Origin of the sequence: Rhizorhabdus dicambivorans, from assembly GCF_002355275.1 — a bacterium.
Classification (GTDB): Bacteria; Pseudomonadota; Alphaproteobacteria; order Sphingomonadales; family Sphingomonadaceae; genus Rhizorhabdus; species Rhizorhabdus dicambivorans.
Genome location: NZ_CP023449.1, coordinates 2,493,346 through 2,550,429 on the forward strand (window position 1 = coordinate 2,493,346; position 57,084 = coordinate 2,550,429).

The 57,084-nt window shown below is 66.6% G+C and carries 50 protein-coding genes and 1 tRNA gene (2 of these 51 cut by a window edge); 30 read left to right on the forward strand and 21 right to left on the reverse strand.

Annotation, left to right across the window (positions count from 1 at the left end):
* From CMV14_RS11865 to CMV14_RS11875, 3 genes are all read left to right on the forward strand, one after another.
* Positions 1–314, forward strand: partial view of an acetyl-CoA carboxylase carboxyltransferase subunit alpha gene (locus CMV14_RS11865; RefSeq protein ID WP_066959092.1) — the 3' end only. Its footprint begins 628 nt before the window's first position; only the last 314 of its 942 coding nucleotides appear in the window; the start codon falls outside the window, past its left edge; its stop codon occupies positions 312–314.
* Between the two features lie 86 nt (positions 315–400).
* Positions 401–1,822: a M48 family metalloprotease gene (locus tag CMV14_RS11870; RefSeq protein ID WP_066959093.1), complete on the forward strand. Its 1,422-nt coding sequence runs from the start codon at positions 401–403 to the stop codon at positions 1,820–1,822.
* Between the two features lie 79 nt (positions 1,823–1,901).
* Positions 1,902–3,341, forward strand: coding sequence for a M48 family metalloprotease (locus CMV14_RS11875; RefSeq protein ID WP_066959094.1), 1,440 nt, complete (start codon positions 1,902–1,904; stop codon positions 3,339–3,341).
* 278 nt (positions 3,342–3,619) lie between these two features.
* Here the strand turns inward: CMV14_RS11875 and CMV14_RS11880 are convergent, their stop codons facing one another.
* Both CMV14_RS11880 and CMV14_RS11885 read right to left on the reverse strand, forming a co-directional pair.
* Positions 3,620–3,787, reverse strand: a complete 168-nt coding sequence (locus CMV14_RS11880; RefSeq protein ID WP_066959095.1) for a Flp family type IVb pilin — start codon at positions 3,785–3,787, stop codon at positions 3,620–3,622.
* 135 nt (positions 3,788–3,922) lie between these two features.
* On the reverse strand, positions 3,923–4,108 hold the full coding sequence (locus tag CMV14_RS11885) for a Flp family type IVb pilin (protein WP_066959096.1): 186 nt from the start codon (positions 4,106–4,108) through the stop codon (positions 3,923–3,925).
* 103 nt (positions 4,109–4,211) lie between these two features.
* Here CMV14_RS11885 and CMV14_RS11890 point away from each other — a divergent pair, with 103 nt between their 5' ends.
* Positions 4,212–4,619: a (deoxy)nucleoside triphosphate pyrophosphohydrolase gene (locus CMV14_RS11890; protein WP_066959097.1), complete on the forward strand. Its 408-nt coding sequence runs from the start codon at positions 4,212–4,214 to the stop codon at positions 4,617–4,619.
* Here CMV14_RS11890 and CMV14_RS11895 read toward each other — a convergent pair.
* From CMV14_RS11895 to miaA, 6 genes are all read right to left on the reverse strand, one after another.
* Positions 4,612–5,574: a hypothetical protein gene (locus CMV14_RS11895; protein ID WP_066959098.1), complete on the reverse strand. Its 963-nt coding sequence runs from the start codon at positions 5,572–5,574 to the stop codon at positions 4,612–4,614. The two genes, CMV14_RS11890 and CMV14_RS11895, sit on opposite strands and share 8 nt — an antisense overlap.
* 5 nt (positions 5,575–5,579) lie before the next feature.
* Positions 5,580–6,200 (reverse strand): YceI family protein, encoded by a 621-nt coding sequence (locus CMV14_RS11900; protein WP_066959326.1) that lies wholly within the window; start codon positions 6,198–6,200, stop codon positions 5,580–5,582.
* 99 nt (positions 6,201–6,299) lie between these two features.
* On the reverse strand, positions 6,300–7,319 hold the full coding sequence (gene ilvC / locus CMV14_RS11905) for a ketol-acid reductoisomerase (RefSeq protein ID WP_066959099.1): 1,020 nt from the start codon (positions 7,317–7,319) through the stop codon (positions 6,300–6,302).
* Between the two features lie 122 nt (positions 7,320–7,441).
* Entirely contained in the window at positions 7,442–7,957 is a 516-nt protein-coding gene (gene ilvN / locus CMV14_RS11910) for an acetolactate synthase small subunit (RefSeq protein WP_066959100.1), read from the reverse strand.
* A gap of 41 nt (positions 7,958–7,998) precedes the next feature.
* The gene (locus tag CMV14_RS11915; protein WP_066959101.1) at positions 7,999–9,753 is read right to left on the reverse strand and encodes an acetolactate synthase 3 large subunit; all 1,755 of its coding nucleotides are present in this window, start codon (positions 9,751–9,753) and stop codon (positions 7,999–8,001) included.
* A gap of 61 nt (positions 9,754–9,814) precedes the next feature.
* Complete coding sequence (gene miaA, locus CMV14_RS11920; RefSeq protein ID WP_066959102.1) at positions 9,815–10,762, reverse strand: tRNA (adenosine(37)-N6)-dimethylallyltransferase MiaA; 948 nt, start codon at positions 10,760–10,762, stop codon at positions 9,815–9,817.
* Between miaA and serB the strand changes: the two genes are divergently transcribed.
* Both serB and CMV14_RS11930 read left to right on the forward strand, forming a co-directional pair.
* Positions 10,755–11,630 (forward strand): phosphoserine phosphatase SerB, encoded by an 876-nt coding sequence (gene serB, locus CMV14_RS11925; RefSeq protein ID WP_066959103.1) that lies wholly within the window; start codon positions 10,755–10,757, stop codon positions 11,628–11,630. The two genes, miaA and serB, sit on opposite strands and share 8 nt — an antisense overlap.
* A gap of 34 nt (positions 11,631–11,664) precedes the next feature.
* Positions 11,665–12,516: a hypothetical protein gene (locus tag CMV14_RS11930; RefSeq protein ID WP_066959104.1), complete on the forward strand. Its 852-nt coding sequence runs from the start codon at positions 11,665–11,667 to the stop codon at positions 12,514–12,516.
* 40 nt (positions 12,517–12,556) lie between these two features.
* Here CMV14_RS11930 and CMV14_RS11935 read toward each other — a convergent pair whose 3' ends face one another.
* Together CMV14_RS11935 and CMV14_RS11940 are read right to left on the reverse strand one after the other, a co-directional pair.
* Positions 12,557–12,877: a hypothetical protein gene (locus CMV14_RS11935; protein WP_238147273.1), complete on the reverse strand. Its 321-nt coding sequence runs from the start codon at positions 12,875–12,877 to the stop codon at positions 12,557–12,559.
* Between the two features lie 126 nt (positions 12,878–13,003).
* A complete protein-coding gene (locus CMV14_RS11940; protein WP_066959105.1) occupies positions 13,004–14,065 on the reverse strand; it encodes an SPOR domain-containing protein in 1,062 nt (353 codons plus the stop codon).
* A 171-nt stretch (positions 14,066–14,236) separates the two neighbouring features.
* Between CMV14_RS11940 and CMV14_RS11945 the strand changes: the two genes are divergently transcribed.
* On the forward strand, positions 14,237–15,691 hold the full coding sequence (locus tag CMV14_RS11945; protein WP_066959106.1) for an SPOR domain-containing protein: 1,455 nt from the start codon (positions 14,237–14,239) through the stop codon (positions 15,689–15,691).
* A 6-nt stretch (positions 15,692–15,697) separates the two neighbouring features.
* On the opposite strand, the gene CMV14_RS11950 is transcribed toward CMV14_RS11945, so the two are convergent.
* From CMV14_RS11950 to CMV14_RS11965, 4 genes are all read right to left on the reverse strand, one after another.
* Complete coding sequence (locus CMV14_RS11950; protein WP_066959107.1) at positions 15,698–16,927, reverse strand: dihydroorotase; 1,230 nt, start codon at positions 16,925–16,927, stop codon at positions 15,698–15,700.
* Entirely contained in the window at positions 16,924–17,874 is a 951-nt protein-coding gene (locus CMV14_RS11955; protein WP_066959108.1) for an aspartate carbamoyltransferase catalytic subunit, read from the reverse strand. The genes CMV14_RS11950 and CMV14_RS11955 overlap by 4 nt, the downstream gene beginning before the upstream one ends.
* Positions 17,875–17,956: 82 nt before the next feature.
* Positions 17,957–18,412 (reverse strand): Holliday junction resolvase RuvX, encoded by a 456-nt coding sequence (ruvX, locus tag CMV14_RS11960; protein ID WP_066959109.1) that lies wholly within the window; start codon positions 18,410–18,412, stop codon positions 17,957–17,959.
* Entirely contained in the window at positions 18,409–19,524 is a 1,116-nt protein-coding gene (locus CMV14_RS11965) for a DUF3089 domain-containing protein (RefSeq protein WP_066959110.1), read from the reverse strand. The genes ruvX and CMV14_RS11965 overlap by 4 nt, the downstream gene beginning before the upstream one ends.
* A 176-nt stretch (positions 19,525–19,700) precedes the next feature.
* On the opposite strand from CMV14_RS11965, the gene gatC reads away from it, so the two are divergent.
* From gatC to tig, 6 genes are all read left to right on the forward strand, one after another.
* Positions 19,701–19,988 carry an Asp-tRNA(Asn)/Glu-tRNA(Gln) amidotransferase subunit GatC gene (gatC, locus tag CMV14_RS11970; RefSeq protein ID WP_066959111.1) on the forward strand — a complete coding sequence of 96 codons (288 nt, stop codon included), beginning with the start codon at positions 19,701–19,703 and terminating at the stop codon, positions 19,986–19,988.
* Positions 19,988–21,475 carry an Asp-tRNA(Asn)/Glu-tRNA(Gln) amidotransferase subunit GatA gene (gene gatA / locus CMV14_RS11975; protein ID WP_066959112.1) on the forward strand — a complete coding sequence of 496 codons (1,488 nt, stop codon included), beginning with the start codon at positions 19,988–19,990 and terminating at the stop codon, positions 21,473–21,475. The genes gatC and gatA overlap by 1 nt, the downstream gene beginning before the upstream one ends.
* Complete coding sequence (gene gatB / locus CMV14_RS11980; RefSeq protein WP_066959113.1) at positions 21,472–22,956, forward strand: Asp-tRNA(Asn)/Glu-tRNA(Gln) amidotransferase subunit GatB; 1,485 nt, start codon at positions 21,472–21,474, stop codon at positions 22,954–22,956. Before gatA ends, gatB begins: the two co-directional genes overlap by 4 nt.
* A gap of 172 nt (positions 22,957–23,128) precedes the next feature.
* Positions 23,129–26,263 (forward strand): hypothetical protein, encoded by a 3,135-nt coding sequence (locus tag CMV14_RS11985; RefSeq protein ID WP_066959114.1) that lies wholly within the window; start codon positions 23,129–23,131, stop codon positions 26,261–26,263.
* A 170-nt stretch (positions 26,264–26,433) separates the two neighbouring features.
* Positions 26,434–26,518, forward strand: a tRNA-Leu gene (locus tag CMV14_RS11990).
* Between the two features lie 66 nt (positions 26,519–26,584).
* A complete protein-coding gene (gene tig, locus CMV14_RS11995; RefSeq protein ID WP_066959115.1) occupies positions 26,585–28,219 on the forward strand; it encodes a trigger factor in 1,635 nt (544 codons plus the stop codon).
* A gap of 158 nt (positions 28,220–28,377) precedes the next feature.
* Here tig and CMV14_RS12000 read toward each other — a convergent pair whose 3' ends face one another.
* Positions 28,378–29,718 (reverse strand): hypothetical protein, encoded by a 1,341-nt coding sequence (locus CMV14_RS12000; protein ID WP_139114664.1) that lies wholly within the window; start codon positions 29,716–29,718, stop codon positions 28,378–28,380.
* Positions 29,719–29,851: 133 nt separating this feature from the next.
* On the opposite strand from CMV14_RS12000, the gene CMV14_RS12005 reads away from it, so the two are divergent.
* The 4 genes from CMV14_RS12005 to CMV14_RS12020 all read left to right on the forward strand — a co-directional run bounded on the left by CMV14_RS12005 (position 29,852) and on the right by CMV14_RS12020 (position 34,732).
* Positions 29,852–30,508: an ATP-dependent Clp protease proteolytic subunit gene (locus tag CMV14_RS12005; RefSeq protein WP_066959117.1), complete on the forward strand. Its 657-nt coding sequence runs from the start codon at positions 29,852–29,854 to the stop codon at positions 30,506–30,508.
* Between the two features lie 242 nt (positions 30,509–30,750).
* Entirely contained in the window at positions 30,751–32,022 is a 1,272-nt protein-coding gene (gene clpX, locus CMV14_RS12010; RefSeq protein ID WP_066959118.1) for an ATP-dependent Clp protease ATP-binding subunit ClpX, read from the forward strand.
* Positions 32,023–32,175: 153 nt separating this feature from the next.
* Positions 32,176–34,317 (forward strand): methyl-accepting chemotaxis protein, encoded by a 2,142-nt coding sequence (locus CMV14_RS12015; protein WP_066959119.1) that lies wholly within the window; start codon positions 32,176–32,178, stop codon positions 34,315–34,317.
* Positions 34,318–34,375: 58 nt separating this feature from the next.
* Complete coding sequence (locus CMV14_RS12020) at positions 34,376–34,732, forward strand: energy transducer TonB (protein WP_066959120.1); 357 nt, start codon at positions 34,376–34,378, stop codon at positions 34,730–34,732.
* A 22-nt stretch (positions 34,733–34,754) separates the two neighbouring features.
* Here CMV14_RS12020 and CMV14_RS12025 read toward each other — a convergent pair whose 3' ends face one another.
* A complete protein-coding gene (locus tag CMV14_RS12025) occupies positions 34,755–35,723 on the reverse strand; it encodes a tetratricopeptide repeat protein (protein WP_066959121.1) in 969 nt (322 codons plus the stop codon).
* Positions 35,724–35,911: 188 nt separating this feature from the next.
* Between CMV14_RS12025 and CMV14_RS12030 the strand changes: the two genes are divergently transcribed.
* The 8 genes from CMV14_RS12030 to CMV14_RS12070 all read left to right on the forward strand — a co-directional run bounded on the left by CMV14_RS12030 (position 35,912) and on the right by CMV14_RS12070 (position 46,287).
* The gene (locus tag CMV14_RS12030; RefSeq protein ID WP_066959122.1) at positions 35,912–38,365 is read left to right on the forward strand and encodes a cyclic nucleotide-binding domain-containing protein; all 2,454 of its coding nucleotides are present in this window, start codon (positions 35,912–35,914) and stop codon (positions 38,363–38,365) included.
* The gene (locus tag CMV14_RS12035; protein WP_066959123.1) at positions 38,365–39,243 is read left to right on the forward strand and encodes a hypothetical protein; all 879 of its coding nucleotides are present in this window, start codon (positions 38,365–38,367) and stop codon (positions 39,241–39,243) included. The genes CMV14_RS12030 and CMV14_RS12035 overlap by 1 nt, the downstream gene beginning before the upstream one ends.
* A 10-nt stretch (positions 39,244–39,253) precedes the next feature.
* Positions 39,254–41,077, forward strand: a complete 1,824-nt coding sequence (locus CMV14_RS12040; RefSeq protein ID WP_066959124.1) for a cytochrome c3 family protein — start codon at positions 39,254–39,256, stop codon at positions 41,075–41,077.
* Positions 41,078–41,206: 129 nt separating this feature from the next.
* On the forward strand, positions 41,207–42,079 hold the full coding sequence (locus CMV14_RS12045; protein WP_066959125.1) for a metallophosphoesterase: 873 nt from the start codon (positions 41,207–41,209) through the stop codon (positions 42,077–42,079).
* Positions 42,080–42,388: 309 nt separating this feature from the next.
* Positions 42,389–43,009 (forward strand): GTP cyclohydrolase I FolE, encoded by a 621-nt coding sequence (folE, locus tag CMV14_RS12055; protein WP_066959331.1) that lies wholly within the window; start codon positions 42,389–42,391, stop codon positions 43,007–43,009.
* A gap of 24 nt (positions 43,010–43,033) precedes the next feature.
* Positions 43,034–43,534 carry a hypothetical protein gene (locus tag CMV14_RS12060; protein ID WP_066959127.1) on the forward strand — a complete coding sequence of 167 codons (501 nt, stop codon included), beginning with the start codon at positions 43,034–43,036 and terminating at the stop codon, positions 43,532–43,534.
* The gene (locus CMV14_RS12065) at positions 43,531–44,904 is read left to right on the forward strand and encodes a cryptochrome/photolyase family protein (RefSeq protein WP_066959128.1); all 1,374 of its coding nucleotides are present in this window, start codon (positions 43,531–43,533) and stop codon (positions 44,902–44,904) included. The genes CMV14_RS12060 and CMV14_RS12065 overlap by 4 nt, the downstream gene beginning before the upstream one ends.
* A gap of 102 nt (positions 44,905–45,006) precedes the next feature.
* Positions 45,007–46,287: an SAM-dependent methyltransferase gene (locus CMV14_RS12070; RefSeq protein ID WP_066959129.1), complete on the forward strand. Its 1,281-nt coding sequence runs from the start codon at positions 45,007–45,009 to the stop codon at positions 46,285–46,287.
* Between the two features lie 96 nt (positions 46,288–46,383).
* On the opposite strand, the gene CMV14_RS12075 is transcribed toward CMV14_RS12070, so the two are convergent.
* Both CMV14_RS12075 and purF read right to left on the reverse strand, forming a co-directional pair.
* Positions 46,384–47,094, reverse strand: a complete 711-nt coding sequence (locus CMV14_RS12075) for an SDR family NAD(P)-dependent oxidoreductase (RefSeq protein WP_066959130.1) — start codon at positions 47,092–47,094, stop codon at positions 46,384–46,386.
* A gap of 23 nt (positions 47,095–47,117) precedes the next feature.
* The gene (purF, locus tag CMV14_RS12080) at positions 47,118–48,578 is read right to left on the reverse strand and encodes an amidophosphoribosyltransferase (RefSeq protein WP_066959131.1); all 1,461 of its coding nucleotides are present in this window, start codon (positions 48,576–48,578) and stop codon (positions 47,118–47,120) included.
* 145 nt (positions 48,579–48,723) lie between these two features.
* On the opposite strand from purF, the gene hisI reads away from it, so the two are divergent.
* From hisI to CMV14_RS12100, 4 genes are all read left to right on the forward strand, one after another.
* The gene (hisI, locus tag CMV14_RS12085; protein ID WP_066959333.1) at positions 48,724–49,113 is read left to right on the forward strand and encodes a phosphoribosyl-AMP cyclohydrolase; all 390 of its coding nucleotides are present in this window, start codon (positions 48,724–48,726) and stop codon (positions 49,111–49,113) included.
* 104 nt (positions 49,114–49,217) lie between these two features.
* Positions 49,218–49,658, forward strand: a complete 441-nt coding sequence (locus CMV14_RS12090) for a MerR family transcriptional regulator (protein WP_066959132.1) — start codon at positions 49,218–49,220, stop codon at positions 49,656–49,658.
* Between the two features lie 62 nt (positions 49,659–49,720).
* A complete protein-coding gene (locus tag CMV14_RS12095) occupies positions 49,721–50,182 on the forward strand; it encodes a DUF1465 family protein (protein ID WP_066959133.1) in 462 nt (153 codons plus the stop codon).
* 58 nt (positions 50,183–50,240) lie between these two features.
* Positions 50,241–51,257, forward strand: a complete 1,017-nt coding sequence (locus CMV14_RS12100) for a LacI family DNA-binding transcriptional regulator (RefSeq protein WP_066959134.1) — start codon at positions 50,241–50,243, stop codon at positions 51,255–51,257.
* A gap of 5 nt (positions 51,258–51,262) precedes the next feature.
* Here the strand turns inward: CMV14_RS12100 and CMV14_RS12105 are convergent, their stop codons facing one another.
* Positions 51,263–52,831, reverse strand: coding sequence for a sodium:solute symporter family transporter (locus CMV14_RS12105; protein WP_066959135.1), 1,569 nt, complete (start codon positions 52,829–52,831; stop codon positions 51,263–51,265).
* A 129-nt stretch (positions 52,832–52,960) separates the two neighbouring features.
* Here CMV14_RS12105 and CMV14_RS12110 point away from each other — a divergent pair, with 129 nt between their 5' ends.
* Positions 52,961–55,435 (forward strand): TonB-dependent receptor domain-containing protein, encoded by a 2,475-nt coding sequence (locus tag CMV14_RS12110; RefSeq protein WP_066959136.1) that lies wholly within the window; start codon positions 52,961–52,963, stop codon positions 55,433–55,435.
* 3 nt (positions 55,436–55,438) lie between these two features.
* On the opposite strand, the gene CMV14_RS12115 is transcribed toward CMV14_RS12110, so the two are convergent.
* Entirely contained in the window at positions 55,439–56,752 is a 1,314-nt protein-coding gene (locus tag CMV14_RS12115) for a glycoside hydrolase family 130 protein (protein WP_066959335.1), read from the reverse strand.
* Positions 56,703–57,084: the final stretch of a glycosyltransferase family 4 protein gene (locus tag CMV14_RS12120; protein ID WP_066959137.1), read on the reverse strand. It continues 1,805 nt past the right edge of the window; only the last 382 of its 2,187 coding nucleotides appear in the window; its start codon lies beyond the right edge, outside the window — the gene reads right to left on this strand; the stop codon is at positions 56,703–56,705. Before CMV14_RS12120 ends, CMV14_RS12115 begins: the two co-directional genes overlap by 50 nt.

Sequence of the window (57,084 nt, forward strand, 5' to 3'; positions counted from 1 at the left end):
CGAACAAGGTGCTGATGTTCGAGCATGCCGTCTATTCGGTCATCTCGCCGGAGGGCTGCGCCTCGATCCTGTGGCGCACCGGCGACAGGGCGGCCGATGCCGCCGAGGCGATGAAGGTGACCGCTGCCGATCTGGAGAAGCTCGGCGTGGTCGACCGGGTGGTGCCCGAGCCGATCGGCGGCGCGCATCGCGATCCGGCCGCGGCGATCGCCGCCCTGGGTGCGGCGATCGGCCAGGAACTGGACAAGCTGGCCGGCAAGAAGCCCGCCGCGCTGCGCGCTGCGCGGCGGGAGAAGTTCCTGGCGATTGGATGATCGTTACGGTCGGATACGGCGCAATATCCGGATGATCCCGTCGAGATACTGATCTATCACCGCTTCTTCGGCGAAGGGGCGCGCAGATGAGATCATCCTTGGCAATCGCACTGATGTTGGCGGCAAGCTGTCCGATCGTCGGCGAGGCTGCCGCTCCCTCGGGCATGTCGGAAGCGGACAAGCGGGTAGGCGCGGCCTCCCATGCCGACGTCGTCCGGCAATATGGTGGCGCGATGACCGGCCCGGCGGCCGATATGCTGACCCGGGTGGGGCGGCGTGTTGCGGTCGAGGCGCGCCTGTCGCGCACCGGCGACGATTTCACCGTCACCCTGCTCGATACGCCCGAGTTCCAGGCCCTCGCGACCATGGGCGGCTATATCTACGCGACACGAGGGCTGCTCGCGCTGATGAACGACGAGGCCGAACTGGCGGCGGTATTGGGCCATGAGGTCGGCCATGTCGCGAAGCGCCACGTCCGCCTGGGGCAGCAGCGCCAGACGATGTCGAACATCTTCGCGATTTCGATGAGGATCGTCGGCGGAGCGCCGGTGGGCCAGCTGGCCGGCAAGGCGATGGTCGATCTGAACCTGGGATTCGCGCGGGGGGACGAATATGTCGCCGATGATCTCGGCGTGCGCTATCTGGCCGCGGCCGGCTATGATCCTGCCGCCGCCGCAGACGCTTTCGGGGCGATGCAGCGCTATCAGGACAGCATGGCCCGGTTCTCGCTCAGGCAGCCAGGCGAGAAGACCCCCAAGGGTGACCATCCCGAAACCGCCGCGCGCGTCGCCCGTGCCCGGCAGGAGGCGGCGAAGACCGGCAAGCAGGGGCAGGGCGAGCGTAATCGCGCGGCCTATCTCGCCGCGATCGATGGCCTTGCCTATGGCACAAAGGCCGAAGAGGGCTTTTTCGACGGTCATGAATTCAAGCTGCCGCAGCAGCGCATGGCGTTCACCATACCGCCCGACACGCTGGTCACGACCAGCGAGCGTGGCGTGTCGATCACCGCGCGCGGCAGCCAAGCGCAGTTCAGCGAGCAGTGGCTCGAAGGCCCCTTTTCCGGCGCGCCTGATGAGGTGCTCAGCCGAGCGGGCGCGATTCAGCGCTTCCGCATCCAGTCGGCGAAGATCAATGGTCTCGAGGTGCGCTACGCTGCCGGCCTGGGCGAAACGCCAGCGGGGCGGCCGGTGGATATCGACGCCATCGTCTACCGCGATCCCATCCAGCGTCGGATCTACAGCATCACCACATGGGCACCCGAGGGCGCCGGTCTGGGCCCGTTCGCCGCGATGGTCGAAAGCGTGCGATCGATTCCTGCCGGTGAAAGGATCGACCTCCGCCCGCCCCGGTTGAAGATCGTCACCGTCCAGCCCGGAGATACGATCGAGCGGCTCGCCGCGCAGATGGCGGTGCCCGAAGATGGGCTCGCCCAGTTCCTGCTGATCAACGGGCTGGAGCCCGGGGCGGCATTGACGCCCGGCACGTCGGTCAAACTGTTGCAGCGCTGAACTCGATGCGGGGTCGGCGGCTGTCGTAACGGAACCGTTCAGGTCGCAGCTGCTTTATGCACGCGATGGGAGGAATGGTATGAACAAGATCCTGCTGTGGGCCGGCCTGTCGCTATGCGCGGTGCCGCAACTGGCTCTCGCCCAGGTCCAGTCGATTTCGGCCAGCGACAAGAAGGCGGGGGCGGAGGCACATCCCCAACTCGTCCAGCAGTTCGGCGGGGCGATGAAGGGGCCTGCGGCGGACTATGTGACGCGGGTGGGGCGCAAGATCGCGGTCCAGTCTGGCCTGTCCAATTCGGAGCGGGACTTCACCGTCACCCTGCTCGATTCCCCGGTCAACAACGCCTTCGCCATCCCGGGCGGCTATGTCTACGTCACCCGCGGCCTGCTCGCGCTGATGAATGACGAGGCGGAACTGGCCTCGGTGCTGGGCCATGAGGTCGGCCATGTCGCCGCGCGCCACGGCGCCAAGCGCCAGCAGACCGCCACCATCACCCAGGTGCTTGCCGGGGTCATCGGCGCCGTCGCCGGCAATTCGGGGATGGGCAATCTCGTCGGGCGCGGGGCGGGGCTGGGCGCGGACCTGATCACCAAGGGCTTCTCGCGCACCCAGGAATATCAGGCTGACGATCTCGGCGTCCGCTACCTCTCGACGGCGGGCTATGATCCGCTCGCTTCGTCGGACATGCTCGCCATCCTGGGGGCCCAGGAATCGCTGGAGGCCGGCATCGCAGGGCGCAAATCCTCCCTGCCGAGCTGGGCCAGCACCCATCCCAACTCGGCCGACCGCGTGAAGCGCGCGCAGGGCAAGGCGCAGGCGACCGGCAGGGCCGGGAAGGGCAATCGCTCGCGCGATGCCTTGCTGGATGCCGTGGACGGCCTGGTCTGGGGTGATGATCCGGCGAAGGGATTCCTGGAAGGCCAGGAGTTCAAGCTGCCGAGCCAGCGGCTTGCCTTCACCGTGCCGAAGGGGTTCGCGGTCAACAATGCGGACGATGCCGTCACGATCAGCGCGTCGGGCAGCCAGGCCAGTTTTTCCGGCGGACGGATCGGAATGGGCGGGCTCGACGATTATATCGGCCAGGTCTTCTCGTCGCTCGGCGGCAACAGCCGGCCCGGCGACATTCGGGGCGGCCAGGCGAGTGGTGTGGACTTCCGCTACGCCTTCGCCCGGGCCAACAGCAATGCGGGGCAGCTTGACGTCGGCGTGTTCGCCTATCGACCCGACAATGGATCGACCGCCTATCATTTCGTGACGCTGACCCGCGCGGGGCAGGGAATCGGCCCGTTCGAGCCGCTGGTCGAAAGCATGCGCCGCATGACCGCCGCCGAGGCGCAGGGCGTGCGCCCGCTCAAGGTCAAGGTGCTCAAGGTCAAGCCCGGGGAGACCCCCGATACCTTCGCCCGGATGATGGCCTTCCCGGATTCGCCTCTGGATCGCTTCCTGGTTCTCAACGCGCTTGACCGTGGCGCGAAGCTGACTCCCGGCCAGAGGGTGAAGGTGATTGTGCGGAATTAGGAAAGCGTCACCTCGGCGGATTTGGAGCCGATGTCTCTCATCTCTCCCGGATGCCGGGCTGCGGCGGCATGACGGGATTTGGGCTAGCCGCATTCGAGGCCAATGAGAGGATCGGAGAGGCAAGCGCGTGCAGCGCGTCCGAGCTTATTGCGAGGAAAGCCAAGCAGGGCGGATGCCCTGCGCCGGCGCTTGAGGGCAAAACAAACAACGCAAAAGGGCGGCAGGATCGCTCCCGCCGCCCTCGAAGCCAGCCTTAAGCCGTTAAAAGGCTTTGGCTCTTAGCTAGCCTTCATGTTGTTGGAGACGTTGGTGAACGTCTTCTGCAGCTGGTTGCCGAGACTCGTCATCGCGGTGATCGCGGCGACGGCGATGAGGGCGGCGATCAGACCATATTCGATCGCGGTGGCGCCCTTGTTGTTCTTCAGCAGCTTCGCAATGAACTTCATAACTCTTACTCCCACTTCCCGATTGCGGGTGGTGTCTCCGGCCCGGCTGGCCCTTCAACCGTGCGGCCAACATCTGCACCTTAGCGGGGCAGTTACTGTTAATTCGTTAATGCCGCCGGTGCGGCGATAATAAGATCAGAGCGAGGTGACCTTTTCGGCGATATCGTTCCAGCGCGCCTGGACGGAACTGCCCAGCGTCGCGATCGCGCCCATCACGGCAAGGAAAACCAGGGAAAGGATCAGGCCATATTCAACGGCGCTGGCACCTCTCCGGTCGCTGATCAGTGCGCGCAGGCGCGCGCCGCGACGTTCTTTTCTCATCCCACTACCCCGTGTGCGACCGGGCGTCCCCAAATCGCTTTGCTCTGCAGAGACTTATTTCGTACCCGTCGCGGATTAAGAAACCCCTAAGGGCCTCATACCAATGGATAAGGGAAAGCCCCTAATCGTCGTCGCAGCGGCGTTGATCGATGGCGACGGGCGGGTGCTGGTGCAACAAAGGCCGCAAGGCAAGGCCATGGCGGGCCTCTGGGAATTCCCGGGCGGCAAGGTGGAGGAAGACGAGCTTCCCGAGGCCGCGCTGATCCGCGAACTGCGCGAGGAACTGGGCATCGATGTCGAGAAGGCCTGCTTGGCGCCGGCCTGCTTCGCCAGCGAATCGCTGGGTGAGCGGCACATGATCCTGCTCGTCTATATATGCCGCAAATGGCGCGGCATTCCGCAAGCGCTGGAGGCACCGGCGATCAGGTGGGTCCGGCCGCTGGATCTTCACGGCCTGGACATGCCGCCCGCGGACAAGCCGCTGATCGGCCTGCTCGACGCGCTTATCTGATTTCGGCCAAGCCCATGTGCACGCCGCGTATCTTCCCGGCGGCGATGTCGGTCAGCAGGTCCAGCACCGGACCTGGGTCGATCCCCGGCGACAGTTCGAACACCAGTGCCGAACCGCATGGTTCCAGGCGGAGGCGGACGTTGCGGAAGCGTCGGGCAAGCATCTCCAGTGCTTCGGCCTGGCCGGAAAAGACCAGCGCGTCGTCGCCGATCCTTTCCCGGCAAGGCTGGATGCTGGCGGCGGTCCGCTGCGCGGGGCCGGCGATGCCGCCATATACCGCCTGCAATCGCTGCATCCCGTCGAACGCGGCGGTGCGGAGCCGGTCGGCGCCGGGGTCGTTCGACCGGCTGGCGCCCTCTATCACCTGGCGGAGCAAGGAGGCCGCCGCCTCGACGGTGGCGCCGTCGCCGCGTGATCGCGATGGCAGCACCATCAGCTCCGCCATCGGGATCAGCGTGCTCAGGGTGGTGAGCGCTGTCGGCCCCAGGCGGGCGGATCGGATGCGATAGGCCTGCTGATAGGCATCGTCGGCCCAGCGTTGCGGATCGTCAGGATGCGCCAGCCGCTCGACCTCGGCGCGGCGTACCATCGCGGTCGCCACTTCGGGATCGTCGCGGCCCAGTGCCTGTCGATAGGCCTCGATCGCCCGGCCGAAATGGTCGATCGCCCTTGCTGTCATCGCATGTTCCAGCGTCGGAGCGGCGGCGAACAGCCCGATCGCGAAGGCCTCGATCAGATCGGCCCGCGCCCGTCCGTCGCGCGTCGCGGCGATCCGGCGGGCCAGGGCTTGCTCTGCGTCGGTCATCCGGCCGCGCCGGGCGAGATCGACCTCGCGCGCCACCATTCGCACGGCGCGTGCCTGCGTAAGCGGTTCGGGCGTGGCCGCCGGCGCAGGAGGGCAGGCGACCAGGCCCGTTGCGATCGCTGCGAGGATGATCCGGCGACGCGGGCACATGACGCTCAGCCCTCCGGTTTTTCGAAGGCCACGCTGATCTGGAGGGGGACGCTGTCCGGAACCAGCGGGATGCCGTAGCTTACCCCGAAATCGCTGCGCCGGATCGTGGTCGTCGCATCGAAGCCGATGGTCCGCTTGCCCATCATCGTGCCGGCGCCGACGAACACCGCGTCGAGCACCACCGGCCTGGTGATCCCCTTGATCGTCAGGTTGCCGCTGATCCGCGCCCGCTTGCCCGAGGGGCGCACCGACGTCGCCTCGAAACGGGCTGCGGGATATCTGGCTGCGTCGAAGAAATCGGCATTCTTCAGATGCTCGTCCAGCTTGGCGGAGGTGGTGGTGATCCCGCTTATCGGGATATCGATTACCACATTGGCCTTTGCCGGCGCTCTGGGATCGATCGTCATCGATCCGCGCACGTTGCCGAAGATTCCGCGATAGGTGCTGAAGCCGAGGTGGTTGACGGTGAAGGCGACCTGGCTGTGGTCCGGATCGACCGTATAGGTGCCGGCGGCCACCCTCCTCACATCGGCCGTCCCCGGCGGGGCCTTCGGCAAATCCTGGGCCAGGACGACGGATGCACCCAGCGAAAGGGGCAGGGCCAGGGCAAGCGTGGTGCGGTTCATCATCGTCTCCCGACATGAGAAAGGCGGCAGACTAGCGCCTGCCGCCCTCTCAACAACCGCCGGTACCGAAACGTTGCGTTTCGGTATGGCTGACGCCGCTTAGTTCTTCGCCTTGTCGACCAGCTGGTTCTTGCTGATCCAGGGCATCATCGCGCGAAGCTCGGCGCCGACCTTCTCGATCGGGTGCTCCGCGACGAGCTTGCGGCTCGCCTTCAGCTCGGGCTGGCCGGCGCGGTTGTCGAGCACGAAGCGCTTGACGAACTTGCCCTTCTGGATGTCGTCCAGAACGCGCTTCATCTCGGCCTTGGTTTCCGAGGTGATGACGCGCGGGCCGGTGTGGATGTCGCCATATTCGGCGGTGTTGGAGATCGAGTAGCGCATGTTGGCGATGCCGCCCTCATACATCAGGTCGACGATCAGCTTCACCTCGTGGAGGCACTCGAAATAGGCCATCTCAGGGGCGTAGCCCGCCTCGGTCAGCGTCTCGAAGCCGGCCATGATCAGGTGGCTCAGGCCGCCGCAGAGAACGGCCTGCTCGCCGAACAGGTCGGTCTCGCACTCTTCCTTGAAAGTGGTCTCGATCACGCCCGAACGGCCGCCGCCGACCGCCGAGGCGTAGGAGAGGGCCACGTCGTGCGCGTTGCCGCTCGAATCCTGGGCGATCGCGATCAGGCAGGGAACGCCGCCGCCGCGCTGATATTCGGAGCGGACGGTGTGGCCGGGGCCCTTGGGCGCGATCATGAACACGTCGAGGTCGGCGCGCGGCTCGATCAGGCCGAAATGGACGTTCAGGCCATGGGCGAAGGCGAGGGCGGCGCCCTGCTTCATATTGTCCTTCAGGTCGTCATTGTAGATCGCGGCCTGATGCTCGTCGGGCGCCAGGATCATGATGATGTCGGCCCACTTGGCGGCCTCGACGTTCGACAGCACCTTGAAGCCGGCGCCTTCGGCCTTCTTCGCGGTGGCCGAGCCGGGGCGCAGCGCGATCGCGACTTCGGCGACGCCCGAGTCCCGCAGGTTCTGGGCATGGGCATGGCCCTGGCTGCCATAACCGACGATGGCGACCTTCTTGGTCTTGATGAGGCCGATGTCGGCATCACGATCATAATAGACGCGCATGATGTTGCTTCCCTGTGGCGCGGCCGGACATCCGCTTGCGCGAACCGCGGCCTGTTTGAAATCGGTGGTGGCCCCCTAACGGGCGCGGACGCGTCCGTCGAGCCTGCTTTATCCTATGGCGCCTAAAGCGCCTCTTTGCCCCGCACGATCGCGGCGACCCCGGTGCGGGCGACCTCGACCAGCCCTACCTCGCGCATCAGCTCGAGGAACTTGTCTATCTTGTCGCTGCCGCCGGTCACCTCGAAGATGAAGCTGGAGATGGTCGAGTCGACCACGCGGGCGCGATAGACCTCCGCCAGGCGCAGCGCCTCGATGCGGTGGTCCCCGGTGCCCACCACCTTGACCAGCGCCAGCTCGCGTTCGACATGCGGGCCCAGCACCGACAGGTCGGTGACCTTGTGGACCGGCACCAGCCGGTCGAGCTGCGCCACCACCTGCTCGATCACCTCGGGCGTGCCGGTGGTGACGATGGTGATGCGGCTTATCTTCTCGTCCTCGGTGACGTCGGCCACCGTCAGGCTGTCGATATTGTAGCCGCGCGCCGAGAACAGGCCGGCAATCCGGGCGAGGATGCCCGATTCATTGTCCACGGTCACGGACAGCGTGTGCCGCTCGGTGGCTTCCTGGGTGATGTGCATGTGTGTCTCTGCTCTGAAGGGGATGGGGAGGGCGGTGGCGCTCAGACGAGCGCCTTGGCCTCGTCGTCCATCTCGCCGACCACCTCGTCGGGCTCTAGGATCATGTCGGTGTGCGCCGCGCCGCTCGGGATCATCGGGAAGCAGTTGGCGAGCTTCGCCACCTTGCAGTCGACCATCACCGGCCCGTCATGCGCCAGCATCGCGGCGATGCCGGCTTCCAGGTCGGCCGGGTTCTCGATGCAGATGCCCTTCCAGCCATAGGCCTCGGCCAGTTTCACGAAATCGGGAAGCGCGTCGCTGTAGCTTTCCGAATAGCGCCCGGCATAGGTCAGATCCTGCCACTGGCGGACCATGCCCATATATTCGTTATTGAGGATGAAGACCTTCACCGGCAGGCGATATTGGGTCGCCGTGCCGAGTTCCTGGATGTTCATCTGGATCGAGGCTTCGCCGGCGATGTCGATCACCAGCGCCTTGGGATTGCCCAGCTGCGCGCCGATCGCGGCCGGCAGGCCATAGCCCATCGTGCCGAGCCCGCCCGACGTCAGCCATTTGTTGGGCGCGTCGAAGTCGAAATGCTGCGCGGCCCACATCTGGTGCTGGCCCACCTCGGTGGTGATGATCGGCTTCTTGGCATGGGTTGCCTCCCACAGCTTGCGGATCGCGAGCTGGGGCATGATCTCCTTTGTCGAGGCCGGATAGCGCAGCGACTGGCGCGCGCGCCATTCTACGATCCGTTCGAACCAGGGCTTCATGTCTTGCGGGCGGTGCTGGCGCGCCTTCCACAGCTTGATCATGTCCTCGATCGCCCGGCCGACATCGCCGACGATGCCCAGGTCGACCCGCACTGTCTTGTTGATCGACGAGCGGTCGATATCGATGTGGATTTTCTTCGAATGCGGCGCGAAGGCGTCGAGGCGCCCGGTCACGCGATCGTCGAAGCGCGCGCCCAGGCAGACGATCAGGTCGGCCTGGTTCATCGCCATATTGGCTTCGTAGGTGCCGTGCATGCCCAGCATGCCCAGCCATTGCGGATCGGACGCCGGGAAGGCGCCAAGGCCCATCAGCGTGGATGTCACCGGCGCGCCGGTGATACGCGCCAGGTCGCGCAGCAGCTGGCTGGCGATCGGGCCCGAATTGATGATGCCGCCGCCGGTGTAGAGGATCGGCCGTTCGGCCGCCGCTATCATCTCCACCGCCGCCTCGATCAGCGCGGTCTCGGCCTTCACCTGCGGTTTGTAGCCCTTGTGCGGCAGCGCCTGGATGGTCGGCTTGCGATAGGTCGCTGTCGCCACCTGGACGTTCTTGGGCAGGTCGACCACCACCGGGCCGGGGCGGCCCGATGTGGCGATGTGGAACGCTTCATGGATCACGTCGCCCAGCTTGGCCGGATCCTTCACCAGGTAATTATGCTTGGTGCAGTGACGGGTGATGCCCACCGTGTCGCATTCCTGGAAGGCATCGGTGCCGATCAGCGGGGTGCCCACCTGGCCGGTCAGGATCACCAGCGGGATCGAATCCATCAGCGCGTCGGCGATGCCGGTCACCGCATTGGTGGCGCCGGGGCCCGATGTCACCAGCACCACGCCGGGCTTGCCGGTCGAACGGGCATAGCCCTCCGCCGCGTGCACGGCGCCGGCCTCGTGCCGCACCAATATGTGGCGGATGCGCTTCTGCTTGAAGATCGCGTCATAGATCGGAAGGACGGCGCCGCCGGGATAGCCGAAGACGACCTCCACACCCAGGTCGTTCAGCGCCTGGATCAAGATATCGGCCCCACTTATCTCGGCAGTCATGGTCTTTTCCTCTTGTGCGCCGCAGCGCCTGTGTGAAGCGGCGTGCCCTATAGGTAACAAATTATGCTGTCAACGTCTCATTATGTAATTTAATTGCGATAAGACTGGTCGTATTGTCATTGAGTTGCGTCTTGCAGCGACTCCACTCTGCTGGAAGCTGGTGACGAAACCAGGTGTACTGCCGCTTGGCATATTGGCGGGTGGCCGCCTGAGCGCGGGCCATCATCTCGTCGCGGCTGATCAACCCGGCGCGCCAGGCGGCGATTTCCGGCACGCCGATCGCGCGCATCGCCGGCAGCGCGGGGTCCAGGCCGCGCGCGTACAACGCCTCGACCTCTTCGACCGCGCCCTGCTCCAGCATCATCGAGAATCTGGCGTCGCAGCGCGCTCGCAGCCAGTCGCGAGGGGGCAACAGGATTTCGGCTGCGATGCGCACCTCGCTGGCGATTCCACCGGTCAGCTCGCCCTGCCAGTCGGAGAGGGAACGACCCGTCGACCGGATGACCTCCAGCGCGCGCGCGATGCGGGTGGTGTCCTGCGGCCGCAGATGGCCCATCGACGGGTCCTCTGCGGCAAGGGCCGCGTGCGCGGCCTCGACCGGCAGGGCGCGCACCGCGGCGCGGATCTCCGGATCGATCTCGGGTACCGGGGCGATTCCGAAGATCAGGGTGCGCAGATAGAGCCCGGTACCGCCGACCAGGATCGGCAGCCGGCCCGCTGCATGCGCCTTGGCGATCTCGTCGCGGGCATCGGCCGCCCAGTCGGCTGCGCTGCACGCGGTCGCGGCGTCGCGATAGCCGAACAACCGGTGCGGCGCGCGTGCCTCCTCTGCGGCGTCGGGCCGGGCGCTCAGCACCCGCAGGTCGGCATAGACCTGGCTAGCGTCGGCGTTGATGACGATGCCGCCGGTCTTCTCGGCAAGGCGGACCGCCAATGCGGACTTGCCGCTGGCGGTCGGCCCCGCAATAAGCGCGACCGGATTCTTCGACGGAGACTGGCCCTTGTTCATCGCGACGCTGATAGCACCCGACACGCTGTCCGAGGACAATGTTTCGCACGTCGAAGAGGTGCTCAGGACAGCCGGCGCCTCGATCGTCACCCGGAACTGGATCGAGGAGGGGGTGGCCTGCGATATCGAATATGAGGCCGCCTCCTCGCTGAAAAGCTGGGTGGATGGCACCTATTCGGGCTTCGATGTCGTCATCCAGCCCAAGCAGGGCCGCCGCAAGCAGATGCTCGTCGCCGATATGGATTCGACGATGATCACGATCGAATGCATCGACGAGCTTGCCGATTATGCCGGGATCAAGCCGCAGATCGCCGACATCACCGAGCGGGCGATGCGCGGCGAACTCGATTTCGAAGGCGCGCTCGACGCGCGGGTGGCGCTGCTCAAGGGGCTGGACGTTGGCGTGATCGACCGCTGCCACGCGGAACGCGTCGTCATCATGGCCGGCGCTCGCGAACTGGTGCGGACGATGCGCGCCAACGGCGCCGACTGCTATCTGGTCTCGGGCGGCTTCACCGTCTTCGCCGATCGCGTCGCGGAGGAGATCGGCTTCACCAGTGCGCTTTCCAACACGCTGGAATTCGACGATGGCAAGCTGTCGGGCACCGTGGCCCGCCCGATCATCGGCGCGGCGGCCAAGCGCGAGACGCTGCTTGCCGAGGCCCAGGCGCATGGGCTTTCACCCGCGCAATGTCTCGCGGTCGGCGATGGCGCCAACGACATCCCGATGATCGAGGTGGCCGGGCTCGGGGTTGCCTATCGCGCCAAGCCGAAGACGGCCGCTGCCGCCGGGGCCCGGATCGATCATGGCGATCTCACTGCGCTGCTTTATGCGCAGGGATATGCGAGGAAGGATTGGGTGGTCTGACCATCCAGGCCGGAATGAGGATCGAGGGGGGACGATGATCGACGACAAATATGTCCGGCTTTTCTTCAACAGGAATCTGGCCTCGGCGCAGCGCGAAAACGGCTATGCGGCGCGGCGCGAGATTGCCGGCCTGCTGTCCGAATATGGCAAGGACCCCAGGCGCCTCGAGCCGTTCGGCTTCAAGGTGTACAGCCAGGCCGAGGAAGACGGCATCATCGAGGAGATATTCCGGCGGCTGGGCGTCGAGAAGGGCTGGTTCTGCGAGATCGGCGTCCAGAACGGGCTTGAGTGCAACTCGCTCTACCTGATCCACAAGGGGTGGAACGGCGCCTGGATCGAAGGCAATAAGAACCAGCTCGAGCCCATCCAGCAGAAGTTCGGACCGATCATCCCGTCGCGGTTGAAGCTCTGCATCGGCATGGCCACCGTCGAGAGTGTCAACGAACTGCTCGACCGGCTGACCCCCGCCGACCGGGAAATCGACTTCCTGTCGATCGACATCGACGGCAACGACATCCACCTGCTGGAGGCGCTGCGCCGCAGGCCCAAGGTCATCTGCATCGAATATAATGCGAAATTCCCGGCCAATATCGTCAAGCGGCAGGTCTATGACACGCAGCGCTTCTGGAGGGGTACCGATTATTTCGGCGCGAGCCTCAAGGCGCTTGCCGAAGCGGCCGACCGGATGGGCTATGGGCTGGTGGGAACCAACATCACCGGCAGCAACGCCTTCTTCGTGCGCAACGATCTCCTCGGGCAGGACCTGTTCTGCGAGGATCGGTCGGTGGAGCGGCTCTACAATCCGCCGCGCTATTATCTGATCGACGACCATTTCCAGTATATCGGCCATCCCGCCGATTTCGGACCCTATGAGGATCTTGCCTGATCTGGTGGGGAGCGCCCGGTTCGCGGGGCTTCCGCCTGTATCAGCGGCCCCTGGTCATGTCCGAGGCGATGGCCGCCAGCGCGAAGGCGATGGCCGCCTCCGTGCCGTCGAAGCTGATCCGCAGCATGCCCCTGCCGATTTCGCTCACCGTTGCCTGGATCGTGCCCGCATCGGGATGGCGCAGTTCCACCCGGCTACCGAGCGCGGGCGGATCGTCGCTGTCGAGCCGGGCGCCGCGCCCGTCGATGCCGCGCAGCGCCACCGTCCGGCAGCCTTCGTCGCTGATCAGATCGCAGACCGTGCGACGGCGCCAGCGGCTGGCCATCGCGACGGGCCGGTCCAGAACATGCCAATGCCTCATGGCAACCCATTCGCTACATACTATCCGGGTGATTTTCCCGCATAGTCACCAACATAGGGTTAATGCCGCCTTAGAGCCTGATCGGTTGAGGGAGGAAACGCTCCGCGCTTCCACCAGAGGCGTGGATCAGGGCGCGACCGGGAAACATGCGGTCCCGGCCGTCGACTTCACCGCCGCGCAGGCTTCGTTCGCTGCGGCGCGGGAACCCAGCGGACCCGCCTGCAGACGGGTGAGATTGCCCACCGGGATATAGGTCGGGCTCAGCGCCTTCAGCCCGGCGCGCGCCGAGAGGCTGGTCCACGCATTGCGGGCGGCATCGCTGCTCGAAAAGGCGCCGAGCTGGATTTTCCAGCCGCCCCCCGCCGAAGCGCTGATCGTGGCGGCCGGCTTGGGAGCTGGCTTCGGCGCCGCCGGCCGGGCCGCTGCTGGCGCCGGCGTAGCGGCGGCGGGCGCGGTGCTTGGCGCCTTCCATGGCTGGATCGGCTGCGCCTGGGCCATCTCGGCGGGGGCGGGAGCGGGCGGAGGCGAAGAGGCCGGCACCGCAACCTGGCCGACCGGCTGCGGCGTGCGGGCATTGCGCATCGTCAACGGCGCGTTCGGGCCGGGCGTGTCGCTGGCCCTGAGCTGCTCGGTGCGCTCCATCTCGCGGGCCAGCGCCAGCCCGGCCTGGCGCTGCTGCTCGGGAACGAGCTGGTCCATCTGGGTCAGGCTGGTGGTCGCGGCGCCGATGCCGGCGGCCTTGGCGCGGGTCATCAGCGCATAGGCGCGTGCCCAGTCCTTGGGCAGGGAATCGCCATTGAAATAAGCCGTCCCGACGACATATTGCGCGCGCGCCTCACCCTGGTCGGCGGCTTTCTTCAGCCAGATCATCGCTTCGTCGCGCTGGCCGCTCTGGAACAATTGCAGGCCCAGCGTCGCCTGCGCCTGCTCATGGCCCGCGGCGGCGGCCTTTCGATACCAGTCCATCGCCACCGCCTGGTCGGCGGGCACGCCCCGGCCGAGCTTGTAGGCCTGGCCCAGGTTGAACTGCGCATCGGGTTCGCCGGCGGCGGCGGGGCCGCGCCATTCGGCCACGGCCTTGGGGAAGTCGCCCGCCATCCAGGCGTCGACCCCGGCTTTCACATCGGCCAGCGCCGGCGTCGCGGCAGCCAGCACCACCAGCGCACAACCCGCGAAAAAGCTCTTCATACTTCACTGCCCCCAAGTCCGGCATGATTTACAGTGTGATAGCGCGATCGCCCGGATTGGCGATAGTCCTAACTGAATCGATTGATCATCACGGCCATTAACCATTGCTTAGCAGCGCCGGTGGCACCTTCGCCCGCGAGGGGCGCGAGCCCCATGGGGAAAGGGTATGCGATGAACAAGCGCTTGATCGGCCTGGCGGCGGGTGCTGCTTTGCTGGCATTGTTGCCCGGCGCCTTGCAGGCGGCCGCGCCGGAACTGCGCGAGAGCATGACGCCCGCCGCGCAGAAGCGTGCCGATCGCCTGCTCGCCGACGCGCGCGAAGCGCTTGCCCGGGGCGCCCCCGCCGCCGCCGTCCGCCAGGCGGAGGCCGCCGTCGCGATCCGTCCGCTCGATGCCCAGGCGCGCGCTCTGCTGGGCCGCGCCTATCTGGCCGCGGGCCGCTTCCAGTCGGCCGAGACCGCGCTGGGCGACGCCCTGACCCTCGATCCATCGCTTGGCCGCGCCGCCGTCGGCCGGGCGCTCGCGCAGATCGCGCTGGGCAAGCCAGATGCCGCCAGGGCCACGCTCGATGCGGCGCCGGACAGCGGAGCGGATGCCGATATCGGCTTGGCCTTCGCGCTGATGGGTGATCTCGACCGGGCGCGCGAAACGCTGCTCGCGGCCGCGCGCGAACCGGGGGCCGATGCGCGCACCCGTCAGAATCTTGCACTTGCCTATGCGCTGGAAGGGCGCTGGAACGACGCCGCCACCATCGCCGCCCAGGATGTTCCGGCCGAGCTGGTCGCCGATCGCCTGCGCCGCTGGGCGATGGTCGCGCAGTTGAGGAATGATCCGGCGATGCAGGTCGGCACGCTGCTCGGTGCGCTGCCCGCCGTCGATGGCGGGTTGCCGGCCGAGCTGGCCCTTGCGCTTCCCATCCCGGAGAAATTGCCCGCCGAGCCGCTGATGCTGGCCCAGGCCGCGCCCTTCGAACTGGTGCCGTCACTGCCCTTCGTCGTTCCCGCCGTGCAGGTGGAGGCGAAGGCCGTCGTCACCCAGACCAATCTCGCTCCGCCCTCGCTGACCCAGCTGGTTTCGGCGCCAGCGGCAGCCAGCGTGGCGGAAACAGCGGCGCCCCCGGTGCTGGCCATGGCCGAGCCGTCGGAACCTGTCGCCTGGGCGGGGCCGCCGCGCATGCGCAAGGCGCGGATCGTCGAGGTCAAGCCGCCCAAGCCGGCCAGCCGGCCAGTGGTGGCGGTGCGGGCACTGAGGATCGAATCGCGCATGACCGCTCCCAAGCCGGCCCTGCTCGTCGCGCGGACGACCCTCAGGCCGCTGCCCGCCGCCGCGCGCGGCTGGTCGGTGCAGCTCGGGGCTTTCAGTTCGGCGGGCCGCACCGAGGTTGCGTGGAGCAAGCTCAATGCCCGCGTCAGCTTCCTCAGCGGCCATGTGCCGACCGGATCGAAGGTCAGGCGCGGCAAGGCGCTGTTCCATCGCCTCTCGATCGGTGGGCTTCCCAGCCGCGCCGATGCTGTCAGCCTGTGCCTGAAGGTGCGGGAGGCCGGCGGCGCCTGCTTCGTACGCCGCAGTTCGGGGGACCAGCCGTTGACCTGGGCGCTGCGCGCGAAGGCCGGCGAACCGGTCTGACCCTTTTTAGCCCAGGGCGACGCCGCCCTTGATCGTCCGCAGCACCTTGCCCTGCACGGGCAGGCCGTCGAACGGCGTGTTGCCGGCGCGTGAGGCCATGTGATCCGAATCGATCCTCCACGGTGCCTCGGGATCGAACAGCAGCAGATCGGCCTCGGCGCCCACCATCAGCGAACCGCCGGGCAGGCCCAGCAGCCGCGCCGGGGCGGCCGATAGAAGCTCGATCAGCCGGGGCAGGGTGATGACGCCGTCGCGGACCAAGGCGAGCGACAGGGTCAGCAGCGTCTCGGCACCCGACATGCCTGCCTCCGCATCGGCGAAGGGCAGGCGCTTGGCCTCCGGCCCCTGTGGGTCGTGGCTCGAACAGATCAGGTCGATCGTCCCGTCGGCGATGGCGGCGAGCGCCGCCTGGCGGTCGTCCTCGCCCCGCAGGGGCGGCGACAGGCGGGCGAAGGTGCGGAAGCCGCCCACCGCGACGTCGGACAACAGCAGGTGCGCCGGGCTGATCCCGCAGCTTACCGGCAGGCCGCGCTTCTTCGCGTCGCGCACCAGATCGAAGGCGCGCGCGGTCGACAGCTGGCGGAAATGCAGCCGTGCGCCGGTCTCCTCGACCAGCATCAGGTCGCGCGCCACCGCCATCGCCTCGGCGATCGCGGGGGCGGCGGGCAGGCCCATGCGGGTGGCGTACTCGCCCTCGGTCGCGACCGCGCCCACGGTGACGCCGCCATCCTCGGCATGAGTGACGACGGTCAGACCAAGCGATCCGGCATAGGCCAGCACCCGCCGCATCACCCCCGAATCGGCGATCCAGTCGCGCCCGGTGGCGACCGCGCAGGCGCCGACCGCCTTCATCAGGCCGATCTCGGCCAGTTCCTTGCCTTCCAGGCCCTTGGTCGCGGCGGCGAGCGGGTGGATCCAGACGTCGGGCTTTCCGGCGGCGGCGGCGTGCTGGGCCAACGCCGCATGGTCGAGCGGAGGCGACTGGTCCGGCATCAGCACCGCGCGGGTGATGCCGCCGGCGGTGAAGGCCGCCATGTCGATCGCGAAGATGCCGAGATCGATGAGGCCCGGCGCCAGATGCGCGCCCTTGGCGTCGATCGTCTCGATATCCGAGGGGATGTCAAAGCTGCCGACGGCGGCGATGTGGCGGTCGCGCACCAGCACGCCGCCCTGCGTCACCGTGCCGGCGGCGGGATCGACGATCCGCGCGTTGAGGATGGCGAGCGATCCGGTCATGCCCAGCCCTCCACGCCGCGCCGCTTGCGGGTCAGGACGTCGAGGCAGGCCATGCGGACCGCGACACCCATCTCCACCTGTTCGGTGATCGCCGATCGATCGGGATGGTCGGCCACTTCGCTGGTGATCTCCACGCCCCGGTTCATCGGGCCGGGATGCATCACCAGCGCGTCGGGCGCTGCCCGCTCCAGCCGTTCCATGGTCAGCCCGTAGAGCGCGTGGAACTCACGGGGGGAGGGGAGATAGGCGCCGTCCATCCGCTCGTTCTGCAGGCGGAGCATCATCACCACGTCGGCGCCTTCGATCCCCTTGTCGAAATCGTGGAACGGGATCGCGCCCAGCCGCTCGATCGCCGTTGGCATCAGTGTCGGTGGGGCGACGACGCGCACTTCGGCGCCCAGCGCGGTGAGCGCCAGGATGTTCGATCGGGCGACGCGGCTGTGCAGGATGTCTCCGCAGATCGCGACCGTGAGCCCGCCGATCCTGCCCTTGCGGCGGCGGATCGTCAGCGCGTCGAGCAGCGCCTGGGTCGGGTGTTCGTGGCGGCCGTCGCCCGCGTTGAGCACAGGGCAGTCCACCTTGTCGGCGATCAGCTGCACCGCGCCCGAGGACTGGTGGCGGATCACGATCATGTCGGCGCGCATCGCGTTGAGCGTCACCGCAGTGTCGATCAGCGTCTCGCCCTTCTTCACGCTCGACTGGCCGACCGCCATGTTGACCACATCGGCGCCGAGCCGCTTGCCCGCGATCTCGAACGACAGCAGCGTGCGTGTCGAGTTCTCGAAGAAGGCGTTGATCAGTGTCAGGCCCGACAGGCGATCGTCATGCTTCGTCGTCGCACGGTTGAGCGTGATCCATTGCTCGGCCTCGTCGAGCAGGAACAATATCTCGTGCGGCTGAAGCCCGTAGATGCCGGTCAGGTGGCGGTGCGGGAATGGAGCGGACATTAAAGCCGCGCTTTAGGGCAGGGCGCGGGGAAGCTCAAGCGGGCTGGAAGACTTCTCCACAAGATCGTCGCCCCGGCGGAGATCAGATCATCGCGTCGATCGCGCCCTGCAATATGTAGGCCGCCGCCAGCTTGTCGACCAGTTCGGCTCGCCGCGCCCGGCTCGCATCCGCGTCGAGCAGGGTGCGGGTCACGGCCTGGGTCGACCAGCGTTCGTCCCACAGCAGGATCGGCAGGCCGAAGCCCTCGACGTTGCGGGCGAAAGCGCGGACCGACTGGGTGCGTGGAGAATCGCTGCCGTCGAGGTTCAGCGGCAGGCCGATCACCAGACCCTTCACCGCCTGCGCCGCCACCAGCGCGCGCAATTTCGCCGCGTCGACGCTGAACTTGCCGCGCTGGATCGTTTCGGCCGGGCTGGCGATGGTCCAGCCCGCGTCGCACAACGCGATTCCGATCGTCTTGGTGCCCACGTCGAGCCCCGCCAGCCGCCCCCGATCCGGCAGCGCGTCGCGATAATCGAGGGTCGAGGTGCAGATCACTTGTTCAGGAAGGCCTTTGCGCGCGCTTCGGCATCGGCGCGGATATTGCCCCAGAACAGCGCATAGTCGAAGACATGGTAATTGTTGCCGGGCATGACGAAGCGGTCGAAGCCCCTGGGCGGCCTGCCGATCATCAGCAGTCCCGAAGGGTCGCAGCGCGCCGCGATGACGCCCGGCTTCAGTTCGGCGCCCATGAAATCGGATGTCGGCATCAGCGCGCCCAGGTTCGCCGCAGGTAGCGCGGCCGTGGCCGGCGCGCCGGTCAGCGGGTTGACGCACAGCATCGGTGTACCGCGCCGGGGAGCGCCGGTGAGACCCGCGGAGGCGTCATATATCTCGCGGATCGTCCTCGGCTCGGCCGGCTCGGCGAAGCTCTGCCAGGACAGGATGCAGTTCGCCTGGCGCGGATCGCCGCAGGCTGGCAGGCCGAGCGCGGGAATGTCGGCGGTCGTGGAGATCGGCCAGCCGACCAGATAGGACGCCACGATCCGCTGGGCGAGCGGCTTGCCCGCGATCTTTTCCTGCATCAGCCGCATCAGGTGGAGCGTGCCCTGGCTATGCCCCGCAAGCAGGATCGGGCGCGAGGCGGGGATCTGCGCCAGGAAGGCGTCGAATGCGCGCGCCACGTCGCCATAGGCCAGATCGAGCGCCTTGGGCGCATCGGACCCCTGGCTCAGGAAGGCGCCGAGCGCCGCCGAGCGGTAGCGCGGCGCCCAGACGGCCCCCGTCCGGTTGAACGCGCTGGCCTCGCTCCATCCGAAAACGCGCAGCCATTTGCGCGATTCGGCATCGTCCAGCGCGGTGTTCCAGCTCGCCCTGCCATAATAGGTGGTCGGCGGAACGTAGAACACTGCGATCTCGCGCTTTGCCGCCGACGGTTTTTCACCGGCCGGAAGCCAGCGGGCGGGATCGTCGGGCAGGTCGGGCCGCGACAGCCAGGAACCCGGCCGGCCATAGTCGGGCGGCGGCCCGGCACCGTTCGGATCGAAGCGCACGCTGGGAACGAAGGCGAGGCGGACCAACTGGTCCTGGAACAGGTTCCAGCCGATCCCGGCGGCCAATGTCAGCACGATCAACCCCGCGATGATGTAGAGGAAACGGCGAGCGAGCAATGAAGGCTCCGATTTGTGCAGTGCAACATAAGCTGGCGATGAGGGCAAGTGCGTAGCGGGCAATCGTGGCTGCGTCGAATCCCCTGTCGTCGCTCCCGGCCTCTCTCGGGGCGACGCAAGCTTTTAGCGCCATCCCGCCCTTGCTCCCCCGCCGCCCCGATGCTAGCCGCGCGGCCATGTCAGTCGATGCCGCAACCGTCCGCAAGATCGCGAGCCTCGCCCGCATTGCCGTCACCGACGGCGATGTCGATGCGATGGTTCCCGAACTCAACAACATCCTGGGCTGGATCGAGCAGCTCGGCGAGGTGAACACCGATGGTGTCGCCCCGCTGGCCGCCGTCATCCCGAACCATCAGCGCCTGCGCGCGGACGTCGTCACCGACGGCAATATCCGCGACAAGGTGATCGCCAACGCGCCCCAGGCCGAACATGGCTTCTTCGCCGTTCCCAAGGTGATCGAATAATGGCTGACATCACCGAGCTGGGCATCGCGGGCCTGCGCGACGGCTTCCGCGCCGGCGACTTCACCGCGCGTGAGGCGGCCGAGGCATTCAACGCCGCCGTCGCGGGTGCCAAGGCGCTCAACGCCTTCATCATCGAGACGCCGGACCACGCGCTCGCCGCCGCCGATGCGGCCGACAAGGCCCGCGCATCGGGCGATCTGCAGCCGCTCTCCGGCGTGCCGCTGGGCATCAAGGACCTGTTCTGCACCGAGGGCTACCAGACCACGGCGGCCAGCAACATGCTGGCCGGGTTCAAGCCGACCTATGAGTCGACCGTGACCACGAAGCTGTTCGCGGCCGGCGCCGGCATGCTCGGCAAGCTCAACCTCGACCAGTTCGCCATGGGTTCGTCTAACGAGACCAGCGCCTTCGGCAACGTCATCTCGCCGTGGCGCGCCAATGACGGCAGCAATGCCCCGCTGGCGCCGGGCGGCTCGTCGGGCGGTTCCTCCTCGGCGATCGCCGCGCGGATCGTGCCGGCGGCGACCGGCACCGATACCGGCGGCTCGATCCGCCAGCCCGCCGCCTTCACCGGCATCGCGGGCATCAAGCCCACCTATGGCCGCTGCTCGCGCTTCGGCATCGTCGCCTTCGCCTCCTCGCTGGATCAGGCCGGAGCGATGGCGCAGGACGTGCGCGACTGCGCGATCATGCTGGAGGCGATGTCGGGTTTCGACCCGAAGGATTCGACTTCGCTCGACGTCGCGGTGCCGCAGTGGGAAGCCGGGCTTTCGGCGGACCTCAAGGGCAAGAAGGTCGGCATCCCGAAGGAATATCGGGTCGACAATATGCCCGCCGAGATCGACGCGCTGTGGAAGCAGGGCATCGAATGGCTGCGCGATGCGGGCGCCGAGATTGTCGACGTATCGCTGCCGCACACCCGCTATGCGCTGCCGACCTATTATATCATCGCCCCGGCCGAGGCCTCATCGAACCTCGCCCGTTATGATGGCGTGCGCTATGGCCTGCGCGAACTTCCCGATGGCGCCAATCTCCAGGAGATGTATGCCGCCACCCGCGCCGCCGGTTTCGGGCCGGAGGTCAAGCGCCGGATCCTGATTGGCACCTATGTGCTCTCGGCGGGCTTCTACGACGCCTATTACACCAAGGCGCAGAAGGTCCGCGCGCTGATCGCCCGCGATTTCGAGGAGGCTTTCCAGAAGGTCGACGTGCTGCTGACGCCGACCGCGCCGTCCGCTGCCTTCGCGCTGGGCGAGAAGAGCGCCGATCCGCTGGAGATGTACCTCAACGACGTCTTCACCGTGCCGGCGAGCCTGGCCGGGGTCCCCGCCATGTCGGTGCCCGCGGGCCTCGACGCCAAGGGATTGCCGCTCGGCCTCCAGATCATCGGCCGCCCGCTCGACGAGCAGGGCGTCCTCAACGCGGGTCTTGCGATCGAGCAGCGCGCCGGCTTCAACGCCCGGCCGCAGAACTGGTGGGCGAAATGAGCAGCTATCGTATCCAGGGCGCCACCGGCGAATGGGAGGTCGTGATCGGCCTTGAGGTTCATGCGCAGGTCGTTTCCAATGCCAAGCTCTTCTCGGGTGCCTCGGCCGCCTTCGGTGCCGAGCCGAACCAGAATGTCTCGCTGATCGACGCGGCGATGCCGGGCATGCTGCCCGTGCCGAACGAGGAGTGCATCCGCCAGGCGGTGAAGACCGGCATGGCGCTGGGTGCCGAGATCAACCGCTGGTCGCGCTTCGACCGGAAGAATTATTTCTACGCCGATCTGCCGCAGGGTTATCAGATATCGCAGCTCTATCACCCGCTGGTGGGCGAAGGCGCGGTTGAGATCGACGCCGACGAGAAGGCCGGCATCGCCGAGCCCAAGACGATCGGCATCGAACGGCTCCATGTCGAGCAGGACGCCGGCAAGCTGATGCATGATCAGCACCCGACCCGCTCCTATGTCGATCTCAACCGTTCGGGCGTCGCGCTGATGGAGATCGTCTCGAAGCCTGACATGCGTTCTCCCGCCGAAGCAGGGGCTTATCTTCGTAAGCTGCGATCGATCCTGCGCTATGTCGGCTCGTGCGACGGCAATATGGAAGAAGGCTCGATGCGCGCCGACGTCAACGTTTCGGTGCGCAAGGTCGGCGAACCCTTCGGCACCCGCACCGAGACCAAGAACGTCAATTCGGTCCGCTTCGTGATGGCTGCGATCGAGGGCGAGGCGAACCGGCAAGTCGACGTGCTCGAAAGCGGCGGGACGATCGTGCAGGAGACCCGGCTCTACGATCCGGACCGGAACGAGACGCGGTCGATGCGCTCCAAGGAGGATGCGCACGACTATCGCTATTTCCCCGATCCCGACCTGCTCCCGCTGGAACTGAGCGAGGAATTCGTCGCACAGTGCCAGGCCGAGATGCCCGAACTGCCCGACGCCAAGCGGGCCCGCTATGAAGGCCCGCTCGGGCTGTCCGCCTATAACGCATCGGTGATCACCGCCGACGTCGAGACCGCGCGCTGGTTCGAGCAGCTGTTGGATGCGACCGGCAAGACCGGCCCCGAGATTGCGAAGCAGGCCAGCAACTGGCTAATCTCCGACCTGTTCGGCGCGCTCAACCGGCTCGGCAAGGATATCGGCGAGAGCCCGGTTTCCCCGAAGCAGGGCGCTGAACTGCTCGGCCTGGTCGCCGACGGCACGCTGTCGGGCACGCTGTCCAAGCAGGTGTTCGAGATCATGCTGGAGACCGGCGAAGATCCCGCGAAGATAGTCGAGGAACGTGGGCTCAAGCAGACCAGCGACACCGGCGAGATCGAGAAGGTGATCGCCGGGATCATCGCCGCCAATGCCGACAAGGTGGAACAATATCATGGTGGCAAGGTCCAGCTGTTCGGCTTCTTCGTCGGCCAGACGATGAAGGCGATGGGCGGCAAGGCCAATCCCGGCGTGGTCAACGAGCTGCTGAAGAAGGCGCTGGGCTGATCCAGTCTCTTATTTGCGTCATGCCAGCGCAGGCCGGCATCCATGTCTGCTGTCTTATGCGCAGTCATCTGGCTGATGAGAGACATGGACCCCAGCCTGTGCTGGGGTGACGGGTGGTGCAGGCTAAGGAACCCACTTCCTGCCTCCCGTTTCGTCGCGCTACACCAGCGCCATGATCTACGGCGATCCCGGCAGCGTCATCCCGCTCAACCTCGCCGCAGGGGTGGGCGACTATCAGCTGTCGGTGCCCTCGGGGCTGCCGCTCGCCCGGAGGATAGCGGTGCCGGGGTTCCGGCCCGCCAGTGCGGGCTGGCGGTTCAATGGTGCCGCCAACTTCGTGATGGGCGAAGGCGATGGGCTGTCCAGCCGGGTCCAGCTGCGCACCGTCGGCCCCGGACGGGCCACGGCGGGCGGCATGGCGCTCGGCCGCGACAGCTTCCTGCAGTCGGGGCCGCTGGGGCTCGATTTCGGCACGCATGCCGATCCGGCCCGAAACCAGGCGCCGCACCGTCTGCGCTGCTCCTTTCGCGGGATCGTGCCGCGCGCCGATGGCGCGTTGCTGTTCTACATGGTGGGCTGGGGGATCGGCAGCATCGCGCTCACCACCCGCTATGGCAGCGATCAGCTCGAATGCCTGATCGGGCGCGGCGAGGCGACAGAGGGAGGCTTCTTCAGCACCGCGATGCGCAAGCCCGGCGTGGAACAACTGCTCGAAGTCGAATGGTGTGACAATGTGGCGGGGCCCGGCGGCACGCTTTCCTTTCTCATCGACGGCAAGGCGGCGGGTGGGCCGTTCCGCACGAAGCTGAAGCCGCGCATCACCCCCGAAATGGATTTCTCGGTCAACGCCGCACTCGGCAACACCCGGCAGGCGATCGACGGCATGGTCGTGGCTGAGGTGTCGATCGGTTTCGACCGTCCCGTAGCCGACTATCGCTATCTTCCGGTGGCCAGCGGGCTGCTACCCGGCGAGGAATTGCCTGATCTGGTCGTCGATGCCCGGACTGTCACGGCGCCGCGGCCACCGCAAACCCTGGCTTGGCGATCATTCGACGGGGGTGTGGCGACGCTCGACATCACGGTCGGGCCGATCGACGTACCGTCGGGCCAGGCCTATAAGGCGGTGCTGGTCGACTGGTCGAGCGGGGCGGGGGTACCCCATCCCAACCAGCTCGTCATGACCCGGCTCGCCGCCCAGAATTGCCGGTTCGAGGATGCGTGGCTCGGTGCCGCGCAGCCGGCCTGGGCCGAATGCCTGCCGCAGGGGCCGGTGCCCGTGATCAACGGCATCGCTTATCGCATCGAGGCGATCCGCTCGAGCGACTATGTCCAGTTCCAGTTCGGCTATGACTGGGATGAGAGCGTGATGCCGGCCAATCCGTTCGGTGATCCGTCGGGCCGCAACGCCTATATGATTCCCCACAAATGGCTGATCTACGATCGTGACGAGAAGCTGCTCGCCACGATCGAGACACCCGATGGCGGCCCGCTCAACGGCCGGGACAAGATGGCCCTCTATGGCGGCCCCAGCGACGGACGCGGCTGTGCGATGACCGACGGCACCCATCGCTGGTATCCCCATGGTACGGTGCGCTCGGGCATCATCTGGCGCAGTCGCGATCCGGGCAGCCATGAACAATCGGGAATCCGCGCCGCGGTGCCGCTGTTCGACCTGTCCATACCCTTCGGCTGCCATCTCGATTATTCGGTCAACGGCTTCGATCTGCGCATCTTCTCCGGCGGCGCGGGCAATGAAGGGCAGGCGAACGGTTTCGGCAATATCCGGGTGATCCCCTGGAAGCAGAGCGACTATCGGGCGATGGTCGGCGCGGCCGGACGGACCAGGGATCCGTTCACCGCGCTCTATTCGGCCAATTCGCTGGCGGCCAATGCGGCGCTGTGGCTCGAATATACGCCCTTCAACATCCAGGGCCGTTCGCCGATCGCCGGCCCCGGCGGCCAGCGCGACGACCGGCAGATCATTGCCGAGCCGGTGGTCTGGCACATGAACCTGCCCGACGGGCGGCGCCCGCACGATGGCACGCCCTGGCGCACGATCGCGCTCGATTATCTGACCGGCTATGTCTCGGACCCGGTCCATGCCTTCGAGAAGGGGCGCAACGTCCCGCTGTTCAAGCGGGACGCGCGCCGCTCGATCGCCTTCCGCAACCATTATTACGGACCGGGCAATCTGGGGCTTCCCGCCAACCAGGCCTGGTATCAGCAGGGCGGACGCGTCTCGACCTGGATTCAGGGCGTCAATCCGTTGCGGGTCGCCGCGCCCTATGGCGGCGACGTGCCGGAGCGGCCTTATTTCGGCACCTTCCAGATCGACAAGCCGCACAGCCACCAGTTTCCCGGCTGGGGGAGCCTGTTGTTCCGCTCGCCCGAATTCGCGTTTCTCGGCCACCGCTTCTGGGATCAGAACCGGCTCTACACCAACGACATCCTCGGCGATCCCTGGCTCGATCTCTGGTCGGCGCGCGAAGGAGCCTGGTCCTTCCTGCACGCGGCACTCGCCTGGAAGACCGCCAGCGCGGGCTCGCAGCGGCTCTACAGCCGGGCCGAGGTGCTCGATTTCGTTATCTTCGACTTCGAGCAGTTCCATGCCCGCCATTACGCCAGCGATCCCGGCTTCCTCCATCCGCCGACCAACCTGATGCGCAACGGGCAGGTCGATATCGGCCTTGCCGTCTATGCCGCCGCGCCCTTCTTCGGGGTGATATGCAAGGATGACCGCCGCCTGTTCCAGCACGAATTCTTCATCGGCTACTGGCTGAGCGCGATCGCCGCGGGCGAGAAGCTGGGTTTCAACGCCGCGCTGCGCGGCGCTTCGGCCAAGGCGGCGGCGGTGCTCGACTGGCTGATCGCGATGCACCGCAAGCGGGTGGTAGGCCGTCTGCTGGAGGGGCAGTTGCTGCCGCCGATCGATGGGACCAGCTCGAACATCGGTCTGTGGACCGCCGATCACATCGCGGCGGCGGGCGGAGAGGTCGCGCGGCTGCCGAAAAGCTACGCCGAACTGGAGAAATATTGGGGCCGCACGCCGAGCTGGGACCGCTATATCAGCGACCAGGGATCGACCAGCCGCGACGGGCAGGCGATGGACCAGCTGATCGCGGCGCCGTCGCTGCTGCGCTACCTGCTGGGCCAGTCGGGCGACGATCTGGTCGCCGCGCAGACCGTCGCCAATGGCTGGCGGGAGCAGAAGAAGGCCGAGGAGCTGAAGAAGGGCGAGCGGGCTGGGGAGGGCTGGTTCGTCTATCTCCAGGCCAGCAACAACCCCGCCAAGGCAGTGCAAAGCTGACGAGGAAAACGGGCCTCGATGAGGCCCGTAAGGCCGAATGGCCGCCCGAGCTTATGCGAGGAAAGCCAAGGCCGCGGATGCGGCCGCCCGGCGTTTGAGGGCCAGCAAATGGCTGGGTTGTGCTTGTCCCCCATGTTGCTATAGAGCCCGCCGACCGACGGTCCTTATTCGCGGGCGTGGCGGAACTGGTAGACGCGCTGGATTTAGGTTCCAGTATCGCAAGATGTGGGGGTTCGAGTCCCTTCGCCCGCACCAGCTTCGCCACCAGCGCGCGGAGCGGGACCCGAAAAGATTTCTCGAGATAGAGGTTGGATGCGACCCATGCAGACTGTCGAAACGCTCAATGAGGGCCTGAAGCGCGCCTATACGGTGACGATCCCCGCCAATGATGTCGCCCAGCGCGTCGAGGCCGAGATCAAGTCGATCGCCCCCCAGGTCCGCATGCCCGGCTTCCGCCCCGGCAAGGTTCCGCCGAACATCGTCAAGAAGATGCATGGCCCGGCGATCGAGCAGGACGTGCTGAACAAGACCGTGCAGGACGGCGTCCAGCAGCTGCTCGCCGAGCAGAAGCTGCGTCCCGCCATGCAGCCGTCGGTCGAGCTGGTCGGCGGAGACTATGAGTCGGGCAAGGACGTGTCGCTCAAGGTCGAGCTGGAGGTCCTTCCCGAGGTGCCGCCGCCCGCGATCGAGGGCCTGAAGCTCGAACGCCTGACCGTCGCCGCCGATCAGGCCGCGATCGACGAGCAGATCGGGCGCATCGCCGGCCAGCAGAAGCGCTATGACGACGCCCAGGAAGGCCATCCGGCCGTCGAGGGCGATCTGGTCGTGATGGATTATAAGGGCACCGTAGACGGTGTCGCCTTCGATGGCGGCACCGGCGAGGGCATGTCGGTCGAGCTCGGCTCGGGCCGGCTGATCCCGGGCTTCGAGGAGCAGCTCGAAGGCGTCAAGAAGGGCGAGAGCCGTTCGCTGAACGTCACCTTCCCGAAGGATTATGGCGAGAAGTCGCTAGCCGGCAAGGCCGCGGTGTTCGATGTGACCGTTACCGACGTGCGCATACCGGGCGAGACCAAGGTGGACGACGAGTTCGCCAAGTCGCTCGGCCTCGAAGGCCTCGACCAGCTTCGCGACCTGCTCAAGGGCCAGTTCGAGCAGGAGCTGAACGGCCTCACGCGCACCCATATGAAGCGCAAGCTGCTCGACCAGCTCGCGGCGGCCCATGACTTCCCGGTCCCGCCGTCGATGGTCGAGGCCGAGTTCCAGCAGATCTGGGCGCAGCTCGAGCATGAGGCGAGCCACGAGGAGGATCCCGAGGCCGCCCGCGCCGAGATGGAGAAGGATCGCGCCGATTATCAGGCGATCGCCGAGCGCCGCGTCCGCCTGGGCCTGCTCCTGTCGGAGATCGGCCAGCAGAACGGCGTCGAGGTGACCCAGCAGGAGATGCAGCGCCTCGTCCTGCAGGCCGCGCAGCAGTACGGCCCCAAGGACCGCGACCGGTTCATCCAGTATGTCCAGCAGGACCCGATGGCCGCCGCCCAGCTCCGTGCGCCGCTCTATGAGGACAAGGTCATCGACTTCCTGTTCGAGAAGGCCGAGATCAGCGACCGCGAAGTGACCCGCGAGGAGCTGGAAGCCGCGATCGAGGCCGATGAGGAAGTGATCGGCAAGGGCCATGTCCATGGTCCGGATTGTGGCCACGACCATGATCACGGCCACGTCCATGGTCCGGATTGCGACCACGACCATGACGAGAAGCCGGCCAAGAAGCCCGCTCCCAAGAAGAAGGCCGCCGCCAAGGAAGAAGCTCCCGCCGAGGCCGTAGCCGAGGAGGCCGCCCCGGCGCCGAAGAAGGCCCCGGCCAAGAAGGCCGCCGCTGCCAAGGCCGAGGAAGCTCCCGCCGAGAAGGCCGCTGCGCCGAAGAAGGCTCCGGCCAAGAAGAAGACTGCCGCCGAGTAATCGGCCGGCTTTCGGTCAAGGAATGAAAGGGCCGGGCGGCAACGTCCGGCCTTCTTCTTTGCCGTCATGCCAGCGCAGGCTGGCATCCATGTCTGTCTCCTGGCGAGATGCCATCTGGCTGTCGAGAGACATGGACCCCAGCCTTCGCTGGGGTGACCTCAGAGTCGCTTTGAGCGAATTCCCACCGCCAGCGCGAACAGCGCGAAGCCAGTCGCGATCGTCCAGACGAACACCCGTTCCATGAACCAGGCGTGGACGATGGTGTGCTGCCACAGCAGCAGCAGCAGCGCGAGGATCGCCAGGTTCGACGCGATCAGGTGGATCGTTCGCGCGCGGAGCAGCGGCTCGCCGGAACGGAGGAGCACCCGACCGCCCCAGATGCCGAAGCCGATCGCGGTGGCGAGGATCGCGCCGGCCAGCACATGCATGCCGGCGGCGAGCGCGTCGAGGCCCTTGATCAGCTTCTTGATCGCCATTACCGGCCCGAAACCATTCTCGCCGGCCATGCCCATCCGCACGCCCAACTGGGCCGATGTCTCGCGGAAGGAGTCGATCCCGAACACCCACAGCGCCAGCAATATCTTGGCCGCCAGGCAGGCGATCACCGCCGCGCAGAAGGCCGCCGCCGCTTCGACCACCCGGTCGCGCACTTCCTCGGCATCGGTCTCGGCGAGGGCGAAGGGCAGGCCGCCGATGACGATCGCTAGGCCGAGCGGGATGCCGCCTGTCAGGAATTCGAAGATCGCCGTCAGACTGCCGAAGATTGCCGCCGCGACCAGCGAGGTACGCCGCCCGATCCCACCGCGCGCGGCGCCGATGGCGAGGAACAGCAGATAGGCGAGGATCACCGCGTCCGATGGCGCATGGCCTAGCGACTGGCCGTAGGATTCCAGCCCGAACCAGCGCGAGAAGGCGAGGAAGACGATCAGCCAGAACAGGCTCTCGACCGGCGCGCGTCGCCGAACCAGCGCGGCCATGGCGACGAGGATACCCGCCAGCACCAACAGGGTCTGGAGCATGTGGTACAGGTTGCGGATCGTCTCCACCGGCAGCACCGGCAGCAGCCAGCGGGCCAGCATCGTATGGCCGTGGACATATTGATGGTACCAGATGCCGGTGCGGCCCGCCGCCCGATCGCCGTCGGCATAGGCGCGCAGCGCCTGGCACATCGATTCGCTGCCGCGCTGGACCGGCTTGATCGGGCTTGCGGCAAGCTGGTCCGCGCGCGCCTGCTGGTCGATCGCCATGTAGAGGATCAGGCAGTCATTATACTGGTGCCGGCCGATGCCGGTGTCGCCCGCGATCCAGTCCTGGTCCTGAAGCGCGCCCGAGGCATAGGCGTCGCGTACATGCGCCTCCGCCATGGGTAGGTCGCGGCCCAGGCTGGCGCGGTTCGCGGCGTAGAACAGCGTGAAGAAGAGCAGGGCGATCGGCACGGCGACGGCGATGCCAATCCCCGCGCGTTGCAGCAGCTTTCGCAAAACCCCCGGCTTCAGCATTGCTTCGTCCCCATATGCCCGCATCATGCCGATCGGAAGGACGTGCGCCAGTGATTTCCCGATCCCCCTTGAATCCCCGCGGGCAAAGGCCGATGTTGGGCGCACAGGCAAAGCACAAGGACCAGTCCACCCCATGCAGAATCCGTTCGAAACCGGCCAGTTCATGAACCCTGAGACCGGCGCCCTGGTCCCCGTCGTGATCGAGCAGTCGAACCGTGGCGAACGGAGCTTCGACATCTATTCGCGCCTGCTGCGCGAGCGAATCATCTTCGTGACCGGCCAGGTCGAGGACCATATGGCCTCGCTCATCACCGCCCAGCTGCTGTTCCTCGAGTCGGAAAATCCGAAGAAGGACATCTTCATGTACATCAACTCGCCGGGCGGCGTCGTGACGGCGGGTCTCGCGATCCACGACACCATGCAATATATTCGGCCGCGCGTCGGCACGGTCTGCATCGGCCAGGCCGCGTCGATGGGCAGCTTCCTGCTTGCTGCGGGCGAACCGGGGATGCGCGTCGCGCTCACCAACAGCCGCATCATGGTTCACCAGCCATCGGGCGGCGCCCAGGGCATGGCCGCCGACATCGAGATCCAGGCGCGCGAGATTCTGCGCATGCGCCACCGGCTCAACTCGCTCTATGCGAAATATACCAAGCAGCCGATCGAGGCGATCGAGGCGGCGATGGATCGCGACAAGTTCCTGGAGGCCGACGAGGCCAAGGCCTTCGGCCTGATCGACGAGGTGTTCGACAAGCGTCCGACCCCCGCCGACGAGGCGATGGCGGCCTGATTTTCTTCTGCCTCCCCCGCAGGCCGGAGAGGGCTTTCCTGTCCGAGTCGCATGGATTTCCGGCAATGCTGGGCATCTGCCGGTTTTCCCTTTGTGCTCCGGAGCACAGACATTGCACCGGGAAAAGCGCATCCCATATCGGTGGAACCCCGCGAACGATCATCGCTTCTTAAGATGGTTGTGAGATGGGGGAGGACATGTTTAGGATGCGTCCGATCCCCAGTGGAGTCAGGATCTAGTTTATGACGAAGTTGACCGGCGGAGACTCGAAGAGCACGCTTTACTGCTCCTTCTGCGGCAAGTCGCAGCACGAGGTCCGCAAGCTCATCGCCGGGCCCACGGTCTTCATCTGCGACGAATGCGTCGAGCTGTGCAACGACATCATCCGCGAGGAGACGAAGGGCGCGCTCGTCAGCAAGAAGGACGGCGGCGTCCCGACCCCGCACGAGATCTGCGAGCATCTCGACCAATATGTGATCGGCCAGGCGAAGGCGAAGCGGGTCCTCTCGGTCGCGGTCCACAACCATTACAAGCGGCTCAACCATGGCGCCAAGGGCGCTGATGTCGAGCTGGCCAAGTCGAACATCCTGCTCGTCGGTCCCACCGGCTCGGGCAAGACCTTGCTCGCCCAGACGATGGCGCGGCTGCTCGACGTGCCCTTCACCATGGCCGACGCCACCACGCTCACCGAGGCGGGCTATGTCGGCGAGGATGTCGAGAACATCATCCTCAAGCTGCTCCAGGCGTCCGACTATAATGTCGAACGGGCGCAGCGCGGCATCGTCTACATCGACGAGATCGATAAGATCAGCCGCAAGGCGGACAATCCCTCGATCACCCGCGACGTGTCGGGCGAGGGCGTCCAGCAGGCGCTGCTCAAGCTGATGGAAGGCACCACCGCCAGCGTTCCGCCGCAGGGCGGCCGCAAGCATCCGCAGCAGGAGTTCCTGCAGGTCGACACCACCAACATCCTGTTCATCTGCGGCGGCGCCTTCGCCGGGCTGGAAAAGATCATCGGCGACCGCCTCCAGGGCAAGTCGATCGGCTTCGGCGCCTATGTGGCGGCACCCGAGGAGCGTCGCACCGGCGAGACCCTCCAGCAGTGCGAGCCCGAAGATCTGCTGAAGTTCGGCCTGATCCCTGAATTCGTCGGCCGTCTGCCGGTCATCGCGACGCTGATGGACCTCGACGAGACCGCGCTGGTCGAGATTCTCAGCCAGCCCAAGAACGCGCTGGTGAAGCAGTATCAGAAGCTGTTCGAGATGGAGGGCGTGAAGCTCGGTTTCACCGACGACGCGCTGGTTGCGGTCGCCCGCAAGGCGATCACCCGCAAGACCGGCGCACGTGGTCTGCGCTCGATCCTCGAAGGGCTGTTGCTCGATACGATGTTCGACCTGCCGTCGATGGACGGTGTCGACGAGATCATCGTCGACAAGGATGTGGTCGAGGGCCGCAAGGACCCGGTCCGGGTCTTCTCCAAGAAGACCAAGGAAAAGGCCGGCGACGCCGCCTGATCGGTATCCACTCCGAAAATCGAAGGGGCCGCCGGAGCGATCCGGCGGCCCTTTTTCTTTCCGTTACGGAACGCCGGCTCGCGATCCACGTGCGATGCTCATTAACCATATCTCAAGGGCGGCGCCCTAAAGCGGGCCGCTCAGGAGAGGTGCATGACACAGGCTGGCCTGCGCGAGCCGCTGAGGCGGATCGAGGGCAAACTCGCAATCTGGTTCACCCGGCTCAGCGCGGCCTCGACCGGCTGGCGCATGAGCCGCAAGGTCCTGTTCGTCTTCGGCGCGACCGGGCTCGCCATGGCCACGCTGGCGCTCATCACCATCGCTTCGCTGTTCGCGGTCCGCTCCAGCGTCGGCGGGGTCACCGATCTGGCCAAGGCCAACCAGGCGCTGTTGCGGGTCCAGACCCGATCTATCGCGGCACAGGGTCTGCTGAAGGATTTCGTCATCAATCGGGACGAAGGCACCGCGCGCGAGCTCACGGGCACGCTCGATGCCGCGCTCCGATCGCTCGACAATGCCACCGACGGCGCCGACGCGCTCGGTGAGGCCGATTCGCTTGCCGCCGTGCGGTCGGCGCTGGAGGCGACCCAGCGTTCGGCGGCGCGGATCGTCGACGCGCAACGCCGGATCGACACCCAGATCACCCGCGAGCTCGATGTCCGGGGTCCGGTCATCGCCGAGAAGCTGCGCCTGGTCACCGAGCAGGCCCATGCCGGGGGCAATGCCGCCGCCACCTACGCGGCCGGCGTGTCGCAGGCGCGCTATCTGGAGATGCGGGTCAACGTCACGCGCTATGTCGCGTCGCCCAATCCGGCGACCGCGAAGCTGGTGAAGAGCAACCTGCTCGATCTCGAGGATGCGATGAACATCCTGTTCGAGGAGCTTGAGGGCACGCCGATGCTCGCCACCGCCGACAAGGCGATCGCGGAGGTGGTGGCCTATGACAAGGCGTTCGACCAGGTGGTCGCCGCCACCGGCGTCCGCAATCGCGAAGTGGGCCATGTCCTGCGCGTCAGCGGCCCCGCGCTGCAGGACAATGCCGACAGGATCATCGCTGCGATCGAAGGCGTGCAGGGCCGCAGGACGCTTACCGCCCAGGCCGCCGCGCTTGGCGCGATGACGGTCGTCCTGCTTGGGTCGGCGGTCGGCATCGCCATCGCCTTGATCGCCGGCATTTTGATGCAGCGGCTCGTCACCCGTCCGATCGTGCGGATGGCCGAGGAGATGGGCGCGCTCGCGGCCGGCCACCTCGGCACCGAGATGGCCGAGGTGGCCCGGTCCGACGAGGTCGGCGACATGGCGCGCGCGGTCGAGATTTTCAGGTCCAATGCGCGCGAGATCGACGAGCGTCGCGCCGCCGCGCTGGCTGCCGAGCGCGCGGAGATCGAGCGCGAGCAGGCGCGGGTGCGCGACCGCGAGGCCGAACGCCTCAAGGCCGAGGGCGAGCGGCGGGAGTCGATGCTGAAGCTGGCCGATGTGTTCGAGACCAGCGTCCGTCATGTCGTCGACAGCGTCGGCGCGCTTGCCCGGCAGATCGAGGAGGATGCGCGGCTGGTCTCGCAGACCGTCGATCATAGCGGCAGCCTCACCGCCGACGTCGCCGTCGCTGCGACCCAGGCCAGCCAGAACTCGCTGATCGTCGCCAATGCGACCGAGGAGATGTCGCTGTCGATCGCCCAGGTCGCGACCCATATCGGCAACGCCGCGCAGATCGCCCGGGAAGCCGCCAGCAGCGCCAATGCCACCGACGCGATCGTCGGCGATCTGATCTCCGATACCCAGTCGATCGAGGATGTCGTGTCGGTGATCGCGCGCGTCGCCCGGCAGACCAACCTGCTCGCGCTCAATGCCACGATCGAGGCGTCGCGGGCGGGCAGTGCCGGCAAGGGCTTCGCGGTCGTCGCCGCCGAGATAAAGCAGCTGGCCCACCAGACCGCGGAAGCCGCCAATGACGTCGCCAGCCGGATCGCGCGGGCGCGGGGCAGTTCCAAGCTCGCGGCGAACGCGCTGACCGAGATCGCCCAGACGATCGGCGAGATCAACGGCATCGCCACCAGCGTCGCCAGCGCCATCGCCCAGCAGTCGACCACGACCGGCCAGATCGCGACCAGCACCAGCCAGGCGGCCGACGGATCGCGCAACGTCGCGACCATCATCGCGGAGGTCCATGGCGGTATCGATGCCACCGGCCGGGCCGCGCAGGAAACGCTGAGCGCCGCCGCCGACCTCAACCGCCAGGCCGACTCGCTGCGGCTGTCGGTCGATCATTTCCTCGCGACGGTAAGGGCGGCGTGAGCCGGTAACCCTTCCTTCAGACAACAACGCTAATTGGAGCACCCGGGAAAGGGGACCCATGATGAAGGCACGTCACTATTACCTGTCGGCCATCGCCGCGCTGGGGGCGCTCGGTATCGCATCGCCGGGGCAGGCGGCTGATGCCGCCTTCGAGGCGAAGGTGGTGAAGCTGGTGACCGCCTTCTACTCCTATCCCCGCTCGGCCGAGCTTCGCCAGGAGGAAGGGCGCGCCCGGGTCCGGATCGTGATCGCGGGCTCCGGCAAGCCTGTCTCGATCGAACTGGTCGAAAGCACCGGCTCGCAGATCCTCGACCGCGAGGCGGTGCGCATTCCGACCAAGGTCGGCACCTATCCCGCGCCGCCCGGCGGCAGCGCCTACACCATCATCGTCCCGATCCGCTGGAAGATCAGCTGAGCCTGCGGGCGGGCTGAGGCGCCTACATCCCCAGCGTCTTCGCCGCGTCGTCGAAGCGGGCGATCTGCGCGCTGTCGCCCTTGAAGGCGGCCTTCGCCTTGGCGAGCGCGTTCCGGGCGCCGGCCGGATCATTGAGCACCATCTTCGCGCGCATCAGCATGATCCAGCGATCGGCATCCTTGGGATTGTCGACGAGCCGGGTTTCCAGCCGTGCGACCATGCCGCGCGCCATCTCGTCCTGCTGGGCGGGCGTCATCGCGGTCGCGGCTTTCAGGTCGGCGGCATTGGGCCCTGGAATACCCGCCGCGGCGACCTCGCCACCATCACTTATCGTCGCGCTCGTCTGCGGTTGCTGGGGTGCGGACGGCGGCGGCACCCGGCCGGCGACGTCGATCTTGTGCTCTGCGGCCACCTCCGCGATCAGGTTGCGGACCGGCTGCTCCCAGGGTGCACCGGCCGGGCTGTCCTTCAGGATCGCGATCCAGTCGTCGATCGCGCCCTTGTGGTCGCCGCTCTCATTTTTCTTCACCGCCAGGAAATAGCGGGCGCGGTGATCGCCCGGGTCGATTGACAGCGCCTTGCGGAAGGATGCCTCGGCGGCGGGAGTCACGCCGCCTGGGCCCGACAGCAGCTGGACCTCGCCCAGCGCCGACCAGATCTCGGCGTTCGACGAATCGATCTTCACAGCCTTCGCATAGGCGCCGGCCGCGTCGGCATAGCGGCCGAGATTGTAATAGGACCAGCCGAGCGTGGTCCATCCCTTGAAGTCGTCGGGGGTGGTCTGCAGCCTTTTCTCGAGGTCGGCGATCCTGGACGTTACGTCACCGGCCTGTTGGGGCGGAGAGGAGGAGGAAGCCGCTTCCTCGCCGCCGCCGCGCGATCGGACTGTGGCGATGGCGATGGCGGCCAGCGCCACCAGCGCCGCCAGGATCAGCGCCACCCGGGCGAACGGCAGCGAAAAACCCTTGTTTGCGGCACTGTCCTTCGTCACATTTATCTCCGAAATTGAGAGCTATAGGCTTTGATCCGTTCTTGTAATGAATGTCTAGCGGAACGCGACGAAGCTGGTAGAGTGGCGTTGGGGCAGATAACGGGATTTCAGCAGGGGCTGAACGCTTTTCCGTTGTCTTAATTCAGGGGCCGCCCGCTCAGCGGCGCGAAACGGGGCAGGGGGAATCAGTGGCGGATACCTACCGGATTGCCATCGTTGGCTCGGGGCCGGCGGGGCTCAGCGCCGCAGCGCATGCAGCCAAGCTCGGCATCTCGCACATCCTGCTCGAAAAGACCGATCACCTTTCCGATACGATCTACAAGTATCAGAAGGGCAAGCACGTCATGGCCACGCCGAACCAGTTGGTGCTGCGTTCGGACATCGATTTCGACGCCGGCAAGCGTGAGAAGGTGCTCGGCACCTGGGACGACCAGACCGCCGCGAACAAGGTCAACGTCCGACTCAAGAGCGAGGTGAAGGCAATCACCGGCGCGAAGGGCGATTTCACCATCACCCTGACCGACAAGACCGAGATCAAGGCCGAGAACATCATCCTGGCGATCGGCACCCAGGGCAATCCGAACCTGCTGCGCTGCCCCGGCGCGGATGGCGGCCATCTCGAGCTCCAGTACCAGCTCGACGATCCCGGCGAATATGTCGACGAGCACATCACCGTGATCGGCGCGGGCGACGCCGGCATCGAAAATGCGCTCGGCCTGGCGCAGGATGTCGCCCAGGGCAACATCGTCTCGATCATCAACCGTACCGCCGATTTCAGCCGCGCCAAGGGCGCCAACGTCAAGCTGCTGATGCAGGCGCGCGACGAAGGCCGGATGAACGTCATCACGGACGCAACCCCGAATCGCATCGAGGCCGGGCATCTCGTCCTCGACACACGCGACGGCGAGGCGCGGATTCGCTGCGATCGCATCATCGCCCGTATGGGCTCGGCCGCGCCGCGCAAGTTCATCGAAGAATGCGGGATCCAGTTCACCAGCCCGGACCGCGAGGCCTTCCCGACGCTGTCGCCGCAGTTCGAATCGACCAATGCCGGCATCTATGTGATCGGCGCGCTGGCCGGCTATCCGCTGATCAAGCACTGCATGAACCAGGGCTATGACGTCGTCGAGTTCATCAACGGCAACACCGCCCTGAAACCGGCCGACGAACCGATCCTTGAGGGCAAGTTCGTCAACCTGCCGATCAAGAAGTCGGTCGACGAATGGCTCGAGTTCATTCGCACCCAGGTCAAGATCCTCAACGATCTGTCGCCGCTGCAGATGCGCGAGTTCATGCTCGACTCTGACGTCCGCTATTACGGCAAGAACGACATCATCTTCGAGAAGAACGCGCCGGGTTCGTCGCTGTTCTGCATCGCGCAGGGCTCGGTCGATATCCCGCTGCCCGACGGCCGCTCGACCGGCATCGTCATCCCCGAAGGCTCGATCTTCGGTGAGGTCGGCCTCGTCTCCGGTCGCCGCCGCGGCTCGACGATCCGGTCGATCGCCGACACGGTGGTGGTCGAGATTCCCCGCAACGCGATCCTGAAGCTGATGGCGTCGGTGCCGGGCGTGAAGCGCGCCGTCACCCGCATCTCGACCGAGCGCCAGCTGCTCCAGATGTGGCAGGCCGGTCTCCAGCCGGCCGATCTGGCCGAGGTGCTGGAAACCGCCGAGATCAAGGCCGTCCGCGCCGGCGAGGCGATCTTCAAGGAAGGCGAGGAAGGCAACGACGTCTATGTGATCCGCTCGGGATCGGTGGTCGTCGAGAAGTCGATTGGCGGCAAGCCGGTGTTCCTCTCCTATGTCCCCGCCGGCAATTATGTCGGCGAGCTGGAGCTGTTCGACAACGGCATCCGCAAGCAGACGGTGCGCGCCGCGGTCAAGTCCGAGGTGATCAAGCTGGGCGGCGATGCGTTTCGGCGCCTGCTGGAGGCCAAGCCCACCTTCTTCGCCAAGGCCAAGACCGCGATGGGCGAGCGCGAGGACCTCGCCTCCTTCATCGAGGCCAAGAAGGACAGCTTCGCCACCGTCGTCGACATGTACAGCTCGGTCGCGAATTTCCTGGTCGACAATGGCGTCGGCGAGGCGACCGACGTGCTGCTGATCGACGAGAATCTCTGCGTCGGCTGCGACAATTGCGAAAAGGCCTGCGCCGACAGCCATGAGGGCATCTCGCGGCTCGACCGTGAGGCAGGGCGCACCTTCGCGCATCTCCACGTTCCAACCAGCTGCCGGCATTGCGAGCATCCGCACTGCATGGCCGACTGCCCCCCGACCGCGATCCATCGCGGCCAGGACGGCGAGGTCTATATCGACGACACCTGCATCGGCTGCGGCAATTGTCAGCGCAACTGCCCCTATGGCGTGATCCGGATGGAAAAGGAGCCGCCGAAGAAGCCGAGCCTTTGGAAGTGGTTCCTGTTCGGCCAGGGGCCGGGGCCAGGGGAGCCCAGCCATGAATGGGCCTATGCCAATGCGACGCCGGGCGTCGAGAAGGCGAAACGTGCGGTCAAGTGCGACATGTGCTCGGGTATCGAGGGCGGCCCGAGCTGCGTGCGCGCCTGTCCGACGGGGGCGGCGATCCGCGTCGCGCCCGAGGAATTCCTGACGGTCGCCCGGTTGCAGCGGGACGACGCCTGATGGCCACCAAATCGATGCGGCAGGCGACCACCGGTCGCGAGCGCGCCTCCGAGCATGAAGGCTTCCTTCGCTACCAGAGCTATAAATGGCTCAAGATCGCGCTGGCGATCTCGGCGGTGGCGCTGCTCATCTATGCTTTCAACGATGTCCAGCCCAAGCCGAATGGCGGCAGCATCTACGGCTATATTACCGGCACGGTCGGGGTCGGCCTGATCCTGTGGCTGGCGTGGCTGGGGGTGCGCAAGCGCGCCATCACGCCGGGCCGCTGGTCGCTCAAGAGCTGGACCTCGGCGCATGTCTATCTGGGCCTGTCGCTGATCGTCATCGCCAGCCTCCACACCGGCTTCGATTTCGGGTGGAACGTCCATACCCTGGCCTATGTGCTGATGATGCTGGTGATCGCATCGGGCGCCTTTGGCATCGCTTCCTACGCGATGCTGCCCCAGGAGCTCTCGGCCAACCGGGGCGAGACCACCCAGATCCAGATGCTCGACAATCTGCGGATGATCGACCGCCAGCTCAACGAGGCGGCCCAGCCGCTCGATGCCGAAGGCGCCGCCATCGTCCGCATGGCGCTGGAGGACGATCCCTTCGGCGGCGGGCTGATCGCGCGGCTGACCGGCCGCTACGCGAAATGCGGCACCCGCACCGCGCTCGATGCGGTCCGCGCGGACCATGTCCGCGAGGAAGGGGTCGCCGATCCCTATGACCATGTCGAGGTGCTGCTCGAGCGCAAGAAGTCGTCGCTGTCGCGGATTCGCAAGCATCTGCGGCTCAAGGCGCTGCTGGAGGTCTGGCTGTACATCCATGTACCGCTGACCTTCGCGCTGATCGCGGCGCTGCTCGTGCATATCGTTTCCGTCTTCTATTATTGGTGAGAACGCGCAGATGAGCTTCATCGTTCGCACGGTAGCGCGCACCGCCGACGGGCGGGACATCGTCCGCCCCAAGAGCTTCGACAAGGCCGAGCTGACCATCGGCCGCAGCCCGTCGAGCGACATCCACCTGCCCGATCTGGCGGTGACCCTGAACCATGCGGTGATCCGCGCGGCGGCGGGGGGCTATGTCGAGATCGCGGCGACGGCGGGCCTGCCGTTCGTGGTCGACGGCAAGCAGAGCGAGCATGCCCGTTTCGCCGCCTCGACCGGCGCGGACGTCCGCGTCGGCAGCCACTCGCTGGAGTTCGAGCCGGGCGAGGGGGACGACAAGGGCAAGGTCGTCATCACGGTCAACCGGGTGGGCGCCATCTCCAACGCCTCGGAGGAGAAGGAGGAGGCCCAGGTCTTCTCGCTCGGCCATGTCCTGCCCGGCAAGCGGGTGATGGCGTGGGCCGGCGCTTTGCTGGTTCTGGCGATCTTCCTGGTCTGGCCGCTGGTCTCGATCCAGACCCAGCCGGTCGACAACACGCGCAAGGTCGCCTTCCACGCCGACGAGATGTGGACGTCGGGCGCTCTTTCGCAGGTTCACCAGAGCCTCGAGAACAATTGCCAGGCCTGCCACGTCAAGGCCGGCGAGTCGGTGCGCGACACCGCCTGCGTCGCCTGCCACACCAAGGTCCATGACCATGCCGACCCGGCCAAGCTGATCGAGGCCAAGGGCTCGCCCGGCATCGTCGGCGGCATCAAGCAGGCCGTGGGCGGGGTGTTCGGCATCCAGCCCGGCCGCTGCGTCGAATGCCATACCGAGCATCAGGGCAAGACGGCGATGCCGGTGACCGACGAGCGCTTCTGCACCAATTGCCACACCGGCATGAGCGGACGCATCCAGACCACGCTCAAGGACGCAACCGATTTCGGCGATGGCCATCCCCAGTTCGAGCCGACCATCCGTTTCGCCGGTGCCGGCGGGCTGCCGATGTTCCGCCGGGTTTCGCTCGACGCCAACCCGCGCGAGGATAACGGCCTGAAATTCCCCCACGATCTCCATCTCTCGACCACCAACGGGGTCGCGCAGATGGCGAAGTCGCTGGGCAAGGGAGAGGGCTATGGAGCCCCGCTCGACTGCGCCAACTGCCACACCCGCGACGCCACCGGATCGAGCTTCGCGGCGGTGAAGATGGAGCCGTCCTGCGGCGCCTGCCACAGCCTTGCCTTCGATCAGGTCGGCGGCACCATCCGTACCCTGCGCCACGGCGATCCCGCCCAGGTGGTTGCCGACATCCGCGCCTTCTACCGGGCCGGCGCGCCGCGCGCCGCCGCGTTGACGGGCATGGATCGCCGCCGTCCGGGCGACTTCGCGACAAACAGCCAGCGGATCACCTTCGCTCAGACCAGCGCGATGCACATCGGCAATTCGGAACAGGCGATCCGCGCGGTCTTCTCGAAGGGCGGAGCCTGCTTCGACTGCCACACCGTGCGGCAGACCGGTAATCCCACCACCCCCTTCGCGGTGACCCCGGTGGCGCTCAGCAAGCGCTACATGATGAAGGGGTGGTTCGACCACGCTGCCCACGACACCGAGACCTGCGTCAGCTGTCACGCCGTCAAGGGATCGAAGCTGTCCTCCGACGTCAACCTGCCGAAGCTCGCCAAGTGCCAGGAATGCCATGGCGGCCAGGACGCGCACAAGGAAGTGCCCTCGTCCTGCGCGATGTGTCATGACTATCACCGCACCGCCTTCGCCCCGCTGATGGTTCGCAACCACCGCGCGCGGGGCAAGGCGGCGGAGCATATCCAGGAGAAGGCCCTGAAGGAGGCTGGAACGGGAGCGTGAAGGGCGGGTTTACCGCTTTTTATGATCGGCTGTGGCAGAGATCACAGCGTCCCGATCCGGCACATGATGAAGTGTCCAGGTGTTGAGTTGGACCGGGGGGGCTCTCCGGTGGAGTAAGAGGACCAAATCATGTTGATCGCCCAGTTGACCGACCTGCACATCGGCTTCGATCTGGACAATCCGGATGAGCTGAACTTGCACAGGGTTGCAGCCGCGATCGACTATGTGAAGGGCCTGTCGGTGAAACCCGACAGGCTTTTTCTTACCGGCGACCTCACCGACCATGGCGATCGCGGCAGCTACGAAAAGCTCAAGGCCCTGATCGACGGCTGCGCCTTTCCCGTTCACCTCTGCACCGGCAACCATGACGATCGCACCGCGATGAAGCAGGTCTTCCCCGATCTGCCGATCGAGGACGGCTTCGTCCAATATGTCATCGACGAGCCCGAAGTGCGGATCATCGTGCTCGACACGCTCGATCCGGGCCATCATGGCGGTGCCTTCTGCCACCGCCGCGCGGGCTGGCTCAAGGCGCGCCTCGGCGAGATACCGGCGAGTCGCCCGGTGCTGATCGTCCTCCACCATCCCCCGATCGAGACCGGTATCCCCTGGATGACCTCGCACCCGACCGAGCCTTGGGTGGTGATGCTCGATAAGGCGATCGGCGACCGGCCCAACGTGCTGATGATCAGCGGCCACATCCACCGTTCGATCACGACCCAATGGCATGGCCGCATGCTCGCGGTCGCCCCGTCCACCGCGCCTCAGGTGGCTCTGGAAATGGCTCCGATCGATCCCGAACGCCCCGACGAGCGGCCGATGATCGTCGCCGAGCAGCCCGGGGTCGCGCTGCACCTCTGGACGGGCGAGGCCTTCGTCACCCACCACGCCCAGGTTGGCGCGCCCGACGTGCTGGCCCGGTACGATCGCAATCTCCAGCCGCTGGTCCGCTCGCTCGCCGAGGAACATGATGCGGTCGAGCCGGGTGCTGCGGCAGCGTAAGAGCCGCTCACCACGCAGCCTTAACGCCCGCGATCTTCGCGCGCGCCTCGACCGTCGCCCTGAACATATGCGCGCCCACATTGCCACCGCTCCGGCGCACCGCCGATCGGCGCATGCACGATGACCCCTGCAAGATCGCGCCGCAGAGCCGATCGTCCCGATCCTGATCCATCTGGCAGGTGCGGCGAAGCATCATTTGCTTGATGAAGAAGCAGAATTTCACCGAATATGGCCGCGCCGTGCTTACATTGGGACGTTCCATGCGTTAGGCGCACGCGAAACGGTAGGAATGCCAAGGACGGGATGAATATGTCGATACTGGGCGATGACGACGAAGCGCTGCACGGCACGCCGCCGAGCAAGCTCCCGGTGCCAGAGGATGTGCAGGACGCGATCCGCACCCTGATCCGCTGGTCGGGCGACGATCCCGATCGCGAGGGGCTGCTGGACACGCCGGCCCGTGTCGGCCGCGCCTGGAAGGAATATTGCCAGGGCTATCAGGAGGACCCCTCGCTCCACCTGAGCCGCACCTTCGAAGAGGTTGGTGGCTATGACGAGATCGTCCTGCTCAAGGACATCCCGTTCCAGTCGCATTGCGAGCACCACATGGCGCCGATCATCGGCCATGCCCACATCGCCTATCTTCCGAACCATCGGGTTGTCGGCATCTCGAAGCTCGCACGCGTCCTTCATGGTTTTGCCCGCCGCCTCCAGATCCAGGAGCGGCTGACCGCCGAGGTGGCCGACTGCATCTGGACCCATCTCGAGCCGATCGGCGTCGCGGTGGTGATCCACGCAACCCATGCGTGCATGACCGCGCGTGGCGTCCGTACCCCCGGTGTTGGAATGACGACGAGCCGCATGATGGGTGTCTTCCGCGAAGACGATCGAAGCCGTAAGGAGGTGCTGAGCCTGATGGGGCTCGGCTGATACAGCCCTGATCGGAGATTCGGAATGAAGCCTGGCCTGACCCTGCTCCTCCTGTCGCTGGGCCTGCCCGGCGCCGCTATCGCCGCGCCGTCGCCAGCCACGCCGGCGGCGGTTGCCAAGCCGGCGGCGCCGGCATCCGCGCCGCTGATGCAGGGAAAGCGCAGCATCCCGCTCTCGGCGGAAGGCAATGCGATCGCCAAGCAGATCATCGGCACGCCCGATCCGCGCATGGCGGAGATCGGCGCGGAGATGAAAACGATCCGCGAGCAGAAGCTGCAGGTGATCAACGTCGCGAATGTCGACCTCGACAAGCTGGAACAGCTTTTCCGGCGTGAGGAAGTGCTGCAGGCCGAGTTTGTGAAACGCCAGAATGACAGGCTGCTGAGCCTGCTGCGCGCCCTGCCGGCCGCCGACAAGATGGCGCTGCTGCAGAATCTCACCAATCCGGCGAAGATGCCGGCCTCCTCTCCGGCTGCGCCGGCAAAGCCCGCCACCCCCGCCGCGAAGCCTGCCAAGGCCAATTGACCCGCCCGTCGATCGTCTGGTTCCGCCAGGACCTGCGGCTTGCCGATCAGGCGGCGGTGGCGGCGGCGAGCGCGGACGGTCCCTGGATCGGCGTCTATGTGCTCGATGACGAGGGCCCCGGCCCCTGGGCGATCGGCGGCGCGCAACGCTGGTGGTTGCACCACAGCCTGACCGCGCTGGGCGAGGCGCTGCGGGCGAGGGGAGGGCGGCTCGTTCTTCGGCGCGGTACGTCGCCCGACATATTGCGGAAGCTCGCCAGGGACATCGATGCTCGGACGATCCATGCCACGCGCCATTATGAGCCGTGGTGGAAGGCCGCCGAGACGGTGTTGTCCGGCGGCGATCTCGAACTGCGGCTCTATGACGGCAACCGGCTCGCCCCGCCCGAAGGCGTGCTGACCGGCGCGCGCGGCCGCTACCGCATCTTCACCCCCTATTGGCGCGCGCTGAAGGAGCAGATGCCGCCCGGCAGGCCGGCGCCGGCACCGCACGCCATCCGGGCGCCGCATGGCGCGATAGAAAGCGACGCGCTGGCCAACTGGGGTCTCCTTCCGGTCGAGCCCGACTGGGCGGCGGGCTTCGGCATCTGGACGCCGGGCGAGGCCGGGGCACATGAGGCGCTCGACGAATTCCTGCCGGTCCTCGACCATTATGACGAGGATCGTGATCGTCCCTCGGTCGACGGCACGTCGCGCCTGTCGCCGCATCTCCATTTCGGCGAGATTTCCCCGGCCACGCTTTGGCTGCGCGCGGCGAAGCGGCTCCATCGCCAGGCCGAGCCCTGGCTCCGTCAGCTCGGATGGCGCGATTTCTGCGCGAACATCGTCGATATCCTGCCCGGCTATGGCGATGGCAATGGCCGCGACGCCTGGGACAGGATGGCCTGGCGCCGTGGTGCCGCCGCCGACCGCGATTTCCGCGCCTGGACCAGAGGCCGCACCGGCTATCCTATTGTCGATGCCGGCATGCGCGAACTGTGGGCAACGGGCTTCATGCACAATCGCGTGCGGATGATCGCGGCATCCTTCCTGATCAAGCATCTGCTGATCGACTGGCGGAGGGGCGAGCGCTGGTTCTGGGACACGCTGGTCGACGCCGATTATGGCAACAACGCCGTCAACTGGCAGTGGGTGGCGGGCACGGGGGTCGATTCCAACCCGTTCGGACGGATCATGGCGCCGCTGGTCCAGTCGCCCAAATTCGATGCAGGCGGCTATATCCGGCGGTGGGTGCCGGAGCTGGCCGATATAGAGGGCGAAGCCATCCATGATCCCCATGGCGCCGGTCTTTCGCCCGCCGGCTATCCGCCGCCGATCGTCGGCCATCGCGAAGCCCGGGAGCGGGCGCTGGCGGCCTCGGCGGAAATCTGAGGATTATCTGTCACCGTTGCAACAAAGCGTCTTTTCCCCCCGTAACGCTCGATATATGCGGCGAATGTCACGCCGAACCGGGGATAGGACAGTCAGTTTCACATGAACGCCCAGCCGCCCGTGCGTGGACAACATCTGCTTCGTGCCGACCGCCGTTTCGCTACCGGATCAAGCTGGCTGGCGCGGCTGCTCTCGCCGGGCTTCCAGCGCCTGCTCGATACGATCGACAAGGGTCTCGTCGAGGGGGCCATCCAGGCGACCCTGCCCGATGGCAGCTTTCGGGTGCTCGGCAATCCCGACAACGGTCCGGTCGCGATCTGCGAACTCAGGAACTGGCGGCCCCTCGTCCGCCTCGTCACCACCGGCTCGGTGGGCTGGTATCGCAGCTGGGCCGAGGGCGAGTGGACCAGCCCCGATCCGGTGCCGATCTTCGACCTGTTCATGCGCAACCGCCACCCTCTGGGCGAGCTTGGCCGGGCGCAGGGGCCGCTGCGCTTCTTCAACCTGATCTGGCACGCTTTCCGCCGGAACAGCCGCGCCAACGCCCGCAAGAACATCGCCTTCCATTACGACCTGGGCAATGATTTCTACGAACTGTGGCTCGACCGGACGATGAGCTACAGCTCGGCCCTGTTCCAGGAGCCGATCAGCCGGGACGAACCGCTGGAGGCTGCCCAGCACCGCAAGATCACCGCGCTGCTCGATAGGCTCGACCTGAAGCCCGGATCGACCCTGCTGGAGATCGGCTGCGGGTGGGGCGGTCTCGCCGAGGTGGCGGCATCCGAATATGGCGCCGACGTCACCGGCATCACCCTGTCGGTCGAGCAGAAGGCCTTCGCCGACGAGCGCATGGAGCGGGCAGGCCTTGCGGACAGGGCGCGCTTCGAAATCTGCGACTATCGCGACGTGATCGGCCGCTATGACGCGGTCGCCAGCGTCGAGATGGTCGAGGCGGTCGGCGAGGAATATTGGGGCGCCTATATGGAGGCGATCGCCCGGGCGCTGAAGCCGGGAGGCCGCGCCGCGCTCCAATATATCGAGATCGACGATGCGATCTTCGAGAGCTATCGCACCGACGCCGATTTCATCCAGACCTATATCTTTCCCGGCGGCATGCTGATCTCCGAAAGCCGCTTCCGAGCCGCGGCTGAGAAGGCCGGGCTGCGCTGGGAAGCATCGAGCCGCAAGGGCTTTGGCCTGCATTATGCGGAGACGCTGCGCCGCTGGCGCGAGCGCTTCGACGCGGCGGTCGAGCAGGGCGGCCTCCCCCGGGGCTTCGATGAGGCTTTCGTCAAGCTGTGGCGCTTCTACCTGATGTATTGCGAGGGCGGCTTCGCCGGCGGTGGCATCGATGTCGCGCAGGTGACGCTGGTCAAGGCATAGCCCTGCCATCGCCCCGGTGGAGGCCGGGGCCGCAGGAGGCTGTGGTGCTCGCTGTTCGCTTACGGCCCCGGCCTCCACCGGGGCGACGGGGTGGAACTACCCTTCTACGGTCGTTCGCAGGCCGGTCTGGAAATCGCTCTGCAGCAGCGTGGCAATCGCCTGGGCTACCGTCTCGGGTGTCTTCAGCGTTGTCTGGTCCTCGCCCGGAAAGGCCTTGCGGCGCATCGCGGTGGCGGTAGCGCCGGGATTGACGATGGCGACCTTGACCGGGCTGATGTTGGTCACTTCCTCGCCATAGGCGAGCAGCAGATTGTCGAGTGCGGCCTTGGAGGCGCCATAGGCTCCCCAATAGGCCCGCGGATTCTGCGCGACGGTGCTGGTCACGCCGATCACCCGGCCCGCCGGGGAGGCCCGCAGCATCGGATCGAAGGCCGCTATCATCTGCTGCTGCGCCATGACGTTGAGGGTCAGCAGGCGCGCGAATTCCTTGGCGTCGATCGCGGGGACCGGCGCGAGCGTACCCAGCATCGCCGCGTTGAGGATGAGCATGTCGAGCGCCTCCCAGCGGCCCGAGATCGCCTCGGCGAGCCGGGCGATGCTGTCATTCTCGGCAAGGTCGAGCGGCGCGATCGTCGCGCTGCCGCCGGCCTTGTGGATACGCTCCTCGACCTCTTCGAGTCCGCCGGCGGTCCGCGCGGTCAGGATGACATGCGCGCCGGCGGCGCCCAGCGCTTCCGCCGTGGCGGCGCCGATGCCGCGCGATGCGCCGGTGACGAGCGCGAGCTTGCCGGAAAATGGGGTGGCCATCGGTCTGCTTTCGTCGCTGGAGATCAGGCGACCACGCGCTCGCCATGGAGGGCGAGCTGGTCGGTCGGCGTCAGCTCTTCCTGGTCGGTCAGGTGGGTCGGATAGTCGCCGGTGAAACAGGCGTCGCAATAGCTCGGCGCGCGATCGACGCGGCCTTCCTCGCCCAGGGCCTTGTAGAGGCCGTCGATCGACAGGAAGGCCAGGCTGTCCGCGCCGATATAGGCGGCCATTTCCGCGACGTTCATCTGTGCGGCGAGCAGCTTGGCGCGCTCGGGCGTGTCGACGCCATAGAAGCAGCTATGCCTGGTCGGCGGGCTGGCGATGCGCAGATGCACTTCGCGGGCGCCCGCGTCGCGCAGCATCTGCAGGATCTTGACGCTGGTGGTGCCGCGCACGATCGAATCGTCGATCAGCACCAGCCGCTGGCCGTCGATCAGCGCGCGGTTCGCATTGTGCTTCAGCTTGACGCCGAGGTGGCGGACCTGATCGCCGGGCTGGATGAAGGTGCGGCCGACATAGTGCGAGCGGATGATGCCCAGCTCGAACGGAATGCCCGATTCCTGCGCATAGCCGATGGCCGACGGCACGCCCGAGTCGGGCACCGGCACGACGATGTCGGCTTCGATGGGGCTTTCGATCGCCAGCTGCGCGCCGATCGCCTTGCGCACCGAATAGACCGACGAACCATCGACGATCGAATCGGGCCGCGAGAAATAGACATGCTCGAAGATGCACGGGCGGCCGCGCACGTCGCCGAACGGCCGGATCGAACGCAGCCCGCCCTCCGACACGATCACCAGCTCGCCCGGTTCGATCTGGCGGATGAAGGTGGCGCCGACCACGTCGAGCGCAACCGTCTCGGACGCGAAGATATAGGCATCGCCGACCCGGCCCATCACCAGCGGACGGATGCCGAGCGGATCGCGGCAGGCGATCATCCCCTCGGGCGTCATGCAGATCAGCGAATAGGCGCCCTCGACCTGCTTGAGCGCGTCGATGAAGCGATCCAGCAGGGTGCGGTACTTCGACATGGCGACGAGATGGATGATCGTCTCGGTGTCGCTGGTCGACTGGAAGATCGAGCCCTGGCGGACCAGCTCGCGCTTGAGCTTCATCGCGTTGGAGATGTTGCCGTTATGCGCGATGGCGAAGCCGCCCGAGGACAGTTCGGCAAACAGCGGCTGCACGTTGCGAAGCGCCGTCTCTCCCGTCGTCGAATAGCGGACATGGCCGCAGGCGACCTGGCCGGGCAGGCCGCGGATCACCTCGTCCTTGTCGAAATTGCCCGCGACATGGCCCATCGCGCGATGGGTGTGGAAGGCATGGCCGTCCCAGCTGGTGATGCCGGCCGCCTCCTGCCCGCGATGCTGGAGCGCATGGAGGCCGAGCGCGACCATTGCGGCGGCGGTTTCCGCCCCCCAAATCCCGAAAACGCCGCACTCTTCGCGCAGCTTGTCATCATCAAACGGATGCGTGGTGAGCATCGCGAATCCTGTCGCGGTGGCCGATAGGCGGGCATATAGTGAGGAGCGGAGCGTTTGTCGCCCCACTGTCACAAATATTGTGCGCCGCGATGGGAATGCTCCGGTGGCCTTGCCTGAATCCGCGCTTTGGCGCATCGCCGGGCGCATGACCCACGCTGAGACCCACGATCGCGAGCAGGGACGGGTGCTCGATCCCCGCTATGACGCCGCCGGGCTGATCACCGCGGTGGTGACCCACCATGAAACCGGCGAACTCCTGATGCTCGCCCATATGAATGCCGCGGCGTTGGCCGCGACGCTGGAGAGCGGGGAGGCGACCTTCTTCTCGCGCTCGCGCGGGCGGCTGTGGAAGAAGGGCGAGACCAGCGGCCATGTCATGCGCGTCGTCGAGGCGCGAATCGACTGCGACCAGGATGCGCTGTGGCTGCGCTGCGATCCGGCCGGTCCCGCCTGTCATACTGGCGAGGCGAGCTGCTTCTACCGGGCGATCGAGGCCGACGGGCGCTCGCTGAGACCTATCATCGACCCGAAATGATCACCTCCTAAGACTAAAGTAGCAAACGTTTGCAAAGTGGCAATTGCCGCTGCGGAAGCGGTGCAATACCCCTCAAGGCACATCATCAGTCGGAGGATGTGCCCGTGTCAGTTGATTGCGTAACCGCTTATCCGCTCGCGCCCACCCAGGCGGAGCATTTCGGCATCACCGAGCTGTCGCGCGAGTTCGGCATCACGCCGCGCGCGCTGCGCTTCTACGAGGAGGAGGGGCTGATCGCTCCGGCCCGCGACGGCGCCGCCCGGATCTATTCGCGGCGCGATCGCGCCCGCATCGCCTGGATCCTGCGCGGCAAGAGCCTCGGCTTCAGCCTCGATGATATCGGCGAGATGCTCGATCTCTATGATCTCGGTGACGGCCGCGCGACTCAGCGGGCGGTGACTGCAGTGCGCTGCCGCGAGCGGGCCGCCAGCCTGCGGGAGCAACTCACCGATATCCAGGGAATGATCGATCAGCTCTCAAGCTTCGCCGAATCGCTCGATCCACGCCATAACGGTCCCGGAACAAGCCGGTCCGGCCTGGCCTAAAACCAGCGGAATTAACCTATTTTTCGATTCCGGACCTCGCTCCTCTGTGTCATTGATGGCGTATGAGCGAGGGGCCCAGACAGATTCGGCTGCGCGGCAGGCTGGTCAACGGCCTGTACACCGAAGCGATGCTGCTCGCCGACGAAGCACGCGGCTATTTCGAGCACCAGGGGCGGGAGGACCGCACCCTGCTCGATCCGCTCACCCGCGTCGCGCTGAGTTGTGAATCGCTCAAGGTCACGACCAGGCTGATGCATGTCCTCGCCTGGCTGCTCACCGAACGCGCGATCGAGCTCGGCCAGATGAGCGACGAGGAGGCGGCCGCTTCCTCCCGGCGGCTCGGGGAGGCGATGCCAAGCGATGCCGATGCGGTAGCCGGCCTGCCCCAGGCCGCGATCGCGCTGATCGACGCCAGCCAGGATCTCTACGCGCGGGTTCGCCGGCTCGAGATCGACGCCCCGGTCGAGGCGTCAGCCACGAGCCCCGCCCTCAGCCTGCTGGACCGGTTGGAACGGGCGTTCTGAGTGGCGCGAGTGATCCGCCTCGCCAGCGGCCTGGTCCCGCTTCCTGACGGCGTGCGCCATGCCGGTTAAGGGCAAGGGCGAGGTCAACAGCATTTCCGATATCGCCCGGCTGGCCGGGGTTTCGGCTTCGACCGTCTCGCGGGCGCTCGCCGGCAGCAAGATGATCAGCACCGACACGCGCAACCGGATCAACGATCTGGCGCGTGAGCATGGGTTCCAGCTCAACCAGATGGCGCGCAACCTGCGTCTCAAGCGGACCAACGCGATCGGCATCATCTTTCCGCTGGGCCATGAGGTGGGCCAGCTCGTCTCCGATCCCTTCTTCATCACCATGCTCGGCCATATCGCCGACGGGGTGACGGCGCGGGGCTATGATCTGCTGCTCACCCGCATCATTCCCGATGACGATGGCTGGCTCGACGGGCTGGTCAACTCGGGCCGGGTCGACGGGTTGATCGTGATCGGCCAGTCGGACCAGGAGGCGGTGCTGCGCCGTGTCTCGGCGGGTTTCGATCCGATCGTCGTCTGGGGAGAGAAGGGGGACGGGCAGGGCTATTGCTCGGTCGGTACCGACAATGTCGCCGGCGGGGCGGTCGCCACCCGCCACCTGCTCGGCCAGGGGCGCCGCCATATCCTCTATGCCGGCCATGCCGACGTTCCCGAGATCGTCGCGCGCCATGCCGGCTTCGTCGCCGCCCATCGCGAGGCCGGGGTCGAGCCCGCCGGGGTGATCCCGGCGCCCTTCACGCCCGATGGGGCCTACCGCCTGTTCGTCGATCATCTCGCCGCCGCGCCGAAGCTAGACGGGATCGTCGCCGCCTCCGATGTTATCGCGATCGCGGCGATAAGGGCGCTGGCCGAACATGGCATGTCGGTGCCCGACGACGTCGCGGTGGTCGGTTATGACGACGTCCCGCTCGCGTCGCAGATGGCACCTTCGCTCACCACCATCCGCCAGGACCTGCGCGAGGGCGCCAACCAGCTTGTCGACCGGCTGTTCCGCCGGCTCGGCGGTGATCTGTGCGAGCCGGTCGTGATGGCCCCCGAACTGATCGTCCGCGCTTCGGCGCCCTGACGGGATCAGCGGAAGGCGAAGACGATGGCGCCGGTGAGCACCAGCAGCCCGACGCCCTGGATCCGGTAATTCTTCCACCATGGCACGGCCGTCAGCGCCGCGCTTTCCGCCGCCCAATGGGCTCGGGTCCACAGCAGTGGCGAACTGTCGACGGCGGGCCGGATGAGGCTGGCCAGGATCATCGCGGCGGTCGAGGCGGACAGGATGATCGGGGCGGCGTAGAGGAAATGGATCTCGAGGCGTCCGCTCACCGGCCCCAGCAGGAACAGCGCGGCGCCCGTCGCCAGACCGGTCAGGATCGTGGCGTGGGCGCCGGTGCTGCTTGCCCGGCGCCACAGCATGCCGGCCAGGAACAGCACGACCACCGGCGGAACGGCATAGGCCAGCACCGACTGGAGATATTGCCAGAGCGACGGGAAGCGCAGCACCTGCGGCGCCCAGGCGACGGCCGCCGCCATGAAGACGATGGTCGCGATGCGGCCGCACCGGATAATCGCGCGATCGCCGATTCCGGGAAAGGCGGGGCGGACGAAGTCGATCGTCACGATCGTCGCGGCGGCGTTGAAGGTCGCCGCGAGCGACGACATCGCGGCGGCCAGGAAGCCCGCGATGACGACCCCCAGGAAGCCGTTGGGGATCAGATCGAACAGCAGGGTGGGATAGACGAGGTCGGCGCGGTCGAGGCCGGGGGCGATCAGCAGCGCGGCCGTGCCGGGCAGCACCATCAGCCATAGCACAGGCAGCTTGAGCAGCCCGGCGAACAGGCAACCCCAGCGGCCATGGTCCAGGCTGCGCGCCGCCAGCACCCGCTGGACCATGAACTGGTTGGTGCACCAGAAATAGAAGCCCAGGATCGGGACGCCAGTGAGCAGGCCGAGCCAGGGCAGGGTCGGATCGTCGAGCGGCCGGATCAGGCTGAGCTTCTCCGGCGGGACGGCGGCGGTGATCGCGCTCCAGCCGCCGGCATGATCGAACGCCGCGACCGCGATCACCGCCGATCCGCCGAGCAGGATCAGCGCCTGCATAACCTCGGTATAGAGAACCGCGCGCATCCCGCCGGCCACGGTATAGGCACCGGCGGTGAGCGCGAGGGCTGCTACGATGATCCAGAGCTCGACGCCGGGATAGAGCAGCTTCAACAGGAAGGCACCGGCATAGAGCGTTCCCGCCGCATCGACTGCGAAGTTCAGGAACAGGGTGAGACCGGCGAAGTAGAGCCGGGTCGGCCGGTCATAGCGGCGCTCCAGCAGTTCGGGCATGGTGAAGACCCCGCTCGCCAGCAGGCTTGGCAGCATCAGCGCCACGAAGATGACCAGCACGACGGCCGCCATCCATTCATAATTATAGACCGATATGCCGCTGAGATAGGCGGCCCCCGCCAGGCCGACCATCGTCGTGGAGGATATGTTGGAGGCGAGCAGTGACAGTCCCACCATAGGCCATCCGGCGGCGCGCGATGCGAGGAAATATTCGTTGGCGCCGCCACCCCGGTGGGTCCCGGCCACAGCCAGCAGCAGGAGCCCGATGCCGTAGAAGCCGATGACGGCGTAGTCGATCGAGACGAGCCCGTGCATTCCAGTCTCTTAACCCGGATTATTCCACATCCCAGCCCATCATCCCGGCACGCAATCGATTTTCCGTTTCCGGACAAGGCGAAATCCATGGCAGTCGCGCGCCGTTGCGAAAACAGGGGTGGACGGTCGATGGCGAATCGGGTGCGGGGAATTTGGCTGATCCTGCTGGCATCGGCGGCATCGCCGCTCTGCGCGCAGGGCATTACGCCGGCCCTGCCGCCGCGCCAGGCGAGCAACGACGACGTCATCATCGTGACGGCGGTGCCGCGCGGCCAGAACCGGTTGGACAGCAGCATCTCGGCCTCGGTCCTCAGCCCCGGCCAGATCCAGGTGGCGGCGCCCCGATCGGCGGCCGAGATGTTCCGCGCGCTTCCCGGCATCCGCTCGGAAAGCTCGGGCGGAGAGGGTAATGCCAATATCTCGGTGCGCGGCCTGCCGCTGGCCACGGGCGGCTCGAAATATCTGCAGCTGCAGGAGGACGGGCTGCCGATCCTCCAGTTCGGCGATATCACCTTCGGCAATGCCGATATCTTCCTGCGCGCCGATCTCAACCTCCAGAGGATCGAGGCAGTGCGTGGCGGTTCCTCCTCCACGCTGGCGTCGAACAGCCCGGGCGGGGTTATCAACCTGATCTCCAGGACCGGCGATCGCGAAGGCGGCGCGATCCAGCTCAGCGGCGGCATCGATTATGAAGAATATCGCATCGACGCCGATTATGGCGGGCGGATCGGCGAGGACTGGACCTGGCACGCCGGCGGTTTCTACCGGCGCGGCGAAGGCCCGCGCAAGGCCGGCTACGACGCCCAGCGCGGCGGCCAGCTCAAGGCGAATCTCACTCGGAAATTTTCAAACGGTTTCGTAAGAGTTTACGTCAAGTATCTGAATGACAGGACTCCTTCCTATCTGCCGACACCGGTGCGGGTGACGGGCAGCGACCATGATCCCCGCTATCGCAGCCTGCCCGGCTTCTCGGTCAGGGACGGGACCTTCTACTCGCGCCACAACCGCGCCCAGCGCACCCTGGGGGCCGACAACCGGCCGGTGACCGACGATCTCGGTGACGGCATGCATCCTGTGGTGAAGCAGATCGGCCTGGAGGCCCGGGTCGAGCCGGGCGAGGGCTGGACGATCAGTGAACGCTTCCGCTTCGCGGACATATCGGGCCGCTTCATAGCGCCTTTCCCGGCGCTGGTTGGCGATGCCGCCACCGTCGCGGCGGCGCTCGGCGGGCCGGGAGCGACCCTGCGCCATGCCACCGGCCCCCTGGCGGGTCAGGCGATCGCCGCACCGGCCGGCCTCAACGGCAATGGGCTGCTGGCGCAGAATGTCGTCTTCGACACCCGGCTCAATCAGCTCGACAACATCACCAACGATCTGCGCGCGATCCGCGACATATCGATCGGCGAAGCCAGGCTCAGCCTGACCGGCGGCCTGTTCCTGACCCGTCAGCGGATCGACACCGACTGGACATGGAGCAGCGTCGTATCGGAGGTGCGCGGCGACGGCCGGGCCGCCCTGGTCGATATCCGAACGGCGGCGGGCGTGCCGCAGACCGACCGGGGCACCTATGGCTATGGCGCCAGCTTCTTCGGCAATTGCTGCCGCCGCAGCTATGACGCGCGCTACGATATCGCGGCGCCCTTCGCGGCTTTCAACTACGGGCATGGCGGGTGGACGCTCGCCGGCAGCCTGCGATGGGACAATGGCCGGGTGCGCGGCCGGGTCGCGGGCACCGATCTCGGCATAGGCGGGCCGGCGACCTCGCCGGTCGACGTCGATGGCGACGGAGCGATTTCCGCCGCCGAGGCCCGCAGCACCGCAACCCCGGCGATCGGCGCGCCGGTGCGCTACCGCTATGACTATCTCTCCTGGTCGACGGGCGTGAACTACCGGCTGGCCTACGGCACGTCGCTGTTCGCGCGCTACAGCCGGGGCGGGCGGGCCAATGCCGACCGCATATTGTTCGGCCCAGCACTGCGCATCGCCGATGGCGGGCTGTCGGATCGCAGCGCGGCCGTGGACTTCGTCCGCCAGGCGGAGGCCGGGCTGAAATATCAGCAGCGCGATCTGGCGCTGTTCGCCACCCTGTTCCACGCCACCGTCGAGGAATCGAACTTCGAGGCGACCAGCCAGCGCTTCCTCGACCGCCGCTACCGCGCCTATGGCCTCGAGATGGAGGGCAGCTATCAGGTCGGCGGGTTCAGCATCACCGGCGCTGCGACCTGGACCCATGCGCGGATCACCCGCGATCGTGTCACGCCCGCAAACGAAGGAAACCGGCCGCGCCGCCAGGCCCGGGTCGTCTACAGCGTGACGCCGCAATATCAGGGGGCGCTGTTCACCATCGGCGCCAATCTCGTCGGCACCGGCAGCAGCTACGCGCAGGACAATGAAGGGCTGAAGCTGCCCGCCTATGCGCAGGTGAACGCCTTCGTCTCGGTCCGCCCGACAGCTGCGCTGATGCTGTCGCTGAGCGCCAACAACCTGTTTGACGTGCAGGGTTTCACCGAGGCGGAAGAGGGCTCCATCCCGGCCAACGGGATCGTACGGGCGCGTTCGATCAATGGGCGTACGATGTCGGTGGCCGCCAAGCTGACGCTTTGAACCTCACTCGATAAGGTCGAGCAGCGCATCGATATCGGCAACCGCGAAACCCACCGCGCTGTCGGATATCCCATAGGGTATGAACAATTGCCCGCCGACCTTCATCGCACCGCAGGTGTAGACGACGTTCGGCACATATCCCGCCCGGTCGGCATCTTCCGCGGTCAGCACCGGCTCGCGGGTGCGGCCGATCAGCTTCGAGGGATCGTCGCGGTCGAGAAGGGCGGCGCCCAGCGCATATTTGCGCATCGCGCCGACGCCATGGGTGAACAGCAGCCAGCCCTCGTCGGTCAGGATCGGGCTTCCGCAATTGCCGATCTGGATGAACTCCCAAGGGTAGCGCGGCTCCATCAGCAGCACGCCTTCCTCGTCCCAATGGTCGAGCCGGTCGGAGCGGAGCAGGAACAGGTTCTTCCCGTCCTGCCGGCCGATCATCATATATTGGCCGGCGATCTTCTCCGGGAATAGCGCCATCCCCTTGTTACGGCCGGCGCGGCCCTCGATCGGCTCCAGGTCGAAGCTGCGAAAATCGCGGGTGCGCAACAGCTCGGAGCGGATCGAGCTGCCCGAATAGGCGGTATAGGTGCCGATCCACTCATGGTTGCCGTCGTCATGGCGGAAGCGGACCAGCCGCAGATCCTCCAGCCCACCCCGCTGCTGCTCGGTGATCGGGAAGATGACGGTGTTGGAAAGGCTGCTCTCGGGATGGCGATGGACCGTGACGGCGCAATCGGCATCAGTGAGACTCGGCTCGTCGAGGTCGACGGCCGTCGCAAAGGCGCCCTGCGGCCATAGCTCGAAATCGCCGTTGGGGGAGGCGATCCCCTCGCGGAAGGCGATCGAGCTGATATGGCCTTCGCCCACCGCGCGGACGCTCATCACGAAACGGCAGGCCCCGCCCGCAAGGCCAGATTGATCCGGATGCGGAACGATCGACGGGTTCATCAGCGCCGCCGCCGCATAGGTATATTCGTGGCAGAAGAAGGCGCCGATCAGCCGCTTGCGATCGATCGTGAAGCCGGCGTCGTCGAAGCCCAGCGCGTCGTGCACCTCCTGGTAGCGCTGGTCGAACATCCGCTCGGTCTGCCAATGGCGTTCGACGAAGTCGCGCACCACCCGGCAATATTCCGCATCGACCTCCGGTTCGGAAAGGGCCACGATATCGGCGACGAGCCGATGCGCCCGGTCGCCCGGCGCGTGACCGGACTGCCACCCCAGATGAAAAGGTCGAAGAACGACGCGGGAGGGGTCGGCGTGAAGCCGTGCCTCAAGCAAACGCAGGGGGGTGTGCGGTATCGCGGGGCTCGGCTTCAGCATCGTCTTCCGGTCGTGCATCAGGCAGGGCGCTCCGGTTCAGCGTCAGAACAGCGTAATGAGACAATTGGAACGCCAAGATCGATTCGGCGCCCATATTTTCGTTCGCCCCGCGCGGGGTGATGCCGTCGCGGCAGCGGCCACTGGCCACATCCGCGAGGACGACTCCCCGATCGTTGACGCCAAGATACCAGCAATATGCTGTCAGAGCATGATCGATCCATGCCGGGTCGTCATTCGCCTCAAATGCTGCACAGGCTGCCTCTATCGCCGCCTGTGCCTCCAGCGGCTGCTGGTCGAACGGAAGCTGCTCATAGTCCGATCCGAACCCTTCC

Bases quoted from the DNA above. Each gene is read 5' to 3' on its own strand.
- CMV14_RS11870 (WP_066959093.1), top strand. From the start codon at position 401: ATGAGATCATCCTTGGCAATCGCACTGATGTTGGCGGCAAGCTGTCCG.
- CMV14_RS11875 (WP_066959094.1), top strand. From the start codon at position 1,902: ATGAACAAGATCCTGCTGTGGGCCGGCCTGTCGCTATGCGCGGTGCCG.
- CMV14_RS11880 (WP_066959095.1), bottom strand. From the start codon at position 3,787: ATGAAGTTCATTGCGAAGCTGCTGAAGAACAACAAGGGCGCCACCGCG.
- CMV14_RS11885 (WP_066959096.1), bottom strand. From the start codon at position 4,108: ATGAGAAAAGAACGTCGCGGCGCGCGCCTGCGCGCACTGATCAGCGAC.
- CMV14_RS11890 (WP_066959097.1), top strand. From the start codon at position 4,212: ATGGATAAGGGAAAGCCCCTAATCGTCGTCGCAGCGGCGTTGATCGAT.
- CMV14_RS11895 (WP_066959098.1), bottom strand. From the start codon at position 5,574: ATGTGCCCGCGTCGCCGGATCATCCTCGCAGCGATCGCAACGGGCCTG.
- CMV14_RS11900 (WP_066959326.1), bottom strand. From the start codon at position 6,200: ATGAACCGCACCACGCTTGCCCTGGCCCTGCCCCTTTCGCTGGGTGCA.
- ilvC (WP_066959099.1), bottom strand. From the start codon at position 7,319: ATGCGCGTCTATTATGATCGTGATGCCGACATCGGCCTCATCAAGACC.
- ilvN (WP_066959100.1), bottom strand. From the start codon at position 7,957: ATGCACATCACCCAGGAAGCCACCGAGCGGCACACGCTGTCCGTGACC.
- CMV14_RS11915 (WP_066959101.1), bottom strand. From the start codon at position 9,753: ATGACTGCCGAGATAAGTGGGGCCGATATCTTGATCCAGGCGCTGAAC.
- miaA (WP_066959102.1), bottom strand. From the start codon at position 10,762: ATGAACAAGGGCCAGTCTCCGTCGAAGAATCCGGTCGCGCTTATTGCG.
- CMV14_RS11930 (WP_066959104.1), top strand. From the start codon at position 11,665: ATGATCGACGACAAATATGTCCGGCTTTTCTTCAACAGGAATCTGGCC.
- CMV14_RS11935 (WP_238147273.1), bottom strand. From the start codon at position 12,877: ATGAGGCATTGGCATGTTCTGGACCGGCCCGTCGCGATGGCCAGCCGC.
- CMV14_RS11940 (WP_066959105.1), bottom strand. From the start codon at position 14,065: ATGAAGAGCTTTTTCGCGGGTTGTGCGCTGGTGGTGCTGGCTGCCGCG.
- CMV14_RS11945 (WP_066959106.1), top strand. From the start codon at position 14,237: ATGAACAAGCGCTTGATCGGCCTGGCGGCGGGTGCTGCTTTGCTGGCA.
- CMV14_RS11950 (WP_066959107.1), bottom strand. From the start codon at position 16,927: ATGACCGGATCGCTCGCCATCCTCAACGCGCGGATCGTCGATCCCGCC.
- CMV14_RS11955 (WP_066959108.1), bottom strand. From the start codon at position 17,874: ATGTCCGCTCCATTCCCGCACCGCCACCTGACCGGCATCTACGGGCTT.
- gatC (WP_066959111.1), top strand. From the start codon at position 19,701: ATGTCAGTCGATGCCGCAACCGTCCGCAAGATCGCGAGCCTCGCCCGC.
- gatA (WP_066959112.1), top strand. From the start codon at position 19,988: ATGGCTGACATCACCGAGCTGGGCATCGCGGGCCTGCGCGACGGCTTC.
- gatB (WP_066959113.1), top strand. From the start codon at position 21,472: ATGAGCAGCTATCGTATCCAGGGCGCCACCGGCGAATGGGAGGTCGTG.
- CMV14_RS11985 (WP_066959114.1), top strand. From the start codon at position 23,129: ATGATCTACGGCGATCCCGGCAGCGTCATCCCGCTCAACCTCGCCGCA.
- tig (WP_066959115.1), top strand. From the start codon at position 26,585: ATGCAGACTGTCGAAACGCTCAATGAGGGCCTGAAGCGCGCCTATACG.
- CMV14_RS12000 (WP_139114664.1), bottom strand. From the start codon at position 29,718: ATGCTGAAGCCGGGGGTTTTGCGAAAGCTGCTGCAACGCGCGGGGATT.
- CMV14_RS12005 (WP_066959117.1), top strand. From the start codon at position 29,852: ATGCAGAATCCGTTCGAAACCGGCCAGTTCATGAACCCTGAGACCGGC.
- clpX (WP_066959118.1), top strand. From the start codon at position 30,751: ATGACGAAGTTGACCGGCGGAGACTCGAAGAGCACGCTTTACTGCTCC.
- CMV14_RS12015 (WP_066959119.1), top strand. From the start codon at position 32,176: ATGACACAGGCTGGCCTGCGCGAGCCGCTGAGGCGGATCGAGGGCAAA.
- CMV14_RS12020 (WP_066959120.1), top strand. From the start codon at position 34,376: ATGATGAAGGCACGTCACTATTACCTGTCGGCCATCGCCGCGCTGGGG.
- CMV14_RS12035 (WP_066959123.1), top strand. From the start codon at position 38,365: ATGGCCACCAAATCGATGCGGCAGGCGACCACCGGTCGCGAGCGCGCC.
- CMV14_RS12040 (WP_066959124.1), top strand. From the start codon at position 39,254: ATGAGCTTCATCGTTCGCACGGTAGCGCGCACCGCCGACGGGCGGGAC.
- CMV14_RS12045 (WP_066959125.1), top strand. From the start codon at position 41,207: ATGTTGATCGCCCAGTTGACCGACCTGCACATCGGCTTCGATCTGGAC.
- folE (WP_066959331.1), top strand. From the start codon at position 42,389: ATGTCGATACTGGGCGATGACGACGAAGCGCTGCACGGCACGCCGCCG.
- CMV14_RS12060 (WP_066959127.1), top strand. From the start codon at position 43,034: ATGAAGCCTGGCCTGACCCTGCTCCTCCTGTCGCTGGGCCTGCCCGGC.
- CMV14_RS12070 (WP_066959129.1), top strand. From the start codon at position 45,007: ATGAACGCCCAGCCGCCCGTGCGTGGACAACATCTGCTTCGTGCCGAC.
- CMV14_RS12075 (WP_066959130.1), bottom strand. From the start codon at position 47,094: ATGGCCACCCCATTTTCCGGCAAGCTCGCGCTCGTCACCGGCGCATCG.
- purF (WP_066959131.1), bottom strand. From the start codon at position 48,578: ATGCTCACCACGCATCCGTTTGATGATGACAAGCTGCGCGAAGAGTGC.
- hisI (WP_066959333.1), top strand. From the start codon at position 48,724: ATGACCCACGCTGAGACCCACGATCGCGAGCAGGGACGGGTGCTCGAT.
- CMV14_RS12095 (WP_066959133.1), top strand. From the start codon at position 49,721: ATGAGCGAGGGGCCCAGACAGATTCGGCTGCGCGGCAGGCTGGTCAAC.
- CMV14_RS12100 (WP_066959134.1), top strand. From the start codon at position 50,241: ATGCCGGTTAAGGGCAAGGGCGAGGTCAACAGCATTTCCGATATCGCC.
- CMV14_RS12105 (WP_066959135.1), bottom strand. From the start codon at position 52,831: ATGCACGGGCTCGTCTCGATCGACTACGCCGTCATCGGCTTCTACGGC.
- CMV14_RS12110 (WP_066959136.1), top strand. From the start codon at position 52,961: ATGGCGAATCGGGTGCGGGGAATTTGGCTGATCCTGCTGGCATCGGCG.
- CMV14_RS12115 (WP_066959335.1), bottom strand. From the start codon at position 56,752: ATGCTGAAGCCGAGCCCCGCGATACCGCACACCCCCCTGCGTTTGCTT.